General features: G+C 40.5%; 53 protein-coding genes, 1 tRNA gene and 4 pseudogenes (2 of these 58 only partly in view). 21 read left to right on the top strand and 37 right to left on the bottom strand.

Going from position 1 to position 57,671, the window contains the following annotated elements; translation table 11 throughout:
• The 3 genes in view from hslO to A3GS_RS0101795 are tightly spaced (at most 23 nt apart) and all read left to right on the top strand, a layout consistent with a single transcriptional unit that may run on beyond the window.
• On the top strand, positions 1 to 245 hold the end of the coding sequence (hslO, locus tag A3GS_RS0101805; protein ID WP_018363715.1) for an Hsp33 family molecular chaperone HslO. The gene continues 628 nt to the left of window position 1, outside the view; the window shows 245 of its 873 coding nt (coding positions 629–873); the start codon falls outside the window, past its left edge; its stop codon occupies positions 243 to 245.
• Positions 232 to 1,209, top strand: a complete 978-nt coding sequence (gene dusB, locus A3GS_RS0101800) for a tRNA dihydrouridine synthase DusB (RefSeq protein WP_018363714.1) — start codon at positions 232 to 234, stop codon at positions 1,207 to 1,209. Before hslO ends, dusB begins: the two co-directional genes overlap by 14 nt.
• A 23-nt stretch (positions 1,210 to 1,232) precedes the next feature.
• Positions 1,233 to 1,424: a hypothetical protein gene (locus A3GS_RS0101795; protein WP_018363713.1), complete on the top strand. Its 192-nt coding sequence runs from the start codon at positions 1,233 to 1,235 to the stop codon at positions 1,422 to 1,424.
• Between the two features lie 499 nt (positions 1,425 to 1,923).
• Here A3GS_RS0101795 and A3GS_RS13270 read toward each other — a convergent pair.
• Positions 1,924 to 2,211: pseudogene (locus tag A3GS_RS13270) on the bottom strand (transposase); the annotation flags it as partial.
• Positions 2,212 to 2,290: 79 nt separating this feature from the next.
• Positions 2,291 to 2,851, bottom strand: coding sequence for a TetR/AcrR family transcriptional regulator (locus A3GS_RS0101785; protein WP_018363711.1), 561 nt, complete (start codon positions 2,849 to 2,851; stop codon positions 2,291 to 2,293).
• 360 nt (positions 2,852 to 3,211) lie between these two features.
• On the opposite strand from A3GS_RS0101785, the gene A3GS_RS0101780 reads away from it, so the two are divergent.
• Complete coding sequence (locus tag A3GS_RS0101780) at positions 3,212 to 3,853, top strand: deoxynucleoside kinase (protein WP_018363710.1); 642 nt, start codon at positions 3,212 to 3,214, stop codon at positions 3,851 to 3,853.
• 36 nt (positions 3,854 to 3,889) lie between these two features.
• Here A3GS_RS0101780 and A3GS_RS0101775 read toward each other — a convergent pair whose 3' ends face one another.
• Together A3GS_RS0101775 and A3GS_RS0101770 are read right to left on the bottom strand one after the other, a co-directional pair.
• Positions 3,890 to 6,337 carry an ATP-dependent Clp protease ATP-binding subunit gene (locus tag A3GS_RS0101775; RefSeq protein ID WP_018363709.1) on the bottom strand — a complete coding sequence of 816 codons (2,448 nt, stop codon included), beginning with the start codon at positions 6,335 to 6,337 and terminating at the stop codon, positions 3,890 to 3,892.
• Positions 6,334 to 6,798, bottom strand: coding sequence for a CtsR family transcriptional regulator (locus A3GS_RS0101770; protein WP_018363708.1), 465 nt, complete (start codon positions 6,796 to 6,798; stop codon positions 6,334 to 6,336). The genes A3GS_RS0101775 and A3GS_RS0101770 overlap by 4 nt, the downstream gene beginning before the upstream one ends.
• A 173-nt stretch (positions 6,799 to 6,971) precedes the next feature.
• Between A3GS_RS0101770 and A3GS_RS0101765 the strand changes: the two genes are divergently transcribed.
• Positions 6,972 to 7,442 (top strand): COG2426 family protein, encoded by a 471-nt coding sequence (locus A3GS_RS0101765; RefSeq protein ID WP_018363707.1) that lies wholly within the window; start codon positions 6,972 to 6,974, stop codon positions 7,440 to 7,442.
• Between the two features lie 51 nt (positions 7,443 to 7,493).
• Here the strand turns inward: A3GS_RS0101765 and tsf are convergent, their stop codons facing one another.
• Together tsf and rpsB are read right to left on the bottom strand one after the other, a co-directional pair.
• On the bottom strand, positions 7,494 to 8,531 hold the full coding sequence (gene tsf / locus A3GS_RS0101760) for a translation elongation factor Ts (protein WP_018363706.1): 1,038 nt from the start codon (positions 8,529 to 8,531) through the stop codon (positions 7,494 to 7,496).
• Between the two features lie 102 nt (positions 8,532 to 8,633).
• Positions 8,634 to 9,404, bottom strand: a complete 771-nt coding sequence (rpsB, locus tag A3GS_RS0101755; protein ID WP_018363705.1) for a 30S ribosomal protein S2 — start codon at positions 9,402 to 9,404, stop codon at positions 8,634 to 8,636.
• 203 nt (positions 9,405 to 9,607) lie between these two features.
• Here rpsB and A3GS_RS0101750 point away from each other — a divergent pair.
• Both A3GS_RS0101750 and A3GS_RS0101745 read left to right on the top strand, forming a co-directional pair.
• A tRNA-Cys gene (locus A3GS_RS0101750) sits at positions 9,608 to 9,678 on the top strand.
• A gap of 108 nt (positions 9,679 to 9,786) precedes the next feature.
• Complete coding sequence (locus tag A3GS_RS0101745; protein WP_018363704.1) at positions 9,787 to 10,740, top strand: S66 family peptidase; 954 nt, start codon at positions 9,787 to 9,789, stop codon at positions 10,738 to 10,740.
• Positions 10,741 to 11,260: 520 nt separating this feature from the next.
• Here the strand turns inward: A3GS_RS0101745 and A3GS_RS0101740 are convergent.
• From A3GS_RS0101740 to A3GS_RS0101720, 5 genes are all read right to left on the bottom strand, one after another.
• Positions 11,261 to 12,205 (bottom strand): DMT family transporter, encoded by a 945-nt coding sequence (locus A3GS_RS0101740; protein ID WP_018363703.1) that lies wholly within the window; start codon positions 12,203 to 12,205, stop codon positions 11,261 to 11,263.
• Between the two features lie 163 nt (positions 12,206 to 12,368).
• Positions 12,369 to 13,379 (bottom strand): hypothetical protein, encoded by a 1,011-nt coding sequence (locus tag A3GS_RS0101735; RefSeq protein WP_018363702.1) that lies wholly within the window; start codon positions 13,377 to 13,379, stop codon positions 12,369 to 12,371.
• 147 nt (positions 13,380 to 13,526) lie between these two features.
• Complete coding sequence (locus tag A3GS_RS0101730) at positions 13,527 to 14,447, bottom strand: Cna B-type domain-containing protein (protein ID WP_018363701.1); 921 nt, start codon at positions 14,445 to 14,447, stop codon at positions 13,527 to 13,529.
• Positions 14,448 to 14,562: 115 nt separating this feature from the next.
• On the bottom strand, positions 14,563 to 16,029 hold the full coding sequence (locus A3GS_RS0101725; RefSeq protein WP_018363700.1) for a SpaH/EbpB family LPXTG-anchored major pilin: 1,467 nt from the start codon (positions 16,027 to 16,029) through the stop codon (positions 14,563 to 14,565).
• Position 16,030: 1 nt separating this feature from the next.
• The gene (locus tag A3GS_RS0101720; RefSeq protein WP_018363699.1) at positions 16,031 to 19,150 is read right to left on the bottom strand and encodes a Cna B-type domain-containing protein; all 3,120 of its coding nucleotides are present in this window, start codon (positions 19,148 to 19,150) and stop codon (positions 16,031 to 16,033) included.
• Between the two features lie 290 nt (positions 19,151 to 19,440).
• Between A3GS_RS0101720 and A3GS_RS0101715 the strand changes: the two genes are divergently transcribed.
• Together A3GS_RS0101715 and zupT are read left to right on the top strand one after the other, a co-directional pair.
• Positions 19,441 to 20,028, top strand: coding sequence for a TetR/AcrR family transcriptional regulator (locus tag A3GS_RS0101715; protein WP_018363698.1), 588 nt, complete (start codon positions 19,441 to 19,443; stop codon positions 20,026 to 20,028).
• Positions 20,029 to 20,502: 474 nt separating this feature from the next.
• On the top strand, positions 20,503 to 21,306 hold the full coding sequence (zupT, locus tag A3GS_RS0101710; RefSeq protein WP_018363697.1) for a zinc transporter ZupT: 804 nt from the start codon (positions 20,503 to 20,505) through the stop codon (positions 21,304 to 21,306).
• A gap of 52 nt (positions 21,307 to 21,358) precedes the next feature.
• Here zupT and A3GS_RS11315 read toward each other — a convergent pair.
• Positions 21,359 to 21,689 (bottom strand): annotated as a pseudogene (locus A3GS_RS11315) (winged helix-turn-helix transcriptional regulator).
• Between the two features lie 141 nt (positions 21,690 to 21,830).
• Here A3GS_RS11315 and A3GS_RS12150 point away from each other — a divergent pair.
• The 4 genes and pseudogenes from A3GS_RS12150 (at position 21,831) to yaaA (ending at position 24,276) form a co-directional block, all read left to right on the top strand.
• Positions 21,831 to 22,349: pseudogene (locus A3GS_RS12150) on the top strand (NAD(P)-binding domain-containing protein).
• A gap of 167 nt (positions 22,350 to 22,516) precedes the next feature.
• On the top strand, positions 22,517 to 22,672 hold the full coding sequence (locus tag A3GS_RS12615; RefSeq protein ID WP_018363695.1) for a hypothetical protein: 156 nt from the start codon (positions 22,517 to 22,519) through the stop codon (positions 22,670 to 22,672).
• Between the two features lie 391 nt (positions 22,673 to 23,063).
• On the top strand, positions 23,064 to 23,297 hold the full coding sequence (locus A3GS_RS11975) for a VOC family protein (protein WP_018363693.1): 234 nt from the start codon (positions 23,064 to 23,066) through the stop codon (positions 23,295 to 23,297).
• A gap of 244 nt (positions 23,298 to 23,541) precedes the next feature.
• Positions 23,542 to 24,276 (top strand): peroxide stress protein YaaA, encoded by a 735-nt coding sequence (gene yaaA, locus A3GS_RS0101675; RefSeq protein WP_026216228.1) that lies wholly within the window; start codon positions 23,542 to 23,544, stop codon positions 24,274 to 24,276.
• Positions 24,277 to 24,839: 563 nt separating this feature from the next.
• Here the strand turns inward: yaaA and nrdG are convergent.
• The 8 genes from nrdG to A3GS_RS0101630 form a co-directional block, all read right to left on the bottom strand.
• On the bottom strand, positions 24,840 to 25,454 hold the full coding sequence (nrdG, locus tag A3GS_RS0101670) for an anaerobic ribonucleoside-triphosphate reductase activating protein (protein ID WP_018363691.1): 615 nt from the start codon (positions 25,452 to 25,454) through the stop codon (positions 24,840 to 24,842).
• 18 nt (positions 25,455 to 25,472) lie between these two features.
• Complete coding sequence (locus A3GS_RS0101665; RefSeq protein WP_018363690.1) at positions 25,473 to 25,970, bottom strand: GNAT family N-acetyltransferase; 498 nt, start codon at positions 25,968 to 25,970, stop codon at positions 25,473 to 25,475.
• 14 nt (positions 25,971 to 25,984) lie between these two features.
• The gene (locus A3GS_RS12850) at positions 25,985 to 26,134 is read right to left on the bottom strand and encodes a hypothetical protein (protein ID WP_018363689.1); all 150 of its coding nucleotides are present in this window, start codon (positions 26,132 to 26,134) and stop codon (positions 25,985 to 25,987) included.
• Between the two features lie 99 nt (positions 26,135 to 26,233).
• On the bottom strand, positions 26,234 to 28,438 hold the full coding sequence (nrdD, locus tag A3GS_RS0101655) for an anaerobic ribonucleoside-triphosphate reductase (protein WP_018363688.1): 2,205 nt from the start codon (positions 28,436 to 28,438) through the stop codon (positions 26,234 to 26,236).
• 105 nt (positions 28,439 to 28,543) lie between these two features.
• The gene (locus A3GS_RS0101650; protein ID WP_018363687.1) at positions 28,544 to 30,124 is read right to left on the bottom strand and encodes a hypothetical protein; all 1,581 of its coding nucleotides are present in this window, start codon (positions 30,122 to 30,124) and stop codon (positions 28,544 to 28,546) included.
• A gap of 255 nt (positions 30,125 to 30,379) precedes the next feature.
• Positions 30,380 to 30,691 carry a DUF1292 domain-containing protein gene (locus tag A3GS_RS0101640; protein WP_018363685.1) on the bottom strand — a complete coding sequence of 104 codons (312 nt, stop codon included), beginning with the start codon at positions 30,689 to 30,691 and terminating at the stop codon, positions 30,380 to 30,382.
• 17 nt (positions 30,692 to 30,708) lie between these two features.
• Positions 30,709 to 31,128, bottom strand: a complete 420-nt coding sequence (ruvX, locus tag A3GS_RS0101635; RefSeq protein WP_018363684.1) for a Holliday junction resolvase RuvX — start codon at positions 31,126 to 31,128, stop codon at positions 30,709 to 30,711.
• Positions 31,125 to 31,394: an IreB family regulatory phosphoprotein gene (locus A3GS_RS0101630; RefSeq protein WP_018363683.1), complete on the bottom strand. Its 270-nt coding sequence runs from the start codon at positions 31,392 to 31,394 to the stop codon at positions 31,125 to 31,127. Before A3GS_RS0101630 ends, ruvX begins: the two co-directional genes overlap by 4 nt.
• 257 nt (positions 31,395 to 31,651) lie before the next feature.
• On the opposite strand from A3GS_RS0101630, the gene A3GS_RS0101625 reads away from it, so the two are divergent.
• Both A3GS_RS0101625 and A3GS_RS0101620 read left to right on the top strand, forming a co-directional pair.
• A complete protein-coding gene (locus A3GS_RS0101625; protein WP_018363682.1) occupies positions 31,652 to 32,071 on the top strand; it encodes a LytTR family DNA-binding domain-containing protein in 420 nt (139 codons plus the stop codon).
• 17 nt (positions 32,072 to 32,088) lie between these two features.
• Positions 32,089 to 32,532 (top strand): DUF3021 domain-containing protein, encoded by a 444-nt coding sequence (locus tag A3GS_RS0101620; protein ID WP_018363681.1) that lies wholly within the window; start codon positions 32,089 to 32,091, stop codon positions 32,530 to 32,532.
• A gap of 76 nt (positions 32,533 to 32,608) precedes the next feature.
• Here the strand turns inward: A3GS_RS0101620 and spx are convergent, their stop codons facing one another.
• From spx to A3GS_RS0101605, 3 genes are all read right to left on the bottom strand, one after another.
• On the bottom strand, positions 32,609 to 33,007 hold the full coding sequence (gene spx, locus A3GS_RS0101615) for a transcriptional regulator Spx (protein ID WP_018363680.1): 399 nt from the start codon (positions 33,005 to 33,007) through the stop codon (positions 32,609 to 32,611).
• Positions 33,008 to 33,197: 190 nt separating this feature from the next.
• Entirely contained in the window at positions 33,198 to 34,343 is a 1,146-nt protein-coding gene (recA, locus tag A3GS_RS0101610; protein ID WP_018363679.1) for a recombinase RecA, read from the bottom strand.
• Between the two features lie 50 nt (positions 34,344 to 34,393).
• Entirely contained in the window at positions 34,394 to 35,650 is a 1,257-nt protein-coding gene (locus A3GS_RS0101605; protein WP_018363678.1) for a competence/damage-inducible protein A, read from the bottom strand.
• Between the two features lie 864 nt (positions 35,651 to 36,514).
• Between A3GS_RS0101605 and A3GS_RS13005 the strand changes: the two are divergent.
• Positions 36,515 to 36,670, top strand: a pseudogene (locus A3GS_RS13005) (transposase); the annotation flags it as partial.
• Positions 36,671 to 36,818: 148 nt separating this feature from the next.
• Here A3GS_RS13005 and A3GS_RS0101590 read toward each other — a convergent pair.
• The 3 genes from A3GS_RS0101590 to A3GS_RS12145 are packed head-to-tail and all read right to left on the bottom strand — an operon-like array spanning position 36,819 to position 39,836.
• Complete coding sequence (locus A3GS_RS0101590) at positions 36,819 to 37,460, bottom strand: ABC transporter ATP-binding protein (protein WP_018363675.1); 642 nt, start codon at positions 37,458 to 37,460, stop codon at positions 36,819 to 36,821.
• Position 37,461: 1 nt separating this feature from the next.
• Complete coding sequence (locus A3GS_RS0101585; RefSeq protein WP_018363674.1) at positions 37,462 to 39,471, bottom strand: DUF1430 domain-containing protein; 2,010 nt, start codon at positions 39,469 to 39,471, stop codon at positions 37,462 to 37,464.
• A gap of 59 nt (positions 39,472 to 39,530) precedes the next feature.
• Entirely contained in the window at positions 39,531 to 39,836 is a 306-nt protein-coding gene (locus tag A3GS_RS12145; RefSeq protein ID WP_083901860.1) for a lactococcin 972 family bacteriocin, read from the bottom strand.
• Between the two features lie 298 nt (positions 39,837 to 40,134).
• Here A3GS_RS12145 and A3GS_RS0101575 point away from each other — a divergent pair, with 298 nt between their 5' ends.
• Complete coding sequence (locus A3GS_RS0101575; protein WP_018363672.1) at positions 40,135 to 40,983, top strand: helix-turn-helix domain-containing protein; 849 nt, start codon at positions 40,135 to 40,137, stop codon at positions 40,981 to 40,983.
• Between the two features lie 479 nt (positions 40,984 to 41,462).
• Here the strand turns inward: A3GS_RS0101575 and A3GS_RS0101570 are convergent, their stop codons facing one another.
• The 6 genes from A3GS_RS0101570 to argR form a co-directional block, all read right to left on the bottom strand.
• Positions 41,463 to 42,014 (bottom strand): DNA-3-methyladenine glycosylase I, encoded by a 552-nt coding sequence (locus A3GS_RS0101570; RefSeq protein WP_018363671.1) that lies wholly within the window; start codon positions 42,012 to 42,014, stop codon positions 41,463 to 41,465.
• Between the two features lie 129 nt (positions 42,015 to 42,143).
• A complete protein-coding gene (ruvA, locus tag A3GS_RS0101565) occupies positions 42,144 to 42,734 on the bottom strand; it encodes a Holliday junction branch migration protein RuvA (RefSeq protein WP_018363670.1) in 591 nt (196 codons plus the stop codon).
• 489 nt (positions 42,735 to 43,223) lie between these two features.
• Positions 43,224 to 45,167 (bottom strand): DNA mismatch repair endonuclease MutL, encoded by a 1,944-nt coding sequence (gene mutL, locus A3GS_RS0101560; protein ID WP_018363669.1) that lies wholly within the window; start codon positions 45,165 to 45,167, stop codon positions 43,224 to 43,226.
• Positions 45,168 to 45,294: 127 nt separating this feature from the next.
• Positions 45,295 to 47,850: a DNA mismatch repair protein MutS gene (gene mutS, locus A3GS_RS0101555; RefSeq protein WP_018363668.1), complete on the bottom strand. Its 2,556-nt coding sequence runs from the start codon at positions 47,848 to 47,850 to the stop codon at positions 45,295 to 45,297.
• On the bottom strand, positions 47,840 to 48,190 hold the full coding sequence (locus A3GS_RS0101550) for a YlbF family regulator (RefSeq protein ID WP_018363667.1): 351 nt from the start codon (positions 48,188 to 48,190) through the stop codon (positions 47,840 to 47,842). Before A3GS_RS0101550 ends, mutS begins: the two co-directional genes overlap by 11 nt.
• A complete protein-coding gene (gene argR, locus A3GS_RS0101545; RefSeq protein ID WP_018363666.1) occupies positions 48,187 to 48,624 on the bottom strand; it encodes an arginine repressor in 438 nt (145 codons plus the stop codon). The genes A3GS_RS0101550 and argR overlap by 4 nt, the downstream gene beginning before the upstream one ends.
• A gap of 197 nt (positions 48,625 to 48,821) precedes the next feature.
• Here argR and argS point away from each other — a divergent pair, with 197 nt between their 5' ends.
• Positions 48,822 to 50,513 carry an arginine--tRNA ligase gene (argS, locus tag A3GS_RS0101540; RefSeq protein WP_018363665.1) on the top strand — a complete coding sequence of 564 codons (1,692 nt, stop codon included), beginning with the start codon at positions 48,822 to 48,824 and terminating at the stop codon, positions 50,511 to 50,513.
• A 45-nt stretch (positions 50,514 to 50,558) separates the two neighbouring features.
• Here argS and A3GS_RS0101535 read toward each other — a convergent pair whose 3' ends face one another.
• The 4 genes from A3GS_RS0101535 to aspS are packed head-to-tail and all read right to left on the bottom strand — an operon-like array spanning position 50,559 to position 55,059.
• Positions 50,559 to 51,431 (bottom strand): YitT family protein, encoded by an 873-nt coding sequence (locus A3GS_RS0101535; RefSeq protein ID WP_018363664.1) that lies wholly within the window; start codon positions 51,429 to 51,431, stop codon positions 50,559 to 50,561.
• A 33-nt stretch (positions 51,432 to 51,464) separates the two neighbouring features.
• On the bottom strand, positions 51,465 to 52,352 hold the full coding sequence (locus tag A3GS_RS0101530; protein WP_018363663.1) for a YitT family protein: 888 nt from the start codon (positions 52,350 to 52,352) through the stop codon (positions 51,465 to 51,467).
• 21 nt (positions 52,353 to 52,373) lie between these two features.
• Entirely contained in the window at positions 52,374 to 53,318 is a 945-nt protein-coding gene (locus tag A3GS_RS0101525) for a YitT family protein (protein ID WP_018363662.1), read from the bottom strand.
• Positions 53,311 to 55,059 (bottom strand): aspartate--tRNA ligase, encoded by a 1,749-nt coding sequence (aspS, locus tag A3GS_RS0101520; RefSeq protein ID WP_018363661.1) that lies wholly within the window; start codon positions 55,057 to 55,059, stop codon positions 53,311 to 53,313. The genes A3GS_RS0101525 and aspS overlap by 8 nt, the downstream gene beginning before the upstream one ends.
• A 264-nt stretch (positions 55,060 to 55,323) precedes the next feature.
• Here aspS and A3GS_RS0101515 point away from each other — a divergent pair, with 264 nt between their 5' ends.
• From A3GS_RS0101515 to A3GS_RS0101505, 3 genes are all read left to right on the top strand, one after another.
• Positions 55,324 to 56,199, top strand: a complete 876-nt coding sequence (locus A3GS_RS0101515) for a helix-turn-helix domain-containing protein (RefSeq protein ID WP_018363660.1) — start codon at positions 55,324 to 55,326, stop codon at positions 56,197 to 56,199.
• A gap of 147 nt (positions 56,200 to 56,346) precedes the next feature.
• Entirely contained in the window at positions 56,347 to 56,766 is a 420-nt protein-coding gene (locus tag A3GS_RS0101510) for a helix-turn-helix domain-containing protein (protein WP_018363659.1), read from the top strand.
• Between the two features lie 8 nt (positions 56,767 to 56,774).
• Positions 56,775 to 57,104, top strand: coding sequence for a hypothetical protein (locus A3GS_RS0101505; RefSeq protein WP_018363658.1), 330 nt, complete (start codon positions 56,775 to 56,777; stop codon positions 57,102 to 57,104).
• A 28-nt stretch (positions 57,105 to 57,132) separates the two neighbouring features.
• Here the strand turns inward: A3GS_RS0101505 and hisS are convergent, their stop codons facing one another.
• On the bottom strand, positions 57,133 to 57,671 hold the end of the coding sequence (gene hisS, locus A3GS_RS0101500) for a histidine--tRNA ligase (RefSeq protein WP_018363657.1). It continues 739 nt past the right edge of the window; the window shows 539 of its 1,278 coding nt (coding positions 740–1,278); its start codon lies off the right edge, out of view; the stop codon is at positions 57,133 to 57,135.

Below are 57,671 nucleotides of genomic sequence, written 5' to 3'. Positions count from 1 at the left end.
TGGAAGCCTTGCTAGAAGCCATCTATGGTGAGGACGACTACAAAGTCTTGTCAGAGGATGAGCTACACTTTGCCTGTGACTGTTCACGCGAACGCTTTGAGGCGGCTCTCATTACTCTGGGCAAAAAAGACTTGCAAGAGATGAAGGACCAAGACCATGGTGCAGAGATTGTCTGCCAATTCTGCGGTAAAACACACCACTTTAACGAAAACGACTTAGAGGAGATGATTCATGAGCAAGCTTAACAGCTCCTTTATGATTGGGAATGTGGAAATTCCCCATCGTACTGTCCTTGCACCCATGGCTGGCGTGACCAATTCGGCCTTCCGCACCATCGCAAAGGAATTTGGCGCTGGTCTGGTAGTTATGGAAATGGTATCTGACAAGGGCATTCAGTATAACAATGAGAAAACCCTGCACATGTTGCACATTGACGAAGGTGAACATCCTGTCTCTATCCAACTCTTCGGCAGCGACGGTGACAGCCTAGCACGCGCGGCTGAATTCATTCAAGCCAACACCAAGGCTGACTTGGTAGACATCAACATGGGCTGCCCTGTCAATAAGATTGTCAAAAACGAGGCTGGTGCTATGTGGCTCAAGGACCCTGAGAAGATTTACTCGGTGGTATTAACCGTCAAGTCTGTCCTAGACATTCCACTAACGGTTAAGATGCGAACAGGCTGGTCGGACTCAACCTTGGCAGTAGAAAATGCCTTAGCTGCTGAGTCAGCTGGCGTTGCTGCGCTAGCCATGCACGGGCGCACACGTGAACAGATGTATACCGGCCACTGCGACCACGAAACCCTAGCCAAGGTTGCCAAGGCTATTACTAAGGTGCCTTTCATCGCTAACGGCGACATCAGAAGCGTCCAAGATGCTCAGTTTATGATTGACCAAGTTGGTGCGGATGCTGTCATGATTGGCCGAGGAGCTCGCAGCAATCCATATATCTTCACTCAAATCAATCATTATTTTGAAACTGGAGAAGTCTTGCCAGATCTTCCCTTTGACAAAATGCTGGGCATCGCAGAAGATCACCTCAAGCGCCTAGTTGACCTCAAAGGCGAGAAGATTGCCGTCCGTGAATTCCGTGGCTTAGCACCTCATTACCTACGAGGCACATCGGGTGCTGCCAAAATCCGCGGAGCCGTTTCCCGCGCCGAAAGCGTGGATGAGGTTGAAAAGATTTTTGCACAACTACATTAAGAAACCTTATAAGGAGGATTATCATGAAAAGTTTTGACGCTTTTAAACGCACCCTGTCAGCCGAAAGCCTGAAGGAAGTTTACAACGAAGCCAAGCAAGAAGTTGGCGAAACAGAACTGGAAGGCTCGGAAGCCTTCTCTATCGCCCTAGCCCAACAAATGGCCGTCAACCTGATTGAGATGTACCATCTCTGGTTGAAAAAAGAGGAAAAATAAAGGAAAAAAGAGAGCAGAAAACTGAGCCCACTGAAAAAACAAGCTCTACAGTTCAACTAAAATGAAAAAGAGGAATCTATCTCATAATTGAGGTAGACTCCTCTTTGCTTTTCCATAGTGTTGCTTCATTAGAGTTTTAATCCTCTTCATATTAACTACAGTGGCAGCTTGTAACTCTATGTTGAAAAGACCTGACGCCCTAGCCACATCAAGACCATGTCTGTGTTTAAGCTCCGCATTTTCGCTTCTATTTTGTAACAATATTTGTCCTTTTCTTTTTCAGAAGGTGTTTCCTGAAACCTCTTCTGAAAAAGATGTTCATCACTTTTAAGGGTTATCGAATAGGTCTTAGACTTAGCCCCTTCTTTATAACAGTCCACTTTTGAAGGGGGCAGGTTTGACAGTGATTAACATCAAAATAGTGGGGGTTCTGAGGATTATATTTCCCTATTGTTCTCCCTGATTTTGTCAATGAAGACAGTTCAATAACGGGGGCTTATGGAGCTAAATCAAGAAAGTATTTGAAGGTCATATCAGAAAAGGAGCGCTCTACCACATCCACATCGGACAACTGATAGATGTCTTTTAATAGGAAGCTCTTGAACATTGTGATAGGGGAGTAGGCACAACGTCCGAAGTCAGAACGATAATTCTTTTCTAGCTCATCATAAATAAAGCTAAAAATTACAGAGTTCCGTTAGCTGCCGTAAAAATGAGTCTTAGGAACGACAATATCATACAGAGTAGAATAAGAACTAACATCTAAAATCAACTGATTATCAAGCATACCATCACCTCATCTTTAGTATAGCAAAACAAGCCATCAAACGATGACCTGTTCAGTGGGCTCAGAAAGCCTGCCCTCTTTAACTATACCTCTTTTTCAAATCAACCATATTATTTTCCAACACTTGGATGTTTTGACTAACTTTGAGGATAACTATGCTACCTTGAATATTGGAAATGACTTGGCGGGCTTGCAGCTGTGCCTGCTCCTCTGACCAGTTAACATGCAGATTTTGCAGTAGTTTAGCCAACCTCTCTATCCACTGGTTCATAAAGTCATTGAGGGGACGACGGAAGTCCTCATCTTCGGTGGACAACTCCACAATCAGGTTGCCAACTGGACAACCATAGAATACCGTTTGGCTTTTATGAAACTGGCAAACCCAGTCAATCATGGCCGAAAATTTATCCGCATCAGCCTTATCTGACTCAAAAATATCCTCAAACAATTCTTTGTGCCAACTCTCTAAAATATCTTGAGTGACAGACAGGCCGATTTCCTTCTTAGATTTGAAATAATAATAAAGCTGCCCCTTACCGACACCAGCTTCTTCCATGATGTCGCTGATGGAAGTGGCCACATAGCCTTTCTGATAAATCAAATCCTTAGCACTTTCTAAAATACGCTCCTTAACACTCATCAGCTCACCTCTCTTTTTTCCTATTATAGCAGATTCAGCGCATGAGACCAAGCTATCAGATCTAGAGAAGCCTATCACTGTTTTGGTGGGCCCATTAATTCTGTCAGCTCTCTGAATGGTAATCAGAAAGCACAGATTGATTGGCAAAGTGAATTGGGAATGTTTACCCCATATTAGTCCGTCAGATTTCCAATTAAAACTGCCGTTTGGAAAATAGTCAAAAGACTTACCAAAGTTGAACGACTCACCTACCTACTCCTTCTAACAGAAGGAGTAGGTTTTTCTATGCTCCTCTGCCATTTTCCTTGAAAAAGCCAAGCATTTTTTATAAAATAGTAAGGCAACTTAGATAGGAGAATTATGTTGATAGTATTAGCAGGAACCATCGGAGCTGGTAAAAGCTCTCTCGCAGCTGCACTTGGCGAACATTTAGGCACAGAAGTTTTTTACGAAGCTGTTGATGACAATCCCGTTTTAGATTTGTATTACCAAGACCCTAAGAAGTACGCTTTTTTGCTGCAAATCTTCTTTTTGAATAAACGATTCCAATCTATCAAGGAGGCCTACAAGGCTGACAATAACATCCTTGACCGTTCGATTTTTGAAGATGAGCTTTTCCTGACGCTTAACTATAAAAATGGCAATGTAACCAAGACCGAGCTAGATATTTACAAAGAACTTTTGGCTAACATGCTGGAAGAATTAGACGGTATGCCAAAAAAAGCGCCAGATCTCTTGATTTACATCGATGTTTCTTTTGAAAAAATGCTGGAGCGTATTCGCAAGCGCGGGCGTAGCTTTGAACAGATTACTGACAATCCTGAACTCTACGAATATTACCAACAAGTCCACGGAGAATACCCAGCTTGGTATGACAATTATGATGTCTCACCAAAAATTCGCATTGACGGTGATAAACTGGACTTTGTCAACAATGTTGAAGATCTGCAACATGTCTTTGATATGGTTGATCGCGAATTAGAAAAACTTAGATTGATATAAAATACAAAACTCGCACCATTGATGCGAGTTTTTCGTTTAGACAATATCAAATTTTAATTTATCCTTGCTCAAGCCGATTTTCAATGTTTGACCCGTAGAGAGAGAGCCAGAAAGAATGAGCTCAGAGAGTTTGTCTTCCACCTGAGTTTGAATGGTACGGCGGAGTGGACGGGCACCCATTTCAATATCATAACCATCCATCGCCAAATGTTTAAGAGCAGACGGTTGGAACTTGAGAGTAATGCCTTTTTCAGCAAGAGTGGCAATCAACGGCTGAACCATGATTTTCACAACTTCACGCATATTGTCCCCAGTCAAACTATGGAAGACCACTTTTTCATCAATACGGTTGATGAATTCTGGACGGTAAGTTTTTTTGAGTTCTTCCAAAATGCGTTTTTGCATGGCTTCATAATCATGAGCTGCATCACGCGCACCAAAACCGACTGTTTTTTCATCACGCAAAGCGGTTGCTCCAAGGTTAGATGTCATGATGATGATAGTATTTGAAAAATCAACCTTACGGCCACGACTGTCTGTCAAAACTCCGTCGTCAAGCACCTGCAAGAGAACATTGAAAATATCAGGGTGGGCTTTTTCAACCTCATCAAAGAGGAGAACAGAGTAAGGTTTATTACGAACTTTTTCTGTCAACTCGCCACCTTCTTCGTAGCCAACATAGCCTGGAGGAGCTCCATTAAGACGGGATGCGGCGAATTTTTCCATATACTCAGACATGTCAAAGCGGATAAGAGCTGATTCATCGTCAAAGAGAACTTCTGCCAAAGCCTTGGCAAGTTCGGTCTTACCAACACCTGTTGGACCAAGGAACATAAAGGAACCAATTGGGCGCTTGCCAGTGCGGATCCCTGATTGATTGCGGCGAATGGCACGACTGATCGCCGACACAGCATCATCTTGACCAATGACACGCTTGTGCAATTCCTTTTCCAGATTCAAATACTTCTTGCTATCAGCCTGCGTCAATTTCTCAACTGGTATACCAGACAACCTGCTGAGGGTCGCCATGATGTCGTCTTCAGTAACAGGAGTTGGTCTACGTTTAGCTGCTGTGCGTGATTTCTTCAGCAATTTGGACACTTTGGCAAAGTCACCATCAAGGATAGCTTCATCTGCTGGTGTCAAATAAGCTGGCGCAGATTTCTTGACCAAACCTTGCACTGTTGCACTGGCTTCATCTAAGAGATCAATAGCAGAATCCGGCAAATTTTTGCTAGTCAAATAGCGATGCGCAGCCTTGACAGCGGTTAGAACAGCAACATCAGAAATGCTGACATTATGATAATCTTCATAGGATTTTTTAAGTCCCAGCAGAATTTGATACGCATCTTCAACACTTGGCTCTTCAATCAATATCTTAGCAAAACGACGAGACAGCGCAGCATCTTTTTCAATATGCTTTTGATACTCCTCTTGAGTCGTTGCCCCAACCATGTGCAAAGTACCGCGTGAGAGGGCTGGTTTGAGAATATTAGCCGCATCTAGCGTGCTATCAATCCCAGAACCAGAGCCCATAATCGTGTGTAGCTCATCAATGAAGAGAATGATATGTCCATCAGCCTCAATATCATCAATAATCTGATTCATGCGCTCCTCAAAATCTCCACGGAAACGTGTCCCAGCAACCACGCTCATCATATCCAACTCCAGAACTTTCATATCTTGAAGTTCATAAGGAATAGAGCCGTTAGCAATGCGTTGGGCGAGACCATAAGCTAGTGCGGTTTTTCCGACACCCGCATCCCCAACCAAAACAGGATTGTTCTTGGTTTTTCGGCTGAGCACCTGCACCATACGAGTAATCTCTTTTTCACGACCAATAACAGGTTCCAACTTACCTTGGCGAGCTAATTCTGTCAAATCACGGGTGAAGTCAGAAAGTTCCCCAGCCGTTGTCGGTGGCTTCATCATGTCGGAGAAAGTTCCGCCTGTTTTAGACTTTTTAGGTTTGCGCAAATCATGAACTGCTTTGAGGTTTTCCTTAGTAAAACCAGCATTACGTTCAAGCGCCTTACGCAAGTCAAGTAAGCGCGGTGCTTGAGATTCACCATCATCCTTAACCTTGAAACCAGCCATTTCTAAAATGCGAGTAGCTAATAAATCAAGATTTAGGAGCATAGCCAGTAAAACATGCTCTGTACCAATCTCTTTAGCACCTGTCACTTGGGCAATAGCCTCAGCGAATTGTAAAGTCGCTTGAAGAGCCTTGGATTGCTCTAAAAATTGAACGTAGGTCACACGATCCTTGGGCGACTTGTCCAAGGCTAGAATCGTTGCACCTTCGTACTCCTCTATGGGAATGCTTGGCTCGTACTCTGCAAAAGTCAGACCTGCAATGGAGTCATGGACGCCCACCATGGCCAAGAGAACATGCCAACTCTCTAAATAAAGGCTATCATAGCGCGCTGCCTCAAACTGAGCAAGCCTGAAAACCTCCTGCATTTTAAATGAATAATCGCTCATAGATGAAATCCTTTTCTATCTAACCTTTGTAAAATTTTTCGAAGCATGCGTGCACGAATGGCGGGTGCATCTTCTCCCAGTACCTCGTCAGAGGCTGTTGCTAAAATCAGATTGCCCTCGCGCTCGCTGATAATCTTTTCATCAAAAAGCAGTTGAATCAAATCTGTAAAAACCTGCTCACTGATGCACTCACCGATGTGTCCCATCATATTACCGAACAACTGATGCTGATCTGAAAAATTAACCTTAGCGATGCGGATATAACCACCTCCGCCACGCTTGCTCTCAACCACATATCCTCGGCTTTCAGTAAAACGCGTCTTAATCACATAATTGATCTGGCTGGGCACAACTTGAAAGGTATCCGCTAGGTTGGAACGCTTGATTTCAGCAATCCCAGACTGGGCTAATAGTTGCTTGATATATTCTTCAATACTATCAGATGTATTCTTAATGGCCATAGCTTACTCCTTTCCTAGCTTTTTGACTATAACTGACTATTATTATATCAGAATTTGATATTTTTTAAAACGAAAACACTTTAACTATACTTACTAATAAACAGCTTTTAGTTGAGTTTAGACTTAAGATAAGTTACAATGGAGAATGAACTAAAAGAAAGGTTTCTGACTGAATGAACTATATCATCACTTTCCTAATTTCCATGGTGCCACTTGTTGAGCTGCGTGGAGCTGTCCCTTATGCCATTGCAACTGGAATTCCTATGTGGCAAGCTCTAGTTATTGCTGTTATTGGTAATATGCTGCCTGTTCCCATTATCTTCTTCTTTGCCCGTCGTGTCCTAGAATGGGGAGCAGACAAGCCTGTCGTCGGTGGTTTCTTCACTTGGTGTCTGAAAAAAGGACACAGTGGTGGAGCTAAATTAGAAAAGACTGCTGGAGAACGCGGCGTCTTTCTAGCCCTCTTACTCTTTGTTGGTATCCCACTTCCTGGAACGGGGGCTTGGACGGGTACCCTAGCCGCATCAATCTTAGACTGGAAATTCAAGTCAAGCGTTGTGGCCGTTATGCTTGGAGTCCTTCTAGCAGGAATTATCATGGGAACACTTTCCATCGTCTTTGGACTTAATACTTTTGCACATTAAGAAACATAAAAAGCTCAGCCACGGCTGAGCTTTTCTGTACTCTTTATAAGGTTAATTGTTAAGAGCTGCTGCCATAGTAGCTGCAACTTCTGATTCAAAGTCGTTAGCTGCTTTTTCGATACCTTCACCAACTTCAAAACGTGCAAAGCTGATAGCTTTTGCGTTTACCGAATCAAGGTATTGTTCGACAGTCTTACTGTCGTCCATGATGTAAACTTGTGAAAGAAGAGTGTAGGCTTGGTCAACTTGTGTGTTATCAAGCATGAAGCGAGCCATTTTACCTGGAATAATTTTATCCCAGATTTTTTCTGGTTTGCCTTCAGCTTTAAGTTCAGCTTTAATGTCTTCTTCTGCTTGAGCAACCACTTCGTCAGTCAATTGAGCTTTTGAACCGTATTTCAAGTGTGGAAGAGCTGGTTTGTTAACCATTGCGCGGCTTTCATTATCTTGATCAATCTTGTGATTCATTTGTGCCAATTCATCGTGAACAAATTGTGGGTCAAGTTCTTGATATGAAAGAACAGTTGGTTTCATTGCTGCAACATGCATTGAAACTTGTTTAGCAAGGGCATCATCGCCACCTTCGATAACAGTGACAACACCAATACGACCGCCATTGTGTTGGTAAGCACCGAAGTGTTGGTCATCCGTTTTTTCAACAAGTGCAAAGCGTCGGAATGAGATTTTTTCACCGATTGTTGCTGTTGCGTTAACGTATGCTTCTTCAAGTGTTTCGCCTGATGGCAATGTCACTTTAAGAGCTTCTTCGTTATTAGCTGGTTTTTGTTCAGCAATTGCTTTAGCTGTAGCTTCAACCAAGTCAACAAACTGAGCATTTTTAGCGACGAAGTCTGTTTCAGCGTTAACTTCAACGACTGCAGCAACGTTACCATCAACATAAACGCCAGTCAAACCTTCAGCAGCAACGCGGTCAGCTTTTTTAGCTGCTTTAGCCATACCTTTTTCGCGGAGAAGTTCTACCGCTTTCTCCATATCACCATCAGTTTCAACCAATGCTTTTTTAGCGTCCATGACGCCTGCACCAGTTTTTTCACGCAATTCTTTTACTTGAGCTGCAGTAACTGCCATTTTAAATTCCTCCAGGATTTTTGATTATTGATTACAAAATAATAAAACGAGACAGAGCGGTTTGCATCTGCCCCGTTTTTCATCTTCTTTTGTCAAAGAGAATTAGTTGTTGTCACCTTCAACAACTTCAACAATTTCTTCAATTGAATCAGCTTGTGATGCATCTTCAAAAGCAACATCAGCAGCATCTTCACCTTGGCGACCTTCAATAACAGCATCAGCCAATTTAGAAGTGATTAATTTAACAGCGCGGATAGCGTCGTCGTTTGCTGGGATGATAACATCGATGTCATCTGGATCAGCGTTTGTGTCAACCATAGCTACAACTGGGATACCAAGTTTTTTAGCTTCTTTAACAGCGATTTGTTCTTTGTGTGGATCAACAACATACATAACGTCTGGAATACGAGGCATATCTTCGATACCGCCCAAGAATTTTTCAAGACGAGCACGTTGTTTGTTAAGAAGGGCAACTTCTTTCTTAGGAAGAACTTCGAAAGTCCCGTCTTCTTCCATTTGTTTGATTTCTTTCAAACGAGCGATACGTTTTTGGATTGTTCCCCAGTTTGTAAGAGTTCCACCCAACCAACGGTGGTTGATGTAGTATTGACCTGCACGAGTAGCTTCTTCAGCAACTGCTTCAGCAGCTTGTTTTTTAGTACCAACAAACAAGATAACAGCGTCGTTTGCAGCAGCGTCACGAACAAATTCGTAAGCTGTGTCAGCCATTTTTACAGTTTGTTGAAGGTCGATAACGTGGATACCGTTACGTTCTGTGAAGATGTACTTAGCCATCTTAGGATTCCAGCGACGAGTTTGGTGACCAAAGTGAACACCAGCCTCAAGAAGTTGTTTCATTGAAATTACTGCCATGAGTAGTTTCTCCTTTATAAAATGTTTTTTCCTCTCCCAGACTTCGACTTGCAGCCCAACCTTGCGGCAACAAGACCACAATAGGTCTAAGATGAGTATTTGTCACAATCCGCGACCTTTTAATGATAACAAAATTAGATAAAAAATGCAAGCGACTTAGGCTTGACGAATCTATTTTTTTAAGGTAAAATATTACCTGTTATGGCGGTATAGCCAAGTGGTAAGGCACGGCTCTGCAAAAGCTTGATCGTCGGTTCAAATCCGTCTACCGCCTGACTAAGCACTTCGAATGAGAAGTGCTTTTTTTCTACCTTCTAGCAGCTAGCGGTTTGTCAAGCAGCTAGTTTCTGCTATAATAGCTAGAAAAACGTGGAGGTTAGCTATGAAAAAATTAACAAAAGGGAGTCACATTCGGGTGGTCAGTCCGTCCTCTTCCATCAAGCGGTTGGGCGGTTTTGAGGCTAATCTAGCTTCCAAGGAAAAGTTGGAAGAACTGGGGTTTAAGACTTCTTTCTCCAAGCATTATTTTGAATCTGACATCTTCGAGTCTGCTTCCATTGCTAGCCGTGTGGAAGATTTACATGAGGCTTTCCTTGATGATTCCGTGGATGCTGTTCTGGCAACCATTGGTGGTTTCAACTCAAACGAGCTCCTGCCCTATCTGGACTATGACTTGATTGCCAAGCACCCTAAGATTATCTGCGGTTACTCAGACTCCACGGCATTTCTCAACGCCATCTATGCTAAGACTGGCCTGCAAACCTATATGGGACCATCCTATTCTAGTTTCAAGATGAAGGAGGGACAGGACTATCAAAGTCGCATGTGGCTACAGGCCATGACCCAGACCAGCTATGACTTGCTACCAAGTGACCAATGGTCCAGCGACCCTTGGTACGACCCGACTCAACCTCGTCATTTTATGCCGACTGAATGGAAAGTTTATAATCACGGCAGAGCTTCTGGGACTGTCATCGGGGGAAATCTGTCAACTTTTGGGCTGCTTAGAGGAACACCCTATGCTCCGCAGGTCAAAGATTACATTCTCTTTGCCGAATTAGCTGACGGCTGGCACTACACCGAATTTGTCCGTGACTTGGCAGCCATACTGCAAGCCTATCCCAATCCACAAGCTCTCTGTATCGGTCGCTTTGCCAAGGACAGTGAGATAACAAAGGAAATCCTCTTAGCCATTTTGGATAAACACCCAATCCTCAAGACCATTCCCGTCCTCTATGATATGGATTTTGCTCATACCCAGCCTCTTTTCACCGTCACTATAGGGGCCAAGGCTGAGCTGGATACGGACAAGATCGTCATCCACATCAGCGAGTAAGTATGATAAGGCTCATAAGGAGAATTTGATTTTTCTCACTTTCTCCTTGTGAGGTGTGGGTAACACTCGTCTTTCCTAAGCTATTTCATTGCCGCTCAAGCACCGCAACTTGTTAGCACGAATCGGGGTAAAAGCAAGGTCGGATTTTATCACAACCCCTTTGTTTTCATTTTCACCCAAGCAAGCTGCTGATAACTTTAAGATTAAGCAGACCAAATCGCCGCGCTTAAGTTAGAATTCCTGAAAAGACAAACTAAATCTTCAAGATTGAGAAAGAATTTGGGAAAATTGAAAACCAAGCGTGGGGGTTGAAGACAATTTAGTAGCTCATTTCCTTTAATTTTTGTGCAATAGGTCGAAAAGTTTCTAATTGAGTTCATGTTCCCCGAGCAACAGGTCTAACAAAAAGTTTTTTAGGGACACTGTTTACTTGGCAGCAAGTAAAATAGAAACTGCCTGAAGGGCTGCGGCAAACTTTTTTCCATTTTGAGACTAACGTTTAGCTAACTTAAAAAGCCAACTATGGGAGACTTTTTCTTCTCGTAGTTGGCTTTTTATTCATATTACTTTGTTGACTAGCTAGGAGGTCACGCAGAGAGATGAGAAGCACAGCCAGAATAATCAACAACATGCCAATGAAATCCATAAAATAAAACCGCACGCGCATAAACACAACAGTTAGAATGACACTTGCCACTGGCTCAACCGAGGCCAGCAGACTTCCTTTGACTGCTCCTATCATGCTAACACCTTGTAAGAAAACGGTATAGGCAAAAATAGTTCCGACACCAACAATACCAAAGAGAGCCAGCAAATTCATGCCTGTCATCTCAAAAGAATATTGCCAAGATTGGAAAAGAATCGGAAAGACCAGACCTCCCATGAGCATGCCCAAGCCGATGACAGACAGACTGCCCCATTTTTGAATCAACTTTACAGGAATGAGCAGGTAGGCCGCGTAAGTGAAAGCCGATAAAATACCCCAAAAGAAACCTATAGGTGTGACTGCCAGCTCAGTCAAATTGCCATGAGTAGCCATCAAAAAGGTGCCTCCGATAGCCAGAACAATGGACACTAACTCTGCCAAAGTTGGCGCTACCTTTTCACGCAGACAGGAATAAATTAGTACTAGAATAGGCGTCACGTACTGCAAGACCGTCGCTGTCCCAGCATTGGTATAGTGGATAGCACTTAGGTAGGCATATTGATTAAGCAGAAGACCAAAGAGCGCAAAGGTTGCAATACCCAATATATCTTTTTTAGACCTTAAAATGTCTTTCAGCTTTGACTTGTCCGTCATATAGGCCAACAAGGTCAATACAAAACCTGCGATAATCAGCCGCAAACTCGTCAGCAAATTGACATGAACCCCATGTGCCATCAGATATTGACCTGACACGCCAGATATCCCCCAAGACATACCGGCAACTAGGGTAAAAATACTTCCCTTCAAAACTTGATTCATTTTCATTCTCTCCATCGATTTTTACTAATACTCACAGAAAATCCAGATCAGTTATCATCAACTTTATATCACTTTTTCTTGAGCTGCGAACCTTATTTTAGCACATAAAGTACCGCAAGAGAAGAGCAAAAAAAGGCGACTTACGTCCCCTTTTCCTTGCTTTTCAGGCTGTTGCTTGATTAAGCAGAGCATTTAATTTATTGAGCTGGTCATCAGTTAGATTTTGTTTGTAGCCGTTAATGATTTCTTGAAGCTCAGCTTTAGAATAAAGCGAAGCATTTTCTTTTAGGGTATCATAGATGCCATTAAATTGTTCATCCGTAAACTTGTAATTTTGGACAACTAATTCTTGCAGTTGATTTTTATCCAAAAGGTTGTCTTTGCTAGGTGTCTTAACTGACTTGTAGGTCACTTTCTTATAAGACATCGTTAACTTGATAGACTTGACACCATAATCAACGCCTTTAGCGTAGATTAAGTTCATGTCGGCACTACCGCTACCATCCTTACCCAAGGTCATCTTTATCTTTGATTTATCTGAGATAGCTGCCTTGGCTAGATCAATATAAGTCTTGGCTTCCTCATCCTTCTTAGTCGTCTTTGAAGCGGCCTCCAGCAGCTCATCGAAAGTAAAGGTTGCTGTCACCTTATCTCCTGACTTTTCAAACTTCTTGTCTGATAAATCATCTAACCAACTGAGATCTGATTTCTTATTACTTTCCTTTTCAAGTTTGCTTAAATCAGGAAACTTTTCTTGGCTGAATTCGGACAAATCCACGTATTTTCCTTGGAATGCTGCCTTATCCAAGCCATAGAAAGCCACCAGGGCATCCGCGTTCAAATAAGCTTTCTTCTTGGCGTAGATGAGCTGCGCTTTGGGCAAGGCAGAGTTGATTTTAGACAAATCGGATGACAAACTCACTTTGCCATTTTTCAGATTTTGGTTGATGGTGAAATCAAGCGACGCATTTCTCAAGGCACTCAAATCCAGCCCACTCGTACTGCTAGTAGAAGTCAGCTGTATATCTTTGACCTTTACTTTGTACTGATAAGCCACCTTATCCTGTTGTGATGACTCTTGCAAACGCGCCTTAAATTCCTCTTTAGGACTCTTAGAACAAGCCACCAAGAGAAGCAAAAGCGGCAATAGAAGCCAAACTTTCAGTCTTTTCATGTCAGAATCTCCTTTAAACTTTTCTTTTCTTTTATTTTATAATTTTTATTTTATTTTTACAATGATTAACTTATTTTTTATAAATCTGATAAACTTTTCAAAAATAAAAAGTCGTCAGGAAGACTCTCCTAACGACCTTACAGTTAATTAGTACTTTTCGCTTTTATAAAATTTATAACCAATACCAATCAAGAGAATAGCTAAACCAACAATCCAATAGATGGTCAGGGTCCCTGTCTTGATAATTGGTGTATGTGGCGGAGTCGTCGGAGTTAGAGTATTGATAATTTCAAGGCCACTGCCGTCCGCTAACTTACTATAGGTTGCCGTATAGTTCTTAGGCACCTCTTCTTCTGCTGTATAAGCAAAGTCTTTGCCTTGAGCATCTGCCCTATCTAGATTGGTGAAAGTATATTCCCAACGATTACTGTCACTAAGGTCAATGCTGTCAACCGTCTTGCCATTTTTTTTTAAATGAACAGTGACACTTTTTAGCTTGGTTCCCTTCCATTTTTTGACAACCTTATAACTTGTCTTGTCTGTATTCTGTTCAATGGTTTGCTTAGGATAGACATGCAGAGCATTGTCACCATTTGTGTACCAAGTGCCATCTGCCTTATAAACTGGCAAATCAACCACTAGTGGAACAGGAGTCGTTTCTAATAAATTTGTCTTGGCATCTGCCTGTGATCTCTCCTTATTAACCACAATGGCGTAGCGGCCTGCCTTCAGATTCTTGAAAAGCAATTGCCCGCCTTGGGCTGTTAAACCTGTTTGAACAAGTTCACCGTCCTGAGAATCCTTATGGAGTTCAAAGCAAACACCATCTAGAGTCGTTGCATCCTTGCCAAAATAATCCGGAATATCAAGTTGCTGACCATAGTAACCATCCTGACCGTCACCTTTTGGCCATCCTTTAAAATCATTCATTTTTACCAAGGTCAAAGCAATATCATACTGTTCATCTGCTGGAGTCTCTGCTTTTACTGAGTTTGCTTGAAAGCCAACAATAGCCAAGATGAAAGCTACTAGAGCGACTAACACACGCAAACCTTTGTACTTTTTCATAACCTCTCCTCCCTTTCATCTTTCACTCTTCACTAAAGAGCTCAAAAGCTTTGAACCCTTTAGTGAAGAGGCAAGTTACCTTGCCAGCTTCAATCAGACTCTTTTAGTACTAGCCTTATTTAGCCATACGTTTTTTCATGATAAAACCAAGACCAACAATCACTAAACCAGCTACGATAACAGCTACAGAACCGATACCACCAGTTTGTGGAATAGTAACTTTGTTATTGTTTACTTGTTTAACTTTGCCAGTATAAGTTGTTGATGAGATAGTAAACTCAAATGGTTGTTGCAACAAAGCATAGCCTTTTGGTGCTTCTGTTTCGACCAATTTGTACTTAGTTTCACCAGTAGTGTTGTCAGCTCCTGTGTTACCATAAGGAAGACCCTTAACTTCAAAAGTACCATCAGCTGCTGAAGTAAAGACAGTTGCGTCTGATTTGTCAGTAACCCATTCATTTTTAGCAGGAGTTGCTCCTGATGCAGCTGTTTGCTTCAAATACTTGTCACCAGCTTCATTTGTAACGACAAATTTAGCACCTGCAAGTTTAGCTGATGTAGCTTTATCAATTTTCTCAAACTTAGCACCACCAGTGTGGAGTTCTGGAGGAGTAGTTGGTTTAACCTCTTTTGTTGAATCAGGGTTAGTACCATAAGTTAACTTAACATCATTGGGGTTTGCTGCCCCCATAACGGCATCTTCATTGATAACCGCATCATAAGTGATGGTGATAACATCTTTTGGATTTAATGTTTTGATATAATCTTCATTAAAAGCAACCTTGATTGCTGCTGCTTTTGTACCAACTGCATCCGTACCATCAGTTGAATAATTAGAAGCATCTACAACAGTATCACCTTTTTTGACAACAAGGTTACCAGTATAAGTCAAACCTGCTGAGAATTTATCGGTGAATGTTAATGTTTTATAGTCTTTAATACCTTCTGGCATTGTAGAAGTGACTTTGAAGGTTTTTGTTTCACCAACAAGAGCAGTATCATGTTTGTCGTTGTCATTAACTACTTTATCAATACTTGGTTTGTCAACAGTATTTTTTGGATAAACATGGACAGCATCGGTCCCTTTGGTATACCAACCACCTTCAGCTTTAAAGACTGGAAGAGTGATTTCTACAGGGACGGCAGCTGAATTAGCCAATTGTTCGTCTGAAGTAAGTGTTGATTTTGCTTTGTTTTCAACGATATAGTATTTACCAGCGGGAAGATCAGTAAATGTGACTGTCCCATCAGCTCCTGTTGCAGCTTCCTTCACAATAGCACCTGTTGCGCTATCTTTATGAACTTCAAACCAAACATTTGCCAATGTTTCAGTTGTACCGAAGTACTTCGAAAGATCAAGGTTTTGACCAGTGTAAGAACTACCATCAAGACCAGTAGTTGTTCCTGTTGGAGCATTCCAGTTACTCAAGTCAGTTAATTTGACTTTAGTCAAAACAATATCGTAAGTGTCGTTTTCACCAGGTGCGTTGTCCTGAGCGAATGCTGTTACAGTTCCTAATGATGAGAAAATCATCGCTAGGGCTGCAAGAGCAGTGAATAGGAAATGTGAAAGTTTTTTCATTTTATTTTCCTCCTAAAAACCTTTCTGTTTTTTGCATATAATATAGAATTACTGCCGTAAATAATGAAATAATACCTAGCACGAGATATGGTAAAATACCCAAACCACCTGTTGATGGATAAACTGGATTGACCTTATTTTTCAATGTCATCGATACATTTGCCTCAATAAACGGCTTCGACGACGTATTGATCAATTGTTTCTGGCTAGCTTCACTAATCTCAAGGTAGCCCTGAGGTCTATCCTCTTCAATGTAATAGCTATAGTATGTCTTACCACCTTCACCACCACGTAATGGTAATTTCTTAGTTGTTTCCCATACATAGTTATCAGCAGTACCCGAACGTGTCAATGTCACGGTATCAAACAGTTTACCATTTGACGTACCACCGTTGGTAGTTTGGTAAATGCGAACTTTCAAGGTTTGTGGTAAATTTTCATTTCGAAGACGGGTTGTCCCATCTTTCTTAAACCATTGTTTTTCAATCCTCAAATCAGTTGTGTAGCTATCGTTGCTGACAACGAACTGATTATCTTTAGTGTTTGGTTTAAGCGCTATACCTTTATTACTATCTCCTTGATAACCTTGTATAAAGTAATTCTCAGGGAGAGTGTTCGGATCTTCCTCGATGTAGTAGAGGTATTCGCGGTTTTGACTATCCCTCATTGGAAGATTATCAACAGTCTTCGTCCAAGCCGCGTAGTCAAGTCTGTGGAAGTATAAGTCAACAGGCTGTTTATAGGTTTGGTCAATCGTAGTACCGACTTTTCGTCTTAAATAAACTGTAATTTTGGGAGTTATATTTCTCGTCAAATCATGTGCTAGTGGTGCACCTTGATTGAACCATTTCTTAGTAATGACAAGGCCGGTGGTGACTTTCGTGTTCGTCACTTTGAAACCTGTTGTAGAGCCTGAGTAACTTGCCTGATAGCCATTAGGAATATTAATTTCACGAACCTTGTATTGAACATTCGTTGCATTCTCACTTCCTGGGAACTTCTTAATCAGTTTTACTAACGATTCTTGGTCAGGGACTTGTTTAAAGACTGTTTGCCAATTATTATCTTTCCCTAAAGTTTGGATTTGGATGGATGTCTCTTGTGCTTGACCGTTGTTAGAATTCCATGTTGCATATAGCTCTACATCTACATTAGCGTGAGTATTATCAGGGTCGCTCCAATTTTTTTGAATTGGAATATCAATATACTTAACAATATTATTTGTAAAGGCTTCCGTACTAATAGTTGCCCAAACATAGTTTGTTCTAGGAACTTTTTGATATAGAGGTGCTCTTTCTAAATTCCCTAAGGTAACATTAATATGATTAGTTGAAGCAGTCGTAAAGAGTACTGAGTTCTTAGACCAATCAGGATGACCTGGTGTATCTTGATCTTTATTGTTAGCAGCAGTCCCCCAAAGAGTATCCCCACCATTATAAGCACTTTGAGTGCCAGCTGAAGTGCCACCATTATACGATGTTTTGATATTTGTATTAGGTACTACATAAGCACCAGAAGTTGTACCATCAGAAGGTCTAACAGACTCTGGACCATAAACAGCACGAGGTCTATCCCAATCTCCTTCAGTACGCAAAGGATCCAAAGAGTTGATTGTATAATAAGCCGCATTCTTACTATTCAGATTCCCGTCAGGGAAAGTAATAGCTTGACTCTCATCTCCACCTCTCGGTACAAATTTCAAATCAACATTAAATTTATTAACATTCTGCCAAGTCCATCCCCCAAATAAAATATCACTAATCTGGATTAATGGATAATAAGGCTGTGTCGAATACTGTGTTTGATCTCCTGAGTTAGGTGTCCTATTTTTATAAGGTGTTACCTTAATAGTAGCAATTGCATCAACTAACTTACCATCATAATAAGCCGCATCTGAATACCTTACTTTAACCCACATCTCTGAGGTATTCATGTTCAAATCACGAGAATTCCAGCCAGTATTGGGATTCGTCTGATAATCGTTTCCCCAAGTATTGGGGTTTACAGAAGGCTTAAAGCGTACAATCAGAGCTCCGTGGTCACCAGCAGCATCAGCGATATTAGGATCAAGCTGATTATTGTTTTGTTGTTGATACTGACCTGCGTGCATTCTGTTGTCTAATTGTGTATAAGGGGGACTTTGGACTCTCCAGCTATAGTCAAAAGCGCTCCCTTGTCCAATAATTGAAACTTTAGATGTTTCAGGCATTTTTTTAACGACTTGCAGCAGGTTCATAGGCGCAATATCACCGTCAGAGATCTTTGTTGGGGAAATGATACCATTAACTGCAGCCCTAAGGACACGACGAAGCTTTCTAACTTTTTTAATAGGAATTTTGATGGTTTCAATGGACTTCCACTCGCCATCTTTTTCTTCCTCAAAGCTACCGTCAGCGGCTAACCTTATTTTGACAGGATTCGCTGAATCTTCAAAGCCATAAACAGCTGACTCTTCAATCGTATATACCGTTCCAACTTCCAAGGTCACCGTAGGTTGTCCATCACCTGTCAACCAAGTCGCAAGGTCCTCTCCCTCGCCATCCTTTCGCAATCGGAAAGAGGCAGGGTAGTTCTCGTCACTCTCATCATCAGCGTTGTAAACATTGATTGCTGGTAGAGTTACTGTCATCGTTTGAGTTTCACCACTAGCCGTGCCATCTCCCGCAACTGCCGTTTCAGCTTTTGGGCTTAGCGGCAGAGAGACTTTAGCTGAGGCTTGCTCTTGCCATGTCTTGTCATCTTGCAGCAGATAGACTTTGCTATCTTGATCAAGTTTTAGCTCGCGATCTTTGACATCCTCATAGTTAGATGCCACTGCTTCCAGCAAATAGGTTCTGTTCTTATCTAGCTCAAGTTCCTTGATAGCGTCTGAACTAGTCCACTTACTGATTTCTTGTCCTGTTTCCTTATCTTTGAGGACAAAAGCAACATCAGTGACGACTGCCTGCGTTTGTCTATCCATCGCCTCAATACTGACTTTAGCTTTTGTGTCGTTTTGTTGCACTATGCTGCTAGGCGGTTCAGAACTTCCTGACGCATCAAGTGCAGTCACCACTGGCGCACTCAGACTAGAGACTAAAAGAATCGTTAGCAAGATAGAGGACAAAACTTTTTTCTTCATAAAAATCCCCCCAAACTTATTCACTTTTCATTTTGCTTCTTCAATTGTTATAAAATTATGACATTTTGTTAATTGTTACAACACACTTCTGTTATATTATATAATATCGGAGACATATTTGCAATGGATTTACCTAAATCAATGAACTTCTACCCTCACATTGTCCAAAATCATCTAATAATTAGACAAAAATAGAGGGATTATGGCATAATCGTATTGCATATATGTAATTTTATTTTTTAACATCTCATATTCAGGTAAAATAATTTTTAAGTTATTAAGGAATCTTTATGCCACTAAGTATAAAACACAAAAAACTTTCTACAAAAGATCTTTTAGCTCGATCGCTCTATCAACTTATCGAACAAAAGGCTTTTGATAAAATTACAGTCTATCATATTCTTGAAAAAGCAGGTGTTTCAAGACGAACCTTTTATCGTTACTTCTCAAGCAAGGAAAAACTAATGGACTATTGCCTGACCTGCCTTATCGATGAATATTACCAAGAGAAAAAGAAGTTTTTTAATGCTAAACGATCACAGGAAGTCTTCCAGGTAACACTTGAATTTATGTATCAAAAAAGACGATTTCTTCGTTCTCTCATTCAGAGTGGTCACTACGACCTGTTTGCTTCTAAATTTAATGACAACTCTGTCGTTATTTATAAAAACTTCGGCTTACCTTGGAGTCTGTCAGGAGAATTAAACACGCGCGACCTCGATTACGTTTCAAAAGGCCTGATTGGCGCTTATATCAACATCATTAAGTTTTGGCTAATCAAAGAAGAGCCAGACGCTCCCGAAATCGTTGCCAAAGACATTGCTCTACTCTTTAGTTCCATCCCCAACTATTTCCAAAATTACCATCCTAAAGACTAGGAGGACTTGCTTTCTGGCCCTTTGTTTTTCAATCCAAAACTGATTTTTAATATTTTCCTAGGCGGTGCACTCGGAGGCAGTCTCCTCCGGACTTTCATTTCTAATTTTTGAGCCTAAAGTCTCAAAAATCTCCTTGTCACTAACAATATCACTACGCGAATTGTCGTGTTAGGCTCACTTCGTTCTCTTTTAACAATGATGAAGTATCTAATGTTTTCTTAGTATAAATGTCTCAGATACTAAGCCAAGTCGAAAGTAGCCCTTGCACTGCGCAATAGAAAGAACTATCTGAAAAATAACTTTCGCACAATATGAACAGAAGGAATTCTTCAGAAGAACAAGTCTGTCACAGCGTTCCAGACTGTATTTACTGGCAATTAATTTCTGCACCGTGCAAGGACTCTTATTTTGATTATCAAAAAAGTTACGTTTCCATGTTATAATAAGTTATCTACTCTATTTAAGGATAACTATATGAACCATAATATTCTCTTGGCCTTCACTCTGACGGCCATTGCTGGATTGAGCACAGGGATTGGCAGCCTGATGGCCTTTCTCGCCAAAAGTACCAACAAGAAATTTCTCTCTGTCAGTCTAGGTTTCTCTGCCGGCGTCATGATTTACGTCTCTCTGATTGAGATTTTCCCAACTGCCCAGACAACCTTGACCAAGGAACTGGGGAAACGCGGCGGAGCTTGGACTACCGTCCTAGCTTTCTTTGCGGGTATGCTGATTATTGCCATCATTGATAGGCTTATCCCTTCTGAGGAAAACCCACACGAAATGCACTCCATTGAAGAAGAACAACCTGATGCTCCCCAACCTCATCGTCTCATGCGCATGGGGCTAATGACCGCGCTGGCCATCGGTATCCATAATTTTCCAGAAGGTTTGGCAACCTTTATTTCTGGCTTGCAAGGGGCACAGGTGGCCATCCCTATTGTTGTTGCCATTGCCATCCACAATATCCCAGAAGGCATCGCCGTTTCTGTGCCCATCTACCAAGCCACAGGCTCTAAGAAAAAGGCCTTTACCTATTCTTTCCTATCGGGACTTGCTGAACCTTTGGGAGCCATTATTGGCTGGTTTCTCCTCATGCCCATCATGAGCAATATTGTCTACGGTGCTATCTTTGCAGGCGTAGCTGGCATTATGGTTTTTATTTCCCTTGATGAACTCCTGCCTGCCGCCGAAGAATATGGACAACACCATCTAGCTATCTATGGTTTGGTTGCAGGCATGGCTGTCATGGCACTTAGCTTGCTGCTATTTATCTAATAAAAACAAAAAAGGTCGGAACCTTATTAGGCTTCCGACCTTTCCATAGCTGCTAACTATTCTGACACTGTTTCTGGTAGTCTGTTCCCCAGCTACTCATAGCATCTAGGACTGACTAAAGGTTCGTCCTGTCTCTATTAATGAATATTCCACGCGAGGGGGCACTTCGGCATAGACTTGACGGTGTACTAGCCCATTAGCTTTCAGGTCTCTCAACTGCGCTGGCAATCCCTTCTGACTGACAGTGCCAACAGCCTTTTTCTCAGCTCTCTAAAACGTTTAGTCTCAAGTATCAAATCAGACAAAATGAGCATCTCCCATTTATCCCCAATTAAGGACAAGGTCGTCTCAACGGGATAGACTAAATCTTGTGTTTCTTTCATGATTTTCCTTTCTATCTAGTTTCCAAAAGTAATTAGAAAATATTTAAGTGCCTATTTTCTAGTTGACGTCAAGGATCTATAATAAAGTTCTTAATAATAATTAGTGATAATTAAACGATTATCTAAAATGTGTAATTTATTATGCTAAACGTGACAATTTTTGGTAAAGGTAATATGGGAAAAGCAATCGGAGGGCTCTAAAAAACTGGATAAACTGTCAACTATGTTAACTCAGACAATGCCAGTGCTCAAGTCAGAGAGTGGGGCGTCCTTGCTGTACCGTATCCTGCCTTATCAAGTATCCTAGCTAACTACTCAGACAAATTAGTTAGCAAAATCATCGTTGACATTACCAATCCTGTCAACTTTGACACCTTTGACAATATGCTTGTTCCTGCTGATAGCTCTGCCAGCAAAAAAATGGCTGATCAAATCCAAACAACTGTTATGCTGGCTTCTGATCACGCAGATACCAAGGAAGTACTCAGCCAAGCCTTGCAAGATGCTGGTGTCAGGACACTAGACACTGGCAGGCTCAAGCGCGATTGCGAATTAGAAACCTTCGGTTTCTTGAAAATTTCCCTAGCAGCTAGCAAAAAAATTCCTTGGATGGAGGGATTTGCTATTAGACTAATAGAGAAAGAGGGAAATTATGACTGACGTAATCACTGGCGTCACTGGTGGACTTGGAACAGAAATATTAGCTAAAATTATCTGAACAGGTTGACGATGCCTACATCGCTGTACTAGTTCGCTCAGAAAAAGGACGCTCCTTCAAAGACCCATATTAAGATATTTGTGTTGCTAACTATTAAAATAAGGATAGGTTGACAAAAGGCTTTACAGTCATTGACACTCTCATGTTTTTTTCTAATGTGCCGGGGCAAGCCATGCCGCATCAACTACAGCACCAAAATGTTATCGAAGCTGTCCAAGCTACTGGGGTCAAAAACATCGTCTACACCAGCATTTCTAATGGTTAAAAATCCACTACCGTGCTGACACCAGATCATATCTTCACTAAAAAACTCATCAAAATTCTGGCTTGACCTACAAGATTCTCCGCAACAACTGGTATTGGAAAATGAACTTGACTTTGACAATCAGACTGCGGTTATCCTTTTAGAGAAAACAGAACTTGCACACCTTGACATATGGCCGCTATCATACAGCTTTTCTAGTGCCTGATTTCCAAAGTTTAGGATTGACACTACATCACTTAGTTGTCAAGGAGGGGCTAAGCCGGAAGGTGATGCTGGCCACGGCTACAGCGAAGCCATTTACCACCATGACCTTGAAGGTAATGGTGTTGAAATCTATTGCGACAAACCTGTTTCTGAATCGGATATCAGTGACAACAGACAAATCACCGGTGTGACCGAGGAGCTTGATGCGCATAGTTTAGTTGACAACCTTGTAAATATCCCTCAAGGCTTCAAAATCCCTGCTCAAACAAAAATCGCTCATGTTCATCTCAGTGTCAAAGACACTCTTAAATCATCTAAGCTCCATCAAACCGTCTTTGGTTCGGGGGGCAAGATGACCAGCTCCAGTGCTTCTTGGATTGCTTCTGGTCAATACCACCATCACCTAGCCTTCAACCAGTGAGTGGGCTGGTATGGGTTTAGAAAATCGCTTTGAAGGAGCTATCGTTCTAGCCCAACTTTCGATCAACTATGATAGTCCGCTACTTTTCCAAGCAAGTCTCAAAAGACAAGGCTCTATGGCATAACCATTATTTCCCAAAGCGAGGCATTCTATATGGTTGAAGACACAGATGGTATCTGTAGCAAAATAAGTTTGGTAGCCCCTTCTTGACAACTTATCATCATTTGTCAATAATAGACTTATGATGATATTTTTAATCCCCAGCGCCAAGGAAATGAATGTTGATACACCGACTTATCCACAACCTCTGTCCCCAGAGAGTCAAACACTGGTCAACCATATAGCACTTCTATCTCCTAAAGAGCTGGCCACAGCCTACAAAATCAAAATTCCAGCAGCCGAGATCGAGTATCAACGCTGGCAAGATCTGAAAAATGGTCAAGCTAAGACCTACCCCGCAGCCTATCTGTTCAACGGTCTTATGTACCGTCATCTTAGGCAGAAACCTTTTACCTCAGCAGAGGAAGATTACCTAGCCAAGCAGACCTTCATCACCTCGTCGCTCTACGGTGTCACTCCACTTTTTGACCCCATGGCCCCCCATCGGCTTGACTTTAATAATAAGTTTAGTATAGATGGTCAATCCCTAAAAAACTACTGGCGGCCTGCCTATGATCATTTTGCTCAAATGACTTCTCAACCAATCATTTCCCTCTTATCCAGTGAATTTGAAGACATTTTTTCTCCTAAGGTGCGGGAAAACTTCTATCAGCTGAAATTCATGGAAGAAAAAGATGGTCAATTAAAAACTCACTCTACTATTTCTAAAAAGGCTCGAGGGCAACTCCTCTATCAAGCAGCCCACAAGAATTGCCAGACAATTGATGACTTAAAAAGCCTCACCTTTGACCATTTTGGCTATCAATCTGACTTGTCCACAGAACGTCATCTCGTTTTTATTAAGCACCAATCGCCATGAATCGACTCCCGCTAGGGGAGTCGCCTTTTTTATCCCCAACTTGTCTATAAATTGTACACAGGTTGTGGATAAGTATGGGGAAAAATCGGGGATAACTTGTGCACAAAAAACAAATAGGACTTTTATAAAGCTATTTCAATACTATAGAGAAGAGATTTTCCACTCAAAATCGACAAATTCAAGCTGAAAGCAACCAAAATCACGCCCAATTGTAGAATAATAGCTCGCTCAAACAAAGTCAACTGCCTTGCCCAAGCTAAACGCCAACTTTAATACCTCAAAACTAACTGTCCAACAAAAACAAGAGACTTTATCATTCTGGAAAAAGGCTCTCTAATGAAAAACAAAAGGGCTTATCACTCTTGAATAGGGACGTCGAATGCTTTAGGTGTTAGTTTTCCATTCCGTTCTTCTTTGCTCCCAGCGTGGGAGGAATATTTTTATAATTGCTAGCTGCTCTTGAAAGAAGACCGAAGCATTGCTCAACCTTATTAACTTCCATTGAGTAAAAGAAAAAAGCTAGTGAGTCTTCAGCATACAGCTGTTTGATCACTAAACCTATTTCAGATGAGATTGTCTCGGCTAACTTGTTCAAAAACTTGGTCGCCATCGTTGAGTTTGTCCCATATGACCACTTGACCTGCCTTAAGGGACTTTTGCACATCAATAATGCGCTGATTAGAAGAGCCACGAAATTGTAGCATGAGATTTTTCTTGGTGATATCAAAACGACCGTCAACCAAGATGTCAATCAGGTTCAGCATTTCCAGTTTGTCTGGTGTTTCCTCCATCATTTCTTCCCAAGTATAACCCGTCCAAGACCAGATGTCCTTGTCAGGCAATTCTCGGCGTACGCGCTTGATGAGGGGCAAGAGAATGCCCGTATTAAGGAAGGGCTCGCCACCCAGTAAGGTCAAGCCCTGCACATAAGGCTGGGCTAAATCTTCCATAATTTGTTCTTCAAGTTCTTGGGTATAGGGTATACCTGCTCGAAAAGACCAGGTTGCTGCATTGTAACAGCCTTTACAATGAAACATACAGCCAGAAACATAGATCGAATTGCGCACCCCTTCACCATCAACAAAGTTAAAGGCCTTGTAATCTATAATCCGTCCCTGACTGAGCTCCTCGCTCTTCCATTCCCCGGGTTTGGGGGTGTTCCATCTTTTTTCTTCCATCTTATTGTCCTCATTATCCTAGGAGAGGTCAATCCAGTAGCGTTCAACCTGCTCTCTAATATCTTCTAATTGACCGCCATTAGCCATAATCACCGCACGACTGGCAAGATTATCGGTGTGACAAGTCACCAAGGCCTCTTGAATATTCTTCTGCTTGGCTTCCTGTAGGCCTTGCTTAAGCATTTCCTTGGCATAACCCTTGCCACGCGCTGATGGACGAATAGAATAACCAATGTGGCCACCGACATTAAACAGATAATCATTAAGTCTTAGCCGTAAACTCAAAAAACCGACAGCTTTCCCACCTTCAAAACCAACAAACTGAATAGCTGGTACCCAAGTTGGAGGAATATTCAGCCCTACCTCAGCATCCACATTTCCTTCAAGCCAGTCTTCGTAGTCGAAGTCTTCCACATTCCAAAAGCCACCATCGTGAGCTGAACCTGATTCCTCAAACTCCTTCATCATATCAAGCACTATTTCCTTGTCTGTCAAGTTTGGTCTGCGTAACTCCACATCTAACTCCTTGTCTACTTTTGTGCGTTCTGCCTAGCCTTTTCTAAAAACTGTGCCTTCAAGTCCTGAATACGGCTTTTCTTATCTGATTTTCCTTGAGAATGTTTCTCATGAAACCTCTCAACCTGCTGCATACCTTTGTAGTCTAATTGATATTTTCCCATTGTTTTTCTCCTTAATATTAGTCGTGTCAAGAAACTGTAAAGTTCATTGACAATCTTGTAAACAGGAAAAGGTTGCCTGCTTGAAGCAACCTGCTCTTCCTATACATGTTTTCCCGGATTTTTGATGGTTGAACCATTCATGTGTTTGACACGAGCTGAAATTTCCTTATGACGACCATTGACCATTGGACGTGCCTGAGGATTTCCAAGATAACCACAAGTACGTTTAACAACGTCAACTGTCTTGGGGTCACTATTGCCACAGTTTGGACAAGTAAATCCTCGTTCAGTTGGTGTAAAGTCTCCTTCAAAGCCACACCTGTAACACTTGTCAATTGGTGTATTGGTACCAAGGTATCCAACACGTGTATAAGCATAGTCCCAAACGGCTTCAAGAGCCTTTGGGTTTTGTTGGAGAACTGGATACTCACAGTAATGAATAAAACCACCTGAGGCACCAGCTTCTGGATAAACTTTTTCAAAGTCCAACTTTTCAAATGGTGTTGGATTTTTACGAACATCATAGTGAAAAGAATTAGTATAATATTCCTTGTCAGTAATATCAGTCACCACACCAAATTTTTCAGTATCTAGACGGCAGAAGCGGTCTGTCAAACTTTCTGATGGTGTTGAGTAAACTGAGAAATGATAGTCGTACTCATCAGACCAGTCGGCACAAAGATTTTTCATGGTTTTAACAATGTTAACTGTAAATTCTTTAGCTTCTGGATTGTTTTCCCACTCTCCTCCGTAGAAAACAGTTGCCACTTCGTAAAGACCGATATAACCAAGTGAAACCGTTGCACGACGATGGCGGAAGAGTTCATCCACATTGTCATACTTACCAAGACGTTGGCCAAAAGCTCCGTATTGGTAGAGAATTGGTGCATTGGCAGGCGTTGCTTCCTTGACACGCTCTACACGGTAGACAAGCGCATCTTTAGCGATTCCCATGCGTTCGTTGAAGATATCCCAGAATTTGTCCATGTCGCCATTTGATTCCATGGCAATACGAGGAAGATTGACCGTCACAACACCAAGATTCATACGACCAGAGTTGACTTCCACCCCATTTTCATCCTTCCAACCTTGCAAGAATGAACGGCAGCCCATTGGTGCCTTGAAAGAACCTGTCAAACTGATAATCTTATCATAAGACAAGACATCTGGGTACATACGCTTGGTGGCACATTCAAGTGCTAATTGCTTGATATCGTAGTTTGGCGTTCCCACTTCAAGGTTGAGCCCGCTCTTCAGGGTAAAGATAAGTTTAGGGAAAATGGCTGTGCGGTGTTCAGAACCAAGCCCCTTGATACGGATTTGCAAAATAGCTTTTTGAATCTCACGTTCAAACCAGTTAGTCCCCAAACCAAAACCAAGTGAGGTAAATGGTGTTTGGCCATTTGATGTGAAAAGAGTATTGATTTCGTATTCCAAAGATTGCATAGCATCGTAGATATCTTTTTTTGTCTTGGAACGCGCATAATCTTCACGTTTTTCTTCAGCAACCCATTCTTGGGCATCCTTGAGATGCTTCTTATAATTAAGCTCTGCATATGGTGCCAAAAATTCGTCAATACGATCTGCTGTACAACCACCATATTGGCTTGAAGCAACATTAGCAATGATTTGCGAAATCTGTGCTGTTGCTGTCTGAATAGACTTAGGGCTCTCAACTTCAGCATTACCAATCTTAAAACCATTAGCTAACATCCCTTTGAAGTCAATGAGACAGCAGTTAGTCATTGGTGTATATGGACTGTAGTCAAGGTCGTGATAATGAATGTCACCCTTTTGATGAGCATTAGCAACATGAGCTGGTAACATCTTAAGACCGATTGATTTACCAACGATACCGGCGGTCAAATCACGCTGAGTATTGAAAACATCACTGTCCTTGTTGGCATTTTCATGAACGACAGCTTGATCTTTGTTAATCAATTTTTCAATTGAGAAATTAATATCTGTCGCTTGTGAACGGGCAAAATCGCGCTGTGTGCGGTAGTTGATATATTCTTGCGCAATAGCGTACTCATTGGCAGCCAAGAGCTCATGTTCTACGATATTTTGAATTTCGTAGATTTTCACATTCTCGCTAAAACGGCTATAGATTTCTGCGATGACACGATCAGAAATAGCTTCTAATTTAGCTTCTACCAATGGGGATAATTTTGTCACATTGTTGCTAGCTTTCAATAAAGCACTGTATATTTTTCCTGCATCAAAATTAACCAAACGTCCATCACGTTTAATAACTTTAATAGCTGGTTTTGTAGCAATTGACTTTTTTTCTAAAGTAATCATAGCAGAACTCCTTATGTTTCTTGACGTATACTATTATAGCAAGAAATAAAAAAAAATCAATATCTTGTGCCAAAAAATAATGTAAAGCACAAGATATTGTTGTTTTCATTGTTTTTTCTGATAGAGTTTAAAGCCTGATAAACCACCAATCGAGACAGGTTTATAGCTTTTTTTGAGATTTTTTCTCAAAGTTGCAGAAGCTGGCTGTGCTTCATTAACCACAACATAGCTGGCTTCATTTTGTAGCAATTCATCTTCTAAGGCTTTTTTATTGATCTTATCAGCTGTATGAACTGTTGGTGATGAAAATTGCGATGCACTCTTCAAACCTGTTTCAAGATAGACTTTTGCTGTCTTGTCCCAAACATAAATGGTTTGATCAGACTTTGCCGATTTCTTCAGGTAAGTTACAATCAGTTCACAGCTACTATTATTTGAAGCATCCAAAGCAAAGTGAATCAGGGGCTGCCCAATGCCGAAAGCAAGAACCAGAAGTGGCAGATAAGCTTGCTTTCTAAGATAAATAGCAAAGAAGCTAGTTGACCGTTTTCTTGGTTGGCGACGGCGATGAGAAGACTGATTCAAAGAAGCTTGATAAGTGTCATTGAGAGCCATAGCTGATAAAATTAAACCGTAAGGTACTAGTGGTAAAAGATGATAAAGTTTAAAATCCTGTGACAATAAAGCAATGACCAGATGACTCAAGAAAACTAAGAAAATCAACCATTTGATAACCTTGTCATTATCTTGTTTAACCAATTTAAAGAAAGACAATGCCCCCGTTAAAAGCCCAACAGCCAAAACTGCAATAAGTTGGAAAGCGATTCCTAGCACAAGGTTATTATCTGCAGCAGCAAAATGAGTAAACTGATAAACAACAGCCTGTGAGAGATAGGGTGACAGAATCTGCATATTGAGAATAAAGTAACCCGCTGTATAGAAGACCAAAATAGTTCCCCAAATAATACAGAGTAATTGATAAAATCCTCTAGCGATATGTTTTTGAGAGATATTATAGAGAGCAATTATTACAAATGAAACAGCCCAAAAAACCAAGGTCCGTGGTTCCAAAAGCATAGCAATTGCACCAGTAAAACCATAAAGAATGAAAGCTTCATCTTTGGTAATACCCGCAAAATATTTAGTCAAAAACCACAGGGAAATTAGCACAAAAGGCATGGCAAATTGAATAGGATAAAGTCCTCCAAAACCAAAGGAAAAATTCAAGAGGTAAAAGAGAAAGTTAAAAGTCGCTGCAATCTGCGGATTATTGGTAAAATAATTGACCAGTTTATAGAAGTAAATGCCTGATAAATAAAACAGAATAAACTGAGCAAGAACAAGCAACAAACCTGTTCCCAAGAGATAGCTGAGGGCAATCAATATATAATACAAAAATCCACCTGTCGCAAAGATATCACTAAAAGGTACTTGCCCCTTTGTCAGCATGAGACCTGTGTAAAGATTCTGTGATTGTATACTATTTGCTAAATCCGTAAAAAATGGCAAGGCAACATTAAAACTACTCAGTACAAGACTTAACATCACAATATAAAATTTGTGCAAAGCCGGCACTCTTGTCTTTTTTGAAAATGTTGGACGACTTACTTCAGTTACCTGATCTCCTGAACGACGGAATGACTGTAAATCTTCTTGATTAGTTGACTTTGATTCTGATTGATTCACATTGTTTCTCCTCAATTTGTCTTACTTCAAGTATAACAGAATCTATCATTTAGTCAATTTATCAAGGATAGTACAATAGCGTAAGATTTCTTTAAAAGAGTGCAAAGACTTCTTTGAATAGTTTTTCAAAAAGAGACGTTCTTTTTCACTAAGTACGGTCTGATTCATTATTTTCCTCCTCACTTAATCATTCGATATTCGTTAGGAAGATAGATAAAAAAGACCCACCAAGCTAGCGAATCTTCCTTCTCATTTTTAGTCTTCGTCCAAGAAGCTGTTGAAAACTTCTTCAATCATATCCCACTCAGCGTCTGAGTCCTCTGGAATTGGCTGAAGATCACCTTCAGTGCCATCTTCATTTTCTGTGAATGAGTAAGCTTGAATTTCAATTTCACCATTCGCATCTTCTTCTGCACCTGCTGGAACAAGAAGAACATAGTTTTTGCCAAATTCTTCGCGACCATCAATCGTCAAAAGAATTTCGAAAAGTGTCTCATTACCCTGCTCATCAACGAGTGTGATAACTTCGTGATTATGGTCATGTTCATGATTATGGTTGTTTGCCATTTTTTCTCCTTTATGTCTTAAAACATTTTATCTAAATAATTTTGTAAAATAAGCTGAGCAGCCAATTTATCAATGACCTTTTTGCGTTTACCACGACTAACATCTGCCTGTTCAACCAGCATACGCTCTGCCTGGACAGTCGTCAAACGCTCGTCCTGATATTCAACTGGAAGCCCAAATAAGTCTGCAATCTTCTCTCCGTAGGCTTTGCTGGCTTCAACACGCGGTCCTTCGGTATTATTCATGTTCTTTGGCAGACCAACAACAAACTTATCAACCTTATATTGCTTGACAAGCTCTCCTAGGCGGTTAAAACCAAATTCTCCAGCTTCCTCATTGATTTTTATGATTTCAAGTCCTTGGGCTGTAAAACCAAGTGGATCACTAAGAGCCACACCAACAGTTTTAGAACCGACATCTAGTCCCATGATTCTCATGTCAGATCAATTCCGTTTCCTTTGAGGTAATAGCGAACAAGTTCTTCAACGATTTCATCGCGCTCGTACTTACGAATTTGATTACGAGCATCATTATAACGAGGAACATAAGCAGGGTCCCCACTCAAGACATAACCCACAATCTGGTTAATTGGGTTATACCCTTTTTCATCAAGTGAACGGTAAACCGTTGTGAGGGTTTCACTTATTTCTTTTTTATTGCTATCATCTAAATTGAAGCGTACAGTCTCTTCTGTAAATCCCATACTTACACCTACTTTCTGAAATCATATTATTCTTTATTATACTTCATTTGTAAGGATTTAACAAGGATTTCAATTGCTTTTCATGTAAACTCTTACAAAACTCTTGAAATTTTTGAAAATCCTTGTTTTTTCAAAACATGGACCACTTATCCCTCCAAAATAACCACTTATTCCAAATTGATGGTTTTAGATGAGGTTTTAGGTTATACTACAATCAGAAAGGGGGAGGTTCTTATGAAGCTCCAATCTTCAAAAACATGACTATTCCTGAAACGCTGATTAAAATTTACACAGCGCAGCCTATTGACCACAAAACTCAGCAAGTGATTGACCTTGTCAAAGGCACAACTACTACGAATTATGTGCGTGCCTTTTGGATGGAAAAAATGTATTTCCTCCCTCCTAAGGATATTAGCCGCATTTATACAGATGGCAAAAAGGCCTGTCTGGAAACTACTGATAAAGTTTATACTAGCAAACTTCGCCTCTACCAACTAGAACAAGAACTCCCTGAAAATTTCGTCAGAATTTCACATAGCGAGATAGTGAATATAGACTACATTAAACGACTTAATCTCAATTTAAAAGGGACTATTGAAATTACTTTAACAACTGGACAAACCAGTTTTGTCTCTCGGCGTTCCTTGAAAAATGTTAAGAAAGCGCTGGGGGTTTAAAAGAAAGGAGAATCATCATGAAAACACTTAAAAAATTGATTGCCTACACCTTCATTGGCATGGGAATAGGTACACTGGCTAACTACTTGGCTAGTCTTATCATCGGAAAAGGATTTTTTCCTGCTGTCCCAGCTTTTCTAGAACAATTTCCAGATAAAACGACAGCTATTGGCGTTCAGCTGATGATTTTTGCAGGATTAGGCATTCTGCAAGGAATGGCTGGCTCTATTTTTAGCAAAGTTGATGCTAAGCGTAGCCTGCTAGCCTTAACAGGCATCCACTATGGACTAATCGTCTTGCCTCTACTGCTGGCTGGTTGGTACCTCAGATGGTTTTCACTTAATCTTCCTGCTTTCATAGGTTTCCTCCTCCTTATCAGCGGCGTTTATGGGGTTGTTTATCTCTTTAACTACCTAGCCATCAAAAAAGATATTCGAGAAATCAATACTAAGCTCGGTTAAGTTTTACAATCAATTCTACAAAAAACCATGTGAAATAATTGTTCCACATGGTTTTTAAAATAGTTATCTCTCCAATTTACAATGCTGCGCGCAGACGGGCCTCTGCATTTTCAACATTGCGGATAGAGCGTGGCAAAAAGGCACGAATGTCATCTTCCTTGTAACCAACTTGCAGACGCTTGTCGTCAATTAAAATTGGACTTTTTAAAATACGAGGGTTTTCCTGAATAAGGTCAATCACCTCACTAACACTCAAATCCTCAATATCGCAATTCAGAGCTTTTGCATAGCGATTTTTAGAAGAGACAATACTTTCAATCCCATTTTCAGTTTTAGTAAGGATTGCCATAATTTCGTCACGTGTTAAAGGTTCTTTTCCGAGATTCTGTTCTTTATAAGGGAGCTGATGAGCATTGAGCCAAGTCTTTGCTTTTTTGCAGCTTGTACAACTTGAAATCGTATAAATCTTAATCATGTTCACTCTCACTTTCTATCCCATGATAGTTACATTGTATCATAGTCCCTAAATTAGCGCATAGGTCTTTGGACCTATTTTTAAGCTCAATTTAGAAAAAATGTCAACTAAAAAGTTATTGACGCGATTTTTTCTACTAATCTAGCTAAAATCAGCCATGAAAAAAAGTCCCAAAGGACTTTTTCTGTGATTAATCTTCAATTTCAATGGCATCATCAAGGTCAAGAACAAGATCATCAGAAGCTTTCTCAACCTTATCTTGGTTTTGAGCTGCTTTTTCTTCTTCCGCTTCCTCAATCATACCAAAATGAACACGGACTTTATGGTCAATTTCGTCAAAGATTTCTGGATTATCAGCTAAGAATTTCTTAGCATTTTCAGACCCTTGACCAATTTTTTCATCGTTATATGAATACCAAGCACCTGCTTTTTTCACGATGTCTAGATCACTAGCGATACGGAGCAACTCACCCGTACGTGAAATTCCCTCACCATACATAATTTCCACAAAGGCTTCTTTGAATGGTGGCGCAACCTTGTTTTTAACAACCTTGATTTTTGTTTCTTTACCAACGTTGCTATCTTTTTGGTCACCAGTACCTTTGATTTGAGTATTTCCACGAACGTCTAAACGAACTGAGGCGTAAAATTTAAGAGCACGTCCACCAGGAGTTGTTTCTGGGTTACCAAACATAACCCCGACTTTTTCACGCAATTGGTTGATAAAGATCGCGATTGTCTTAGTTTTATTGATAGAAGCTGACAATTTACGCATGGCTTGACTCATCATACGCGCTTGCAAGCCAACGTGGCTGTCACCGATGTCACCATCGATTTCAGCACGGGGGACAAGAGCTGCAACCGAATCAACTACAACAAGGTCAACCGCACCTGAATCAATCAATTTACCAGCGATTTCAAGGCCCTGTTCTCCTGAGTCTGGTTGTGAGAGCAAGAGCTCATCGATATTGACTCCTAGTGCAGCTGCATAAGCAGGGTCAAGCGCATGCTCCGCATCAATAAAGGCAGCAATCCCACCTTCTTTTTGAGCTTGAGCAACGGCATGAAGAGCGACAGTTGTCTTACCTGAAGACTCTGGACCGTAGATTTCAATGATACGACCCTTAGGGTAGCCACCAGCGCCAAGAGCAATATCAAGAGCAAGCGAACCCGAGCTCATGACCTGTACTTTTTGTTCAGCGCGTTCACCTAGGCGCATGACAGCACCTTTCCCGAAGTCCTTTTCAATATTTTTTAAAGCATCATCCAGTGCTTTTTTGCGTTCGTCACCAAATTTTTTGGTGATTTCTTCTGTTTTCTTTGTCTTTTTAGCCAAATTATTTTCCTTTCTCTACTTGAGGTCTGTCCTAGTCATTATAGCAAATTTTAGTCTTTTAATAAAGCTTGACGTACCAGATTAAAAGCATGCAAAGTGGCGATATAACGGACATCTGAGCGGCTGCGTCCGCCTATGAGAAGCTTGATAGATGTAACACTATTACGGGTGGCAAGGCCTACGAAAACTGTTCCTGCTGGGTGTCCTTCCAATTTATCGGGACCTGCAACGCCAGTCAAGCCAATTCCAAAATCAGCGTCTGTCAAACGACGCGACTGCTCTGCCATTTTTTCAGCCGTAAAAGCCGAGACAACCCCATGTCTTTCCAAGTCTTCCAAAGGAATGCCCAACATTTTGGACTTCTCTTCTATGCTATAAGTCACGAACCCCCCATTGAAAACTTGCGAAGAACCTGAAAAATCTGCGATGCTGGCTTGAAAAAGCCCTGCGGTTAAACTTTCTGCTGCTGTAATTGTCTTATCTTGTTCTTTGAGCAGGTCAAAAGTCACACGCGCCAAGCTATTATCATCACCGTAAGCGTAGAACAAATCTTTCAGTGGTTGACCGTCTAAGGTTTTCAGTGCCAAAATCTTGGCTTCTAAGGCATCCAGCTTAATATCTGCAGTTTCTTGACTTTCTGCCTTGGTTGACAGGCGCAGAGTAACTTCACCTGTCTTGGCATAGGGTGCTAGGGTCGGGTCTGTCTGCCGGTCAATCAAGTTTTTCAAAACGGTCACCAACTGACTCTCACCAATACCAAAGAAACGCAACACACGCGAATAGAGACGTTGATCCTGAGCTAGGATTGGAATGAGACTTTCTAAAACCATAGGCTTAAGCTCACTTGGCGGACCAGGTAAGACGATATAGGTCACACCATCTACTTCTTGAATCCCCCCAACAGCAAGACCGGTCCTATTTTGCAAAGGAATGAAACCTTCAATAATCTGAGCTTGACGTTCATTATTAGGTGTTCTCACAAATTGGGGACGGGTGGCAAAAAAGTCATCCAAACGCTTGTTAGCCAAGCTGTCAAAAACAAGCGGTCTATCTAAGAACTTAGCCAGAGTCTGTTTGGTGAGGTCATCTTCGGTTGGACCAAGCCCTCCGCACAAGATAACCAGATTACTACGCTGGCTAGCTATGTCCAGAATAGACAGAAGACGCCCTTCATTGTCGCCAACTGCCGTTTGGAAAAAGACATCGATACCCAGCTCTGCACATTTCTCTGACAAGAATTGAGCATTGGTATTGACAATCTGACCCGTCAAAATCTCAGTTCCCACAGCAATAATTTCAGCTTTCATATAACCACCTACTTAATTATTCGCATTTGTGTCTTATTTTAACAAAAAAAGTAGCTTTTTTGCTACTTTTTTTGTACTTCTTACTGAAAAGCTCTGCTATTTTTTGTACACGGATCAAAACTATATCAAAGAACTAGCTTACTTTTAAGGAATCAGCGTCAAAAATTTGCGATTAGAGATAAATTCCCCAAAAATAAATAATAGAGCTAGGAGGCAACTTAACATTGTATATAATTATAAAATCACAGCTATGCTGATCTAATTCTAGGTAAGTCTTTATCTTAATACGCTCAGTTATAGTAATATGATGGTAGCTCATAGATTTCTCCCGTGTTCTGCTTAGTGTGGTTACTTACAGTTTACACGAGGTTGAACTCTGTGAGTTTTTTGGGTTGCATTATATTTTACAATTTATCTTTTATTAAATTACAAACTATAGACATTAAAAATAGAAATAGCGTACCTATCCAGTGATTTTTCATATAGTCAATGCCCGTAATTGATATAACTTTATAGCTATTTATATCAACTCCTAATGTCAATAGGAGCATCAAACTCAAAAGGTGTAGCTCAGGGAGACAATTCAAAATATATTGTCTCATTTTTCACTCCTTATCATTACTTATTTAATCAGCATATTAGCCTTTTGCTATGCAATATTTTGGTAAATTACAGACCACTTAGAGGAGCCTCTAGATAGATTAGCTGTTGTATGTTGTGACCGCGCCCAACACTCCCCACAGCATAAGTGTATGGGGCTTCTTTCGTCGTGCTAAGGCAACTGGTCTATGGGGTGGGTGAGATTTTGACAAAACTTATTAAAAAAAGCGAGTGAAAGCTTTTTGGGCCGTCTCTCCAACCTATGCCATCATTGATTCTCAAAGTGTGAAAACAGCGGATGCTGCAGAGAAGCGTGGTATTGATGGTGGTAAAAAATTAAGGGAAGGAAGCGCCACATCTTTGTTGATACGATGGGAAATCTTCTTGATATTGTGGTTCATGCAGCTAATATTCATGACACGAAATCAGGGATTTTAGCGGCTTGTCAAGTGATGGCTCAATACCCAACAATCAAGGCTTTTTCGGCAAATGCTAGTTATCGGAAAAGTTTTGAAAAGCTGGTGTCTACGGAGTTTCAGTGCCCAGTGGATATTTCTTTTAAGAAAATTTAAACGTTAGCAATTGATGCGATATTTATTACTTCATCTGCCAACTGCCAGATTTTTGGATTGTGAGTCGCAATAATAATAATTCTATGGTCATTCTTTAGTGATAATAACTTTTGCATAATATCCTCGGAGGTCTTAGGATCAAGAGAGGCTGTTGGTTCATCAGCTAAAATCAGAGGCGGATCTTTCAAAATGACCTTCGCCAAAGCTACACGCTGTGCTTCTCCTCCTGATAATTCAAAGACCTTTTGGGATAGGTCTAAGTAGTCTAAACCAACTTGACTTAATGCCTGCTTCTGCAAGGTCAATCGTTCTGTCTTGCCAACTTTTTTCCCTACCAAGCCTAGATCGAGATTTTCCTGAATGGTCTGACTTTCTAAAAGTCCAAAGTTCTGAAAAAGATAGCCTAATTCATGGCGGAAAAAGGACTGCGACTTCATCGTCTTCAAATCAACGCCGTCATAATATACTTGCCCACTATCATAAGATTCCAATTTAGCTAAGATATTTAATAAAGTAGTCTTGCCACAACCGCTGGAACCAATCAAGGCGTAAACTTTCCCATTTTCAAATGTTAAATTAGTTTCTGAAAAGAGTTTACGATGACCAAATGCTTTTGTAAGTTGTTCAATCAAAATCATCTCATTTTCCTTTCAATACCGTAACAGCCAAACGATTTTCAGCTGACAGCTGCCAAAGAAGAACAGCTAAAGCGCAACTTATAAAAATTACCAAAGATAAGAAACTGATTAAGAAGCGGTGACTCATAAAAACAACCGTTGCAAAACCAAGTAGTAAAACGAGCAACTGAGATAGTAGATAATTTCTGTGAATACTCATAAATGACATTCCAGAAATACGCTTAATGAAAATAAGTCGCCTAAATTGTTCAAAATAAAGTAGATTCATTGCATTAAACAGCAGTATGGAAGTCACTATACCGAGTACACTGCCTGCCACGGTACTAAAAACCTCCGATCGTATGTTATTGAGCTGTTTATAATACTGACCCTGACTGCTTTCAACATAAGAAATCCAAGGGTAGGTACCATATTGTTTCAGCAGAGCAAGGGTTTTATCATAATCATCAAAAAAGAGATAATAGCTGAGTGCATTATTCCAAAAAGCCTTAGCTTGTTTGCCGCTTCCTGTTGATATGGGCGTCAAGACTAGAAAAATGGGGGACACTAGATACTGTTGCGAAGCAATGGGTGTCTGGTTGAAGACAAAATAAGAACGGTCATCTGGCAAGTATGAAACAAGCGCCTGTGCTTTTTTTAGTCCTGTCAGTGTTTTAGAAAAATAGTTTTCATAAAGATTGGCATAATACTGACTTTGCTTTGATAATTTTTGAGGTAAAATTAAAGCAAACTCTCCCTCTTTTAGCTGCGCTAATTGCTCCACAGTAGCTGCAGGCAAGGTTATGTCTTGGTTCGTAAAATAGTTGGGGGTCACATAGAGTGTATTGCCCTCAGGAGCATAATCCGTCAACTTAGTACCTCCCATCGTCTGAGAACTCATCATGTAATTGGCAAAATTATGTTGAACTAGCATTGTTTCCTGATGGGCTACCCCTTCTTCAATCAAGTGATACCAGATTGTTGTACGGCGCTCCTGCTCTTTACTATTATTTTCTTGAAAGCCGCTAATGTTAAAGCCCAGATTAACCCAGTTTCCTTCTCTTTCCCAACTATGACTAGCTAGACTTTGCTCTTTCCATTCATGGCTATAAGTAGAAATACGACTGATGCTATTGCCAACAACCACTACTGCCAAAAATTGCCCCAGCAACATAAAAATAATTAAACGTCTTAGGGGGAGCTTTCCTTTTATAATTTCTATCAAACGTGTACTCTTAAGACTCAAAAGATAAACGAGGGTCAGTAAGAAAGACAAGAGGAACAAGAGCAGTATATAAAAAAGGGTTGCCGATAAAACCAAAACTATAAAATGGAATTCAAGTAGCCCTAAAATGGCCAGCAAGCCTGCTCCCAGTAGAGCTGATAGAACATAAGCCTGCAGTATTTGAACAAGATCCACCTTAGTTGTCGTGACCATGATTTCTAGCATACTCTGCCCAGAAATTAATCTGATTCCCGCAGACCGTAACGACCGAACCCGATAGATTAAGGTTAGGGCAGCAAAGGTCAAAAGGAAAATCAGCAGCGCCAGCAATTGTGCTCCCTTTGAGAGAGAGGTCACAAAAAATGTTATTGGATTGGATTGACTGCCATAGTCAACTGCCTGATAGCCTTGCTTATGTATTTCTGAAAGCAGCTCCTTTTTCGTCAAAGCTCCCTTGACAACGAGATAGCTATTAGCTAAGTCACTCTGCTCAGCACTTACTGATGAGGCTTGGGGTAATTCCTTGGGCAAGTCGCCATTACCATAGGTAACATAAGTAAAATTAGCCTTTCCCGACTTATGAGGCTCTGCAATACGTCTGGCAATAAGACTGTCTTTGCGCTTGGCTAATGATGTAAGAGCCGACTCAAAACTTTCACGAGAAGAGCTTTCTTTACGGTCTAATTTCCCCAAGACAGTCACTGACGGATAACTGGCATATCTTAGCTGGGGTGCGCGCTCAACAACTACCCACACAAAAAACACTGTCATAATAACGGTCGATAGCAAAACAAATAACCGCTTCATCTTGTGACCTCCTTATAAATCAAGAAGGAGCTGGTTGAGAAGCTCCTCCTGTGAATGTTTTATTTAACACCGCAATTAAAATATGCGACTTCCCCTACACTAGTATTTATGAAGGCATAAGATGTTGCATTAGGGCCCTTTTCACTATAACTAGCTCTTGAATCACTAGCTCTAACAACATTAGACCAATGACTTCTGCTTCTATGATAGTAGTTAGAAAATGCACCCCAGTTATTAGGATCATGGTGTCCTCCATACGACCAAACACCACCATAAATATTCTGCGCCGCTAAAACTCCAGGAGCAAATGATAAAGAAAGTAAAACAATCGTACAAACTTTTGCAAATTTATTCCTAATTTTCATGATAAACTCCCTTCAATACCTAAACAATCCAAAACATAAATAGTCACAACTATTTACATCACCTCTAAAATTTTAATATATCCATTGGTACAGTCCTCCCTACTGTATTTGTTATTACCAAGACCATGGCCAGCCGTTAATAATTATTACGAGGAACATTAAAAAGAGAAATAAACACTGATAACATCTATTTTTCATAATTTAGGTCTCTCCTTCCTCCCAATTAAATGATACAATAAAAGACAAGCCATCATGCAAATTGTGTAATATATTCACATTATTTTTCAAGGAGAATGTTATGCGTTGGGATTTTGGAAAAGTTTATAAGGAAATTAGAGTATCTAAAGGTTTAACACAAAGACAAGTTTGCGGAGATATCATTTCTCGATCAACACTTGCTAAAATTGAAGGAGGGACTGTTGTCCCTAGCTTTGAAAATATGATTTTTCTGCTCAATCAAATCAATATGAGTCTAGAGGAATTCCGTTATATCTGTCACTATTATCAACCAAGTAAGAGGCAGCAAATTTTTGATCTTGCGGAAAATCATAGCTCTCTTACTGATAGTACTAACTTAATTAAACTGCAACAGCTATGTATCTCCTATCTTCATAACCATCATGATATCCCTATTGAACAATTACTTGATAGGGTAAACATTACTCTCCATGTTCGTGAACTTGGGGGCTATTCACAGGATAACGACTTTCAAACCCTCACGCAAAAAATTTGGACCTACCTTGAAAAACAAGATACTTGGTATGAAAATGACTTAAAGCTACTAAACTCCATCCTCTACTATTTTCCTTTAGACACCTTACCGAATATCAGCCAAAAAATCCTTGATAGTTTGACCAAGTACAAAAATTTTCACAGCATAAAAGCTAACCAACTGAATCTCCTCAATAATCTATCAACACTTTACCTCTACAATGAGCTCAAAAAAGACTGCGAGAAAATCACCTTAATGACGCTAGATTTAGCTAAAGGCCTCAAGCGCTACGACTCCCTTGGCTTTGCCCAAGTCCGTCTAGGCATCTGTCGCGGTGACGATGAGCTGATTGACAAGGGCATGACCCTTCTGCGGCTGACTGAGGAAAAGCAACTGCTAGAAACCCTTGAAAATGAAATTCAAAAATACCGTTGAGAGGTCTCAGCGGTATTTTTGCTCACAAAAAATTAGTTTTTATATCTTGATTTTCCTTGAGCCTTCTATTCGGTTGGCGCGTCTCACTTGCCTTTATCCAAGCATTTAACTATGGTTACGACATAGTAGTTACAGTTGTTGGTTATTCTAACTGAGTGATGTTTTCTAAGGATTGACGCAGCTGTTTGCTATCCATATCTCCCCTGTGGCGGCTAGCAGTTGTCTGCGGAGCAAAGCGTTATTCAAATTCTTCTTGACTCTGCTTAAGGTTTTTGACCCCTTCTGCTATATTGAGCGAAGCTACATTGTCCTTAGAAGGTACCTCCTACAACTGTCTCAGCAGGTTGGGCATCCTTAATCCCCCTAAAAACTTTAAATAGCTAGCCCAAGTTAAGATAGGCGACCTTTTTTCCAGTTACACATCGCTGACAGCTAAAATAGTGACCTGCAAAAAGAGAGACAAGTATCGGTTACAAAATCTACTTCCAACCACAGCTCAGTTCATGGTCATTGACCAGACCAGCTGCCTGCAAGAAAGAGTAGGTACAAACTGGGCCAACAAACTTGAAGCCTCGCTTTTTCAGATCCTTGGACAAGCGCTCAGACAGTTCCGTCTTGGATGGGGCTTGGCTGTAATCCTTGACAACGTTGTTAATTGGTGTAAACCCCACCCAAGACCAGATATAATGGTTAAAAGTGCCAAAATCTTTTTGGATTTTGAGAAAAGCTTGTGCATTATTACGCGTCGCATAAATCTTACTGCGGTTGCGGACAACAGCTGGATTTTGCAAAATAGCTTCCAGCTCCTCGTCAGTCATAGCAGCTACCTTGTCAATCTCATAGTTATGAAAAGCGGCCTTAAAAGCTGAGCGTTTATTAAGAATGGTCTCCCAAGACAAGCCAGCCTGATAAGTTTCCAAGCTCAACAATTCAAAGAGGGCACGCTCATCATGTAGCGGTCGCCCCCACTCCTCATCATGGTAGTCAACATAGAGTGGATTGTTCATTTTGACCCATGCACAACGGTTCATGTCGGTTCTCCTTTTAAATTTCAGCTGAGCACGCCCTACGAACTTTGCAAAATAGATAGTTTTTTAAGGACTGATTTCCTGTCATCTCCCTCTTAATTTTGCTGTGTTCGCTTAACAGGCTTTGCATCATCACTTCATAAGCATCTTGAGGCTTGAGCTGATGTATTTGTCAGCCGTCTCGTTAGTGCCTTCAAAGAAGGCGCGGACTTTCTTGAGCTCACTGGCTTTATAGCCTAGGGCCAAGAGGGCTTCCATGGCATCGTCCAGTTCTTGGTTGCCTGCTGGCGATGTCTTAGAGGCTTTACCATTTTCCACAGAAACCTCTACGAACTTACCAGCAAGATCCAGAACCATTTGTTGGGCTGTCTTCTTGCCGATTTTTGGGAACTTCATGAGGTACTTGATGTCGCTGTTGTCAATGGCGTTGACAAGTCCTTCGTTATCATCCACAGCGACAATGGCTAGCGCAGTTGTGGGTCCAATGCCAGACACCGATATCAAGTTGAGAAAGACAGCCTTTTCATCCTCTGAGTGGAAACCAAAGAGCAGTTGAGCGTCTTCACGCACCACATGATGCAGATAAATCTGCACCTCTTGATTGACACAATCTGTAAAGCTGTAAGGATTACCCACATTGATGGTGTAACCCAAGCCCCCAGCCTCCACCACGATATATTTGGCCGTAATCTTGGTTAACTTTCCTTTAATATAATCGTACATATTCAAAACTCCCTTTTCTTGCTTTCCCTATTGTACCAAAAAATCTGCACAGAGGCAGACTTAAGAATTTAGGACTAGTTTTTAGAAAATCAAGCTGCTGCATTTTTCAGTCCTTCTTTACTATATTCATTAGAGAAAATCGTTCTCCCCAAAATAAAGAAAGCATTCCTAGCACCAATAACTTTGGTATGTCAACCCTACTACGTGGGATATAATATTCAAAAAAAAAAAACAAAAGTAGGCTATACAACGAAGCACAGTTTACTCATAAGGTCTGGAAGACTTTTTGAGGTTAAAAATAGAGGAAACGTAATGTTCCTCACATCGTACATACAGCAAGCTGAAAGAAGATACAAAGCTTTTAGCAATCAACGGAAAATAGAAAATCTGATGCAAATGCACTAAGCATCTAGGAAGATTCATCTTTTTCCACAGCATAGTAGGCATGTTCAGCTATTAACGACGGATAGTTTTGCTTTTCAAAGAGCATTAATATTTACCTAGCTCACGCAGACTAGTATGATTTTCCTGAATGCGGCGGAACATTTTTTCCATATCAGCTTTGGTGAAGTTGACAAGAACTGGACGGCCATGTGGGCAGTTATAGGGATTTCTACACTGTGCCAACTGTATCAGTAGGTCACGGGCAGAATAATCATCCAAGGTATGATTGGCCTTGATGGATCGTTTACAAGACATCATAATAGCAAGCTCTGCGCGGTATTTTTTGACTGAAACGTCATTGGTCAGGAGCAGCATGTCACACATCTCGTAAACGCCTGACTCAATTTCCTCTTCCTTCATCCAAATGGGATGCTCGCGCAAGATAAAAGTATTGTCCCCATAAGGCTCAAGGTTGATGCCGACTTGATTGAGAAGGGGCATCTTCTCTTGAAGATTAAGGAAGTCAGCACCAGAAAACTCAAAGAGATAAGGAACCAGCAACTGCTGTAAAGAACTGTCAACCTCACCAATTTTATCACGGTAGTACTCATACTTGACACGCTCCTGTGCCGCATGTTGGTCAATGATATAAAGTCCACCATTACCTTGAGCAAAAAGATAAGTGCCATGCATCTGACCGAAGTAGTCTAATTCTGGAAAGTTTGACCGTTCTTCATTTTCTAGATGATCAACTAACTTATTAACCTTACTTTTATTTGAAAAATCAAATGCAGGATGCTCAAAGTCTTCTTCGATTACCCCTGCACGATTAGCATGTTTAACACTATTCTGCGGAGGTTTATTATCTAATCTCTTGACAGGATTGTCAACTTCAAACAGACTTGGTTGCTCATCCACCACTTCTGACTTCATAAAGAAATCACTACGCTCCTTGTCGTAATAGAGATTAGTCTGCTTGAGTGGTAAGGTCGTTTGTTGAGGCTTAGATTGACCTCGTGTGCTGGACTTAGCTAGATTTTCAAGAGCATCTGGAATCAAGTCCTGCTCGCGCAAACTTTCGGCAATAGCAGAGCTGATGAGATTCATAAGCTCACGTTCCTTAGAGATCCGAATTTCTTGCTTAGTTGGATGGACATTGACATCTGCCAAATAAGGGTCAATCTGAATATCAATAACCGCAATTGGAAAACGCCCCACCATGAGTTTTGAACCATAACCATCCAGAATAGCACGGTTGAGCAGAAAATTTTTAATATAGCGCCCATTGATGAGAATTGTAATATAATTGCGATTTGCCCGGGTTAACTCTGGCAAACTGACATAGCCAGACACCTCGAAATCAAGGTCACTACTTGAAATCTCAACCATCTTCTTAGCTGTCGTGAGTCCGTAAATACCGGCAATGGCCTGACGTAAGTCGCCAGTCCCTGCAGTTGTAGTCAAATCCCGCCCATCATTAATAAGTTTGAAGGCAATCTCAGGGTGTGCCATACTAAGACGATTTACCACATTAACGATATGGGCCAATTCAGCCTGCAATGACTTCATGTATTTGAGGCGGGCTGGTGTGTTGAAAAAGAGATCCTCAACCGTGATTTTAGTTCCAACAGGCGTCGAAACAGGCTCCTGCTGCTCAATCTTTCCACCATTGGCAACCAGCAGAGTTCCATGAACTTCATCAGCTGTTGCTGTTTTAATGGTAAACTTGCTAATGGAGGCGATAGACGGAATGGCCTCACCACGAAAACCAAGCGAACGGATCCTAAACAAATCGGCCTGCGTTTTAATTTTGCTGGTAGCGTGACGGCGCAAGCTCAGCGCCACATCATCTGCTGCAATCCCTTCACCATTATCTGTAACCTGAATCCTTTTAAGGCCAGATTCTTCAATCTCGATGGTAATCTGACTACTACCCGCATCAATCGAATTTTCGACCAACTCTTTGACTACACTAGCAGGCCGCTCAATGACCTCCCCAGCAGCAATTTGGTTAGCTAAAATTTCTGGCAGTTCAATGATTTTTGACATATCTTACCTCGCTTTATATTAAACATATTATATCATAAAAGACGGGAGAGGTTATACTAGACCTCGTCTCGTCTTTTTACTTGTAAATGATATTGTAAACAATGTAAAATATTCGTAAACAATTTTGTCAAAGCATCTTTTTCAATTCAAAGAGTGCGCTCATGGCTTCCATCGGGGTCAAATTCATGATATCAATTGCCTTTAGAGCATCAATAATCTCTTGATTGGCATCAGCAAACAAGGATAGTTGCTCAGTCATAGGTTCTGAAATCTCTAGTGAAGCCGATTTGAAATCCCCTTCTTGTAGAGGTAGCTGCACTGCACTAGCTTCTAGATTTTCAAGAATATGATCAGCCCGCATCAATAATTCTACTGGTAAGCCAGCAATTTTGGCCACATGAATCCCATAAGATTTGTCAGCTGGTCCATTCGCAATTTTATGTAGGAAGGTTACCTCACCAGCTTTCTCCAAGGTCGCCACATGAACATTGACAAGTCCTGTCAACTCATTTGATAAATCTGTCAACTCGTGATAATGGGTCGCAAACATGGTTTTAGCACCGATATGATTGTGAATATACTCAATAATAGATTGAGCTAATGCCATACCATCGTAGGTTGCTGTTCCGCGTCCCAACTCATCAAATAGGATAAGAGAGTTAACTGTTGCTCGCTTGATAGCCTGATTGGCCTCCATCATCTCAACCATAAAGGTTGATTGCCCTGAAATTAGGTCATCAGCTGCCCCAATACGTGTGAAAATCGCATCAAAAACAGGTAAATCAGCTGCTTCAGCCGCCACAAAAGAGCCCAGTTGTGCCATAATAACAGTCAAGGCTAATTGACGCATGTAGGTTGACTTCCCAGACATATTTGGCCCTGTAATCAATTGCATGCTCGTTTTGGAATCAAAAATAATTGTATTAGGGATGTATTCTTGAACCCCCATGACTTTTTCAACAACGGCGTGACGTCCATTTTCAATAGCGATCTCACGCTTGTCATTGAAACTTGGACGGACATAATGATTATTTTCTGCTACAACAGCTAAGCTCTGCAAGACATCAACAGTCGCAAGTCCCTTAGCCAGACTTTGCAACCTGTCAATGTAGCATTCCACTTGTGCTCGAATACGCATAAAAATATCATACTCCAAATCCGATGATTTCTCACGCGCTTCAAGCATTTCTCCCTCAATCTTGGCTAGCTCTGCTGTCCCAAAGCGTTCTGAATTTTTTAATGTTGCTTTTCTAAAGAAGTGATCTGGCACCAAGGACAAGTTTGAATTGGTCACGTGAAAATAATAGCCATCTTTTTTATTATAATCAATCTTCAGTGTGCTGATACCACTAGCTTCCCGCTCTTTAGCTTCAATTTCTGCAATCCAACTCGTTCCCTCGCGCATAACCTTACGGTACTTATCCAAGATTTCATCAAATCCTGATTTAATGATATTTCCCTCTGTAATGGCTGCTGGAGCATCTGGATTAATGGCTGAGCGTATCAGATTTTCTAATTCAGGCAAGGTGTCAAGATCGTTGACAAGGCTGTCAAGTTCTTCTGCATTAAAATTTTCTAAAATAGCTTTAATATACGGAACTTGTGACAGTGTGTGTCCAAGTTGAATGAGATCCTTAGGATTAGCTTTACCAAAAGACACTCGACTGGCAAGGCGCTCAATATCGTAAACACCTTTAAGGCTGTCTGATAAGTCGCTACGTTCAAAGAAATGATCTAAGAAAACCTGAATGATACTTTGTCGCTCTAAAATAGCTTCTAAACTAACCAAGGGTCTGTCAATCCAAGTGCGCAACAAGCGCATTCCCATTGCGGTTTTAGTTTCATCTAATAACCAAAATAGACTACCATGCTTCTTACCTGTTCTGGCATTTTCCAGCAAATCAAGACTTGACTTAGTTGCGTAAGACATCTGTAAATAATCTTTAATTTCATAGTGCTGAACTTTTTGTAAATGGCTGAGCTCACGTTTTTGCGTCTTATGAACATAGCATAGCAATTTTTCAGCCGCAGAAATTTCCAAGCTGGTTAAGTTGCTGTCAATAAGATGAACATCTGTATAATGTTCCTTTTCAAAAGATAGTAAAATATTCATCTGCTTGACTAGGACTTCTTCATCTGCTGCTGCTAAATCATAACCTACCACTACTTCACGAGCTTTTAAATTCATAATTTCACTGCGAACAGCTGTAAAATCTGACAAGTTAGTGGCAAAGAATTCTCCTGTTGACACATCCATATAAGCCAGACCAAAGGTCTGACCATCTGAATCAACGGCAACCAGAAAATTATTAGCACTATCTGGCCTAGTCGAATCAACTGCTGTTCCTGGAGTGATAACCTGAACAACTTCACGTTTGACAACACCAACAGCAGTCTTAGGATCCTCCATTTGTTCTGCGATAGCAACTTTGTATCCCATGTCAACTAGGACGTCAATGTACTGTTGGGCAGAATGATAAGGTACACCCGCCATCGGAATGGGATTTTCAGCATTTTTATTACGGCTGGTCAGGGCAATTTCTAAGATCTGCGCTGCCTTAGTTGCATCTTCATAAAATAGTTCATAGAAATCCCCCATGCGGAAAAGCAAAAAAGCATCTGGATAATCTTTTTTGATATCCAAATACTGTTGCATTCCTGGAGAAATTTTGTCATTTGCCATCTCTTAACTCCTTATTTATCTTGTCTTCTAAGGTCTTAGTGATGTATTGCAATAGGTCACTTGCATCCTGCATTTTATCACGATAATCTTGAACAATTGGCATTTGTGAGAGTTGATCTTTGATTTGTTCTGCTTGATTACCTGCTGCTTGAGCTGCTCTTGTTTTTTCAATTTTTTTCAAGAGAACTTCTTCCTGCTGATAGGCTTTCATATCATGAGCCAGATACTCTAGTTCTGACAATTGCTTGACTTTTTGCTCAATTATTTGAAATTCTTTGACACTATCGTGACTTCTGATCGCTTTAACTAGCTGCTTGACAGCATCTTCATAGTTTGTCATAGGTCAGCTGATAAATCTTGCTCAAAAACTTTGGCGGTATCTTCATCTTTGCAGATGACTAGCAAGGTATCCGCGCCAGCTATTGTCCCCAAAACCTCAGGGTTATCATCACTATCAATCAAGTTTGCCAGCACGTCTGCCTCTCCCAAGTTAGTATGTAGAACCAACATAAAGCCAGCACGAGCCACTTTTAAAATATAGGAGCGTACTGTCGCATCAAAATGCTTGGTGACAGGCTCTGATAGACGATAATAGAGTTTGCCATCAGAATCGCGCAATTTGAGAAGACCAATTTCACGTAAATCTCGTGAAAGTGTAGCCTGAGTAACAGCAATACCATCATCTAAAAGATGATTTTTGATTTCCTCTTGAGTGCTAATGTGACCTTCCTGAATCAATCTTTTAATCTTATTTTGACGATTTATTTTGTTCATTCACTATTCCTCATTGTATATTTATCCTTAAAATTATACCAAAAAATAGGAGCTTTTTCATCCATTTTTGATTAACTTAGCTATATGAGTTGGTCGGAAAATCAGCCTCATGCGACTGTATATTTTATCATTCTTCTCTCGTTTATTTTACAGAAATATGATAAAATAATATGAACTATGCCTATGAGGAGAAACTAATGAATACTAAACAAATAATTGCAGAAAAAATGGCTACTCTTGTTCCAGAACTTGATCAAGAGACTATTTTGAATCTGCTAGAAACACCGAAAAATTCTGACATGGGGGACCTTGCCTTTCCTGTTTTTTCTTTAGCAAAGGTGCTACGCAAGGCCCCACAATTGATTGCAGCTGAACTAGCCGAAAAAATTGATGCTAGCAACTTTGAAAAAGTAGAGGCTGTCGGTCCTTACATCAACTTTTTCTTGGACAAAGCCAGCATATCAAGCCAAGTCTTAAGTCAAGTTATTACTGCTGGTTCTGATTATGCTGCGCAAACTATCGGACAAGGTCACAACGTAGCTATTGATATGTCTAGTCCAAATATCGCTAAACCATTTTCAATCGGACACCTCCGTTCAACTGTTATTGGAGATAGTTTGGCAAATATTTTTGAAAAAATTGGTTATAAAGCCGTTAAAATCAATCACTTAGGTGACTGGGGCAAACAGTTTGGAATGCTGATTGTTGCCTATAAAAAATGGGGCAATAAAGAAGCAGTCAAAGCTCACCCAATCAACGAGTTGTTAAAGCTCTATGTCCGTATCAACGCCGAGGCCGAAGAACATCCAGAACTTGACGAAGAAGCCCGTGACTGGTTCCGCAAGTTAGAAGCTGGCGATGAAGAAGCCATGGTACTTTGGCAATGGTTCCGCGATGAGAGTCTAGTTGAATTCAATCGTCTCTATGACGAACTGGATGTCACCTTTGATAGTTACAACGGTGAAGCTTTCTACAATGATAAGATGGATGAAGTTGTCAACATCTTGACAGAAAAAGGGTTGCTACAAGAATCTCAGGGCGCACAAGTTGTCAACCTTGAAAAATATGGCATTGAACACCCAGCTCTTATTAAAAAATCTGATGGTGCTACGCTTTACATTACACGTGACCTTGCTGCTGCCCTCTACCGCAAACGCACTTACAATTTTGCTAAAGCAATTTATGTCGTAGGAAATGAGCAGTCAGCCCACTTTAAACAACTTAAAGCTGTCCTCAATGAAATGGGCTACGCTTGGTCAGACGATATAACTCATGTTCCATTTGGATTGGTTACTAAAGAAGGCAAAAAATTGTCAACCCGCAAAGGAAATGTCATCTTACTTGAACCAACGATTGCTGAAGCCATTAACCGTGCACAGACTCAGATCGATGGTAAAAATCCAAATCTTTCCAACAAAGAAGCAGTCGCCCACGCTGTGGGAGTTGGAGCTATCAAATTCTATGATTTGAAAACAGACCGCCTCAATGGATATGACTTTGACTTAGAAGCTATGGTTTCCTTTGAAGGCGAAACGGGACCTTACGTTCAATACGCTCACGCTCGTATCCAATCTATCCTACGTAAGGCAGACTTTACACCTTCCGTCAATCAAGTTTACAGTCTAAATGATGCAGAAAGCTGGGAAATCATCAAACTCATCCAAGACTTTCCTCGCATTATCATCCGCGCCGCTGATAATTTTGAACCTTCAATCGTTGCGAAATTTGCTATCCGCCTAGCTCAAGCCTTCAATAAATATTATGCTCATACACGCATTTTAGACGAAAATCCTGAACGCGATAGCCGCTTAGCACTCAGCTACGCGACAGCAACTGTATTAAAAGAAGCTCTTCGTCTCCTAGGCGTAGAAGCTCCAGACGAAATGTAAATTTATCAATACTATAGTAAAAGCCATCTCGCTTGAGACGGCTTTTTATTTATCATAATTTTTACGCCTAATCTTAAAATCTGATGAAATGACCTCATCAACATCAATAATAGAAATAAAGGCATCAGGATCAATCTGGGCTAAAATTCCTTTAACATCTCGAACTTCCTGTGGGTTAAGAACAACATACATCACCTCAGTATCCATACCCGAGTAAGCTCCTTGCCCATGTAGGTAGGTGACGCCTCGATTAATTTCTTTAAGGATCTTGGATGCAGCTTCCTCTGAATGACGTGTAATAATAATCATACCACGCACTGTATAGCCACCATTTTGAACAATGGTCAATACTTGACTAAAGACAAAACTGGCGATCAACGTATAAAGCATATGCTGCAAATCAATATAGGACAAGGAAGCCAATAAAACTAGGGCATCAACGAATAGCAGTGTTTGACCGACTTTAAAACCAGACTTTTCTTCGACTACACGTGCAATAATATCTGTACCACCAGTTGTTGCACCAAAGCGAAAAACTAAGCCACTCCCTGCACCAGAAAACAGGCCAGCCATAAAAGCGACTAGCATCATATCACCTTTTAAGGGAACCTGAATAGGAACTTGCTGCCAAAGCCAGATAAAAACAGACATAACAACTGTACCGTAGATGGTCAGCGCCAGCGATTTCTTCCCTAAAACTCTAGCTCCCAAAATGAAAAGCGGAATATTTAAAACTAAAGACGAATAAGCTGGATTGATTCTTAATAGGGAATTAAGAATCAAGGTGATACCTGCAATTCCTCCTTCAGCCAAGTGATTAGTCATGTTAAATTTGACAAAACCAAAAGTGTAGATTGCAATACCTATGGCAATTAGGAACAATTCTTTTACCTGAGTAATATTTTCTTTCCTTGACATTTTATTCTCCTCAAAAAGAAAGTTGAGACAGGCTCAACTCTTCTTATTCTTTTGTTTGCGATATTTGCTCTTAGACGCAATGAATTCTGGACTCATGACTTCATCAATATTAAAGATTGACACAAAAGCATGCTCATCTAATTCTCTAATCATAGTCTTGGCTTCCCTAGCATCCATCGGACTAAGAGCAACGTACATGATTTGCTTTTCTTGTCCAGAATAGGCGCCCTCACCTTTGAGATAGGTAACACCACGCCCTAATTCTTCCATGATTAGCTGAGAAATAGCATCTGTCTTATCTGAGATAATCATCATACCACGCACAGAATAGCCACCGTTTTGCACTAGCTTAACTACCTGGCTATACATGAAGCTAGCAATCAAAGCATACATCATCTTGGGAATAGAAATATAAGTTAGCGACAGAATCATAACAAAAATATCGAAAGCAAGAAGCGCTTGATTAAGCTGGATACCAAATTTAGCTTCAATGATTTTGGCAACAATATCCGATCCACCAATTGTACCTCCATAGCGAAAGACAAGTCCTCCACCAAGCCCTGCAATAATTCCAGCGATCAAGGAAACGACTAACAAATCTTGTTCTAAATCAACTGAAAAAGGAATTTTTTGAAAAATCCAAATAAAGAGATACAATAAAGAAATACCCTCAATAGTGTAAACCATAGCTTTTTTACCAAAAAGATAGGCACCCAGTAAGACCAAGGGAAGATTGATCAGATAACCAGAATAAGTTGGATTAAGTCCGAAGAGAGCATGGACAACTAAGGTCAAACCAGCAATACCATTAGCTGCCACCTTATTAGCCATATTGAAATAGACAAAACCAAAAGAATAGATAGCAGCTCCTAGTGCAACGAAACAAAAATTCTTAAAGCGAAAATCATAGTTAGCTGGCATACTTTCTCCTAAATCAGGTTATTACTCATCGTCTTCCACAAAACGACCAATAATATGAACGTTTTCTGAAATAGAAACAAAGGCTCGTGGATCTGCTTTTTTCATAATGGCCTTAAAAATTGGATATTCTTCACGCGTAATAATCGTCAACAAAATCGCTTTTTTTTCATGCATATAGGTTCCTTCGGCATTATTAATACAAGTAACACCCCTATGAAGATTTTTATGAATCTTATTGATAACCCTCTCCGGTTGGCCTGTGACAATCATGGCCTGCATCTTTTTTTGCTTGGTGAAAATAGCATCTGTAATTCTACTAGAAACAAAAATAGTCACCATTGAATAAAGTGCATACTGCCAACCAAATAAGATTCCAGCAAAAATCATAATCGTTCCATTGACCATCAAAGAAATATTACCGACATCACGTCCTGTTTTCTTTCGGATTGTTAAGCTGACAATATCTGTACCCCCGCTGGAAATACGAGACTTCAAGCCCAAACCAATTCCTGTTCCCATAACGAGACCACCAAAAATGGCATTGATCAGCGGATCGGTAGTCAAGGTAACCTGAGGCACAATCTGAATAAAGAGGGAACTCATGGACACCGTAATAAAAGTAAAAATGGTAAATTTATGCCCAATCTTATACCACGCTAACACAAGTAGTGGGAGATTAATGGCATAAAAAGCCAAAGAAATCGGAATTTCAAAACCAAATAAACGGTGGCTAACAGCAGACAAAACCTGTGCCAAACCAGTTGCCCCACTTGAATAAACATGCCCTGGTTGAAAGAAAAAATTAACGGCAATACTTGATAACAGACCATAAAGCAGAGAAGCGGAAATCTTCTCTGCGTATTTTTCTCTGGAGATACTCTGTAAAGTCTTTAAAAGACCGATTTTTTTTGCCCAACGGTTAATAAGAAATTGAGATTTCTTTTTAAGAGATGTTTTTTTAGTCATTTTCTTCAATAGTCAGTGCAAGTTCTTCTAATTGTTTAGCTGACACGACACTTGGTGCCTGTGTCATCGGGTCGCTAGCTTTATTGTTTTTAGGGAAAGCAATCACTTCACGGATATTTTCCTTACCAGCTAGCAACATGACAAAACGGTCAAGGCCAATTGCCAGACCCCCGTGTGGAGGAAAGCCATACTCCATAGCTTCAAGTAAGAAACCGAATTGGTCGTGAGCTGATTCTTCTGTAAATCCTAAAGCTTTAAACATGCGTTCTTGTAAGTCTTTATGGTTGATACGAAGACTACCGCCACCAAGCTCATATCCGTTGAGAACGATGTCGTAGGCTATCGCACGAACTTTAGAAAGATCACCTTCCAATTCATGAGCTGATTCTTCCGTTGGCAAAGTGAATGGGTGGTGAGCAGACATATAGCGCCCTTCTTCCTCAGACCATTCAAACATTGGCCAATCAACAACCCAAAGGAAGTTAAATTTAGAGTTGTCAATTAAGTCAAGCTCTTTGGCGATACGCATACGAAGAGCACCGAGGGTTGCATTAGCAACTTCTAAAGTATCGGCCACAAAAAGCACCAAATCATTGTTATCCAATTGTAAAGCAGTTATCAAGTCTTCTTCAATACTTGTCAAGAATTTAGCAACTGGTCCAGAAATAGCTCCATTTTCATACTTAATCCAAGCAAGGCCTTTGGCTCCGTATTGTTTGGCTACTTCTGTTAATTTGTCAATGCTTTTACGAGAGTACTTATCCGCATTATTCTTCACAACAATAGCTTTGACAACAGGTGCTTGAGAGAAGACTTTGAAGTCAACATGCTTTACAAAATCTGTCAAATCTTGTAAAAGCATATCAAAGCGTGTGTCTGGTTTATCAGAACCATAGTTGCTCATAGCATCGTCGTAAGTCATGCGTGGGAAAGGTAGTGTAACCTCAATACCTTTAGTATCTCTCATAACCTTAGCAATCATGCCTTCTGTAATATCTTGAATTTCTCGTTCGGACAAAAAAGAGGTTTCTAAGTCAACCTGTGTAAACTCAGGTTGACGATCCCCACGCAAGTCTTCATCACGGAAGCATTTAACAATTTGGTAATAGCGGTCAAAACCAGCATTCATCAGAAGTTGCTTTGTGATTTGCGGACTTTGTGGAAGAGCGTAAAAATGCCCTTGGCTAACGCGGCTAGGAACTAAGTAGTCACGCGCACCTTCTGGCGTTGACTTAGTCAACATGGGCGTCTCCACATCAATAAATTCCAACTCATCCAGATAGTTACGAATGGAATGCGTCACTTTAGCACGTAACTTAAAGTTTTCAAGCATCTCTGGACGGCGAAGATCAAGGTAACGGTAACGTAAACGTGTATCATCCGCTGCTTCTACACCGTCTTTAATCTCAAAAGGTGTTGTTTTGGCAGTATTAAGCACTGTCAAGCTAGTCACTTTAAGTTCTACTGCACCTGTTGGTAAGTTATCATTAGATTGTTCACGCGCAGCTACTCTCCCAGTCACTTCAATGACAAATTCGTTACGAAGGCTTTCAGCTGTAGCCATAACATCACTTGAAACTTCCTCTGGATTGATGACTAATTGCATGATACCTTCACGGTCACGAAGGTCGATAAAGATAAGCCCTCCTAAATCACGACGACGACCAACCCAACCTTTTAAAGTAATTTCTTGGCCAATATGTTCACTACGAACACGACCTGCATACATTGAACGTTCCATAATATACATTCTCCATCTAAATATTCATTCCCATCTATTATAGCAGAAAGCCAGCAAAAACCCCACCCATTAGAGAGGAGTTTTTTATTTTAGGAAAATGGCAGATCTTCTAAAATAGGGACATGCTATAATAAAGGAAAAGTCATCATAAAATGTATTTTGCTACGATAAGTAGCGAAATTTTCCTAAATGACTACCTTTTTTGCTAGTATTGACAAGACTTGTTGACTAAAATAAGGCTATCACATTTAAAGGAGAACTCAAATGACATTTGAAAAAAAACTAAAATCCTATCGCAAAGCGGCCAAGCTTTCACAAGAAAAGATGGCTGAGCTCCTCAATGTTTCTAGGCAGGCTGTTACTAAATGGGAAACCGGAACTGGTACACCAGATATTTCTAATCTTATTGCTATTTCAAACCTATTCCATATTTCTTTGGATGACTTGTTAGCAATCCAGAATCCAACACAGACACCAGATTGTTTATATCAAAGTTATATTAGCTATGATATTGCTGAACTCAAGCATTTTGACATTCGTCTCGGTGGTGCTCACCACCTTCATTTACAGATAGTTGACAGTGAAAAAATTGAAATTAAGCTAGCTAGCAACTCTCTTCAACAATTAGATAAAATCCTTAAATTCAAAATTGATGACAGTAGAAGTAAACTTGATCTGGAACTCAATCGTTTGGCTAATTTAACCGAAGCGAGGGCAAAGAAAGAACTATCCATTTTCATAACTCTTCCTCAAAAATATCTAAGAGATGTTGAAATAGCTGTCAACTGCCCACAAGTCGAACTGAATAACTTAGTAATTGAACAATTAGAACTAGACGGAAAAGTGGAGCAGGTCATTATCAATGGTGGTCAGGGTGAGCTTGAGATCAACAGTAACCTTGACATGCTTGTCAACATCATTTCCTTCACGGGAACTGTTGCTCTCAACCAAATTTCAGCCACTTCAAGGCTACAAGTACCTGCTGATTATGATTTTAAAACGAAGCAAAAAGGATTAGCTAATAAAATATTATTCGAAGAAGAGCAAGATATAGCAGAGAATTGTTCAAATCCAGATACCGAAAACATCATTGAATTGAATGGGATGAAAAGCGAACTTCTAATTATCCCTTATAAATAAAAAATCACAACCTTTCTGACATTCTCCAAAAATGACAGTGTCAAAACATTTTGACAGGAAAATGCGTCTTTGTCTGCCATATTTGATAGACAAGCGCAGCAATTTTCATTAAACTAAAAGCAGGAAGGGAAAAATGAAGGTGATGAAATGACTGAAACCATCAATGTTGGACAAAAGCTACAAAAGGCTAGAAAAAGTCAGGAACTAACTCAAGAACAGATTGCAGAACAGCTGGGTATTACCAGACAAACGATTTCTAACTGGGAAAACAATAAATCTTATCCTGATATCGTGAGTTTAATCAAGCTCAGTGATATTTATCAGGTCAGTCTGGACAGTTTACTGAAGGGAGATGAAGCTATGGTTAAACATTTAGCCAAAAGTACAGATACCGTTGCCAGCAATCGGCAATTGCTCCTAGCTGTTGGAGTGAATATTTTTCTTTTGTTAATCTTTATCATTTTTGGCGCTTGGATTGTGAAAAATCCCTACTTAATCTTTATCTGCGGAGCATTGTGGGTAACTGGCTGCGGATTTACTCTCTTCCAAGTGATTGACCTGATTTAGGAGGTACTATGATGTTACTATTACTTATATTAAGTCTAGGAATTATTCTCTGTTCAGGATTTTATTTCAGCTATCAACTTTTTCAACTGGTACAATTGGACGCCGCTTATCGCGGTATGGCAAGGCCTAAACTCTGGTCTTGGATTTCCGTTGTCGGCCAACGAGGGGAAGGGCTAATCCTTTACCTCCTCAAACGTAGAAACTACCCTCGCGAAAATATGACAGATGAAGATTTTCTCACCTTTCAAAACTGTAAAAAACGAGCGAAGTTTTCTACTATCTGCACATTAGCTGGCGTAGCACTCTTTCTCTATACTATTATCTTCTTGCTAAACTAAAAGATTGGCCACCAGACCAATCTTTTTCTTATTTTATTTTTGCAAAAACAGCAGCAAAATCGTTTGAAATATCTTCAAATCGGACTGTCACTTCTTCGCGAGTTTGGTTATTTTTGATGCTAACTTGACCAGCTTCTACTTCACTTTCGCCCAGTGTAATGACCGTTTTAGCATGGAAGGCATCTGCGGATTTGAATTGGGCCTTGATTTTACGACCAAGGTAATCGCGCTCTGCTGAAAATCCTTGCTTGCGGATGGCTTGAACCAGCTCCAAAGCTTTACTATTGGCACCAGCACCTAAAACAGCAATGTAAACATCCAAACTCTCCTCAACTGGAAGCTCAATGCCTTGCTTGTCAAGAATAAGAAGTAAGCGTTCCAACCCCAGTCCAAAGCCAAATCCAGGGGTTGCAGGTCCACCAAAATACTCAACCAAGCTATCGTAGCGACCACCAGCACAAATAGTCAACTCAGACTTATCAACCTTTGTGATAAACTCAAAAATAGTGTGATTGTAGTAGTCTAAACCGCGCACCATGTTGGTATCAATGACATAAGGAACCTGAA

Origin of the sequence: Streptococcus caballi DSM 19004, assembly GCF_000379985.1 — a bacterium.
Taxonomy (GTDB): domain Bacteria; phylum Bacillota; class Bacilli; order Lactobacillales; family Streptococcaceae; genus Streptococcus; species Streptococcus caballi.
This window is presented reverse-complemented; position numbering and strand designations above follow the sequence as displayed.

What these genes read in the sequence shown, in the direction of transcription:
- A3GS_RS0101505 (WP_018363658.1), top strand. Translation starts at nt 56,775, where the DNA reads ATGATGTTACTATTACTTATATTAAGTCTAGGAATTATTCTCTGTTCA.
- ruvX (WP_018363684.1), bottom strand. Translation starts at nt 31,128, where the DNA reads ATGAGAATCATGGGACTAGATGTCGGTTCTAAAACTGTTGGTGTGGCT.
- A3GS_RS0101745 (WP_018363704.1), top strand. Translation starts at nt 9,787, where the DNA reads ATGAAAAAATTAACAAAAGGGAGTCACATTCGGGTGGTCAGTCCGTCC.
- A3GS_RS0101550 (WP_018363667.1), bottom strand. Translation starts at nt 48,190, where the DNA reads ATGACAAACTATGAAGATGCTGTCAAGCAGCTAGTTAAAGCGATCAGA.
- A3GS_RS0101590 (WP_018363675.1), bottom strand. Translation starts at nt 37,460, where the DNA reads ATGATTTTGATTGAACAACTTACAAAAGCATTTGGTCATCGTAAACTC.
- A3GS_RS12145 (WP_083901860.1), bottom strand. Translation starts at nt 39,836, where the DNA reads ATGAAAATTAGGAATAAATTTGCAAAAGTTTGTACGATTGTTTTACTT.
- argR (WP_018363666.1), bottom strand. Translation starts at nt 48,624, where the DNA reads ATGAACAAAATAAATCGTCAAAATAAGATTAAAAGATTGATTCAGGAA.
- aspS (WP_018363661.1), bottom strand. Translation starts at nt 55,059, where the DNA reads ATGGAACGTTCAATGTATGCAGGTCGTGTTCGTAGTGAACATATTGGC.
- A3GS_RS0101625 (WP_018363682.1), top strand. Translation starts at nt 31,652, where the DNA reads ATGACTATTCCTGAAACGCTGATTAAAATTTACACAGCGCAGCCTATT.
- A3GS_RS0101575 (WP_018363672.1), top strand. Translation starts at nt 40,135, where the DNA reads ATGCGTTGGGATTTTGGAAAAGTTTATAAGGAAATTAGAGTATCTAAA.
- A3GS_RS12850 (WP_018363689.1), bottom strand. Translation starts at nt 26,134, where the DNA reads ATGGGAAAATATCAATTAGACTACAAAGGTATGCAGCAGGTTGAGAGG.
- spx (WP_018363680.1), bottom strand. Translation starts at nt 33,007, where the DNA reads ATGATTAAGATTTATACGATTTCAAGTTGTACAAGCTGCAAAAAAGCA.
- dusB (WP_018363714.1), top strand. Translation starts at nt 232, where the DNA reads ATGAGCAAGCTTAACAGCTCCTTTATGATTGGGAATGTGGAAATTCCC.
- A3GS_RS0101515 (WP_018363660.1), top strand. Translation starts at nt 55,324, where the DNA reads ATGACATTTGAAAAAAAACTAAAATCCTATCGCAAAGCGGCCAAGCTT.
- A3GS_RS0101525 (WP_018363662.1), bottom strand. Translation starts at nt 53,318, where the DNA reads ATGACTAAAAAAACATCTCTTAAAAAGAAATCTCAATTTCTTATTAAC.
- nrdG (WP_018363691.1), bottom strand. Translation starts at nt 25,454, where the DNA reads ATGGAAGAAAAAAGATGGAACACCCCCAAACCCGGGGAATGGAAGAGC.
- A3GS_RS0101720 (WP_018363699.1), bottom strand. Translation starts at nt 19,150, where the DNA reads ATGAAGAAAAAAGTTTTGTCCTCTATCTTGCTAACGATTCTTTTAGTC.
- A3GS_RS0101775 (WP_018363709.1), bottom strand. Translation starts at nt 6,337, where the DNA reads ATGAGCGATTATTCATTTAAAATGCAGGAGGTTTTCAGGCTTGCTCAG.
- mutL (WP_018363669.1), bottom strand. Translation starts at nt 45,167, where the DNA reads ATGTCAAAAATCATTGAACTGCCAGAAATTTTAGCTAACCAAATTGCT.
- A3GS_RS0101740 (WP_018363703.1), bottom strand. Translation starts at nt 12,205, where the DNA reads ATGAATCAAGTTTTGAAGGGAAGTATTTTTACCCTAGTTGCCGGTATG.
- A3GS_RS0101630 (WP_018363683.1), bottom strand. Translation starts at nt 31,394, where the DNA reads ATGGGATTTACAGAAGAGACTGTACGCTTCAATTTAGATGATAGCAAT.
- A3GS_RS0101730 (WP_018363701.1), bottom strand. Translation starts at nt 14,447, where the DNA reads ATGAAAAAGTACAAAGGTTTGCGTGTGTTAGTCGCTCTAGTAGCTTTC.
- yaaA (WP_026216228.1), top strand. Translation starts at nt 23,542, where the DNA reads ATGATATTTTTAATCCCCAGCGCCAAGGAAATGAATGTTGATACACCG.
- A3GS_RS0101780 (WP_018363710.1), top strand. Translation starts at nt 3,212, where the DNA reads ATGTTGATAGTATTAGCAGGAACCATCGGAGCTGGTAAAAGCTCTCTC.
- A3GS_RS0101735 (WP_018363702.1), bottom strand. Translation starts at nt 13,379, where the DNA reads ATGAAAAGACTGAAAGTTTGGCTTCTATTGCCGCTTTTGCTTCTCTTG.
- A3GS_RS0101765 (WP_018363707.1), top strand. Translation starts at nt 6,972, where the DNA reads ATGAACTATATCATCACTTTCCTAATTTCCATGGTGCCACTTGTTGAG.
- A3GS_RS0101605 (WP_018363678.1), bottom strand. Translation starts at nt 35,650, where the DNA reads ATGAAAGCTGAAATTATTGCTGTGGGAACTGAGATTTTGACGGGTCAG.
- A3GS_RS0101795 (WP_018363713.1), top strand. Translation starts at nt 1,233, where the DNA reads ATGAAAAGTTTTGACGCTTTTAAACGCACCCTGTCAGCCGAAAGCCTG.
- rpsB (WP_018363705.1), bottom strand. Translation starts at nt 9,404, where the DNA reads ATGGCAGTAATTTCAATGAAACAACTTCTTGAGGCTGGTGTTCACTTT.
- A3GS_RS0101530 (WP_018363663.1), bottom strand. Translation starts at nt 52,352, where the DNA reads ATGCCAGCTAACTATGATTTTCGCTTTAAGAATTTTTGTTTCGTTGCA.
- A3GS_RS0101535 (WP_018363664.1), bottom strand. Translation starts at nt 51,431, where the DNA reads ATGTCAAGGAAAGAAAATATTACTCAGGTAAAAGAATTGTTCCTAATT.
- A3GS_RS0101785 (WP_018363711.1), bottom strand. Translation starts at nt 2,851, where the DNA reads ATGAGTGTTAAGGAGCGTATTTTAGAAAGTGCTAAGGATTTGATTTAT.
- A3GS_RS0101510 (WP_018363659.1), top strand. Translation starts at nt 56,347, where the DNA reads ATGACTGAAACCATCAATGTTGGACAAAAGCTACAAAAGGCTAGAAAA.
- nrdD (WP_018363688.1), bottom strand. Translation starts at nt 28,438, where the DNA reads ATGATTACTTTAGAAAAAAAGTCAATTGCTACAAAACCAGCTATTAAA.
- tsf (WP_018363706.1), bottom strand. Translation starts at nt 8,531, where the DNA reads ATGGCAGTTACTGCAGCTCAAGTAAAAGAATTGCGTGAAAAAACTGGT.
- A3GS_RS0101770 (WP_018363708.1), bottom strand. Translation starts at nt 6,798, where the DNA reads ATGGCCATTAAGAATACATCTGATAGTATTGAAGAATATATCAAGCAA.
- ruvA (WP_018363670.1), bottom strand. Translation starts at nt 42,734, where the DNA reads ATGTACGATTATATTAAAGGAAAGTTAACCAAGATTACGGCCAAATAT.
- A3GS_RS0101585 (WP_018363674.1), bottom strand. Translation starts at nt 39,471, where the DNA reads ATGAAGCGGTTATTTGTTTTGCTATCGACCGTTATTATGACAGTGTTT.
- A3GS_RS0101620 (WP_018363681.1), top strand. Translation starts at nt 32,089, where the DNA reads ATGAAAACACTTAAAAAATTGATTGCCTACACCTTCATTGGCATGGGA.
- argS (WP_018363665.1), top strand. Translation starts at nt 48,822, where the DNA reads ATGAATACTAAACAAATAATTGCAGAAAAAATGGCTACTCTTGTTCCA.
- A3GS_RS0101715 (WP_018363698.1), top strand. Translation starts at nt 19,441, where the DNA reads ATGCCACTAAGTATAAAACACAAAAAACTTTCTACAAAAGATCTTTTA.
- mutS (WP_018363668.1), bottom strand. Translation starts at nt 47,850, where the DNA reads ATGGCAAATGACAAAATTTCTCCAGGAATGCAACAGTATTTGGATATC.
- A3GS_RS0101570 (WP_018363671.1), bottom strand. Translation starts at nt 42,014, where the DNA reads ATGAACCGTTGTGCATGGGTCAAAATGAACAATCCACTCTATGTTGAC.
- A3GS_RS0101640 (WP_018363685.1), bottom strand. Translation starts at nt 30,691, where the DNA reads ATGGCAAACAACCATAATCATGAACATGACCATAATCACGAAGTTATC.
- A3GS_RS0101725 (WP_018363700.1), bottom strand. Translation starts at nt 16,029, where the DNA reads ATGAAAAAACTTTCACATTTCCTATTCACTGCTCTTGCAGCCCTAGCG.
- zupT (WP_018363697.1), top strand. Translation starts at nt 20,503, where the DNA reads ATGAACCATAATATTCTCTTGGCCTTCACTCTGACGGCCATTGCTGGA.